The 53843-nt window shown below is 71.8% G+C and carries 55 protein-coding genes (2 of these 55 cut by a window edge); 25 read left to right on the top strand and 30 right to left on the bottom strand.

Features of this window, described 5'->3' with window-relative positions; translation table 11 throughout:
* Nucleotides 1-783: the 3' portion of a Gfo/Idh/MocA family protein gene (locus JMJ55_RS20275; protein WP_202827415.1), read on the top strand. Its footprint begins 186 nt before the window's first position; 783 of the gene's 969 nt are visible here — the last part of the coding sequence; the start codon falls outside the window, past its left edge; its stop codon occupies nt 781-783.
* Between the two features lies 1 nt (nt 784).
* Nucleotides 785-1528: a GntR family transcriptional regulator gene (locus JMJ55_RS20270; protein WP_202827414.1), complete on the top strand. Its 744-nt coding sequence runs from the start codon at nt 785-787 to the stop codon at nt 1526-1528.
* 18 nt (nt 1529-1546) lie between these two features.
* Here the strand turns inward: JMJ55_RS20270 and JMJ55_RS20265 are convergent, their stop codons facing one another.
* Both JMJ55_RS20265 and JMJ55_RS20260 read right to left on the bottom strand, forming a co-directional pair.
* Nucleotides 1547-3994, bottom strand: coding sequence for a PAS domain-containing protein (locus JMJ55_RS20265; RefSeq protein ID WP_202827413.1), 2448 nt, complete (start codon nt 3992-3994; stop codon nt 1547-1549).
* 158 nt (nt 3995-4152) lie between these two features.
* On the bottom strand, nt 4153-4644 hold the full coding sequence (locus tag JMJ55_RS20260; protein WP_202827412.1) for a MaoC family dehydratase: 492 nt from the start codon (nt 4642-4644) through the stop codon (nt 4153-4155).
* A 129-nt stretch (nt 4645-4773) separates the two neighbouring features.
* On the opposite strand from JMJ55_RS20260, the gene JMJ55_RS20255 reads away from it, so the two are divergent.
* On the top strand, nt 4774-5910 hold the full coding sequence (locus JMJ55_RS20255) for an NAD(P)H-dependent flavin oxidoreductase (protein ID WP_202827411.1): 1137 nt from the start codon (nt 4774-4776) through the stop codon (nt 5908-5910).
* 64 nt (nt 5911-5974) lie between these two features.
* Here JMJ55_RS20255 and JMJ55_RS20250 read toward each other — a convergent pair whose 3' ends face one another.
* From JMJ55_RS20250 to JMJ55_RS20195, 12 genes are all read right to left on the bottom strand, one after another.
* Nucleotides 5975-6154 (bottom strand): CsbD family protein, encoded by a 180-nt coding sequence (locus JMJ55_RS20250; protein WP_202827410.1) that lies wholly within the window; start codon nt 6152-6154, stop codon nt 5975-5977.
* An 84-nt stretch (nt 6155-6238) separates the two neighbouring features.
* Nucleotides 6239-7246 carry an amino acid ABC transporter substrate-binding protein gene (locus JMJ55_RS20245; protein ID WP_202827409.1) on the bottom strand — a complete coding sequence of 336 codons (1008 nt, stop codon included), beginning with the start codon at nt 7244-7246 and terminating at the stop codon, nt 6239-6241.
* Between the two features lie 14 nt (nt 7247-7260).
* Entirely contained in the window at nt 7261-8592 is a 1332-nt protein-coding gene (locus JMJ55_RS20240) for an aspartate aminotransferase family protein (RefSeq protein ID WP_202827408.1), read from the bottom strand.
* On the bottom strand, nt 8589-9416 hold the full coding sequence (locus JMJ55_RS20235) for a MurR/RpiR family transcriptional regulator (protein WP_202827407.1): 828 nt from the start codon (nt 9414-9416) through the stop codon (nt 8589-8591). Before JMJ55_RS20235 ends, JMJ55_RS20240 begins: the two co-directional genes overlap by 4 nt.
* A gap of 52 nt (nt 9417-9468) precedes the next feature.
* A complete protein-coding gene (locus JMJ55_RS20230) occupies nt 9469-9894 on the bottom strand; it encodes a cupin domain-containing protein (RefSeq protein ID WP_202827406.1) in 426 nt (141 codons plus the stop codon).
* A gap of 87 nt (nt 9895-9981) precedes the next feature.
* Complete coding sequence (locus JMJ55_RS20225; RefSeq protein WP_202827405.1) at nt 9982-10338, bottom strand: VOC family protein; 357 nt, start codon at nt 10336-10338, stop codon at nt 9982-9984.
* A gap of 24 nt (nt 10339-10362) precedes the next feature.
* Nucleotides 10363-11211: a helix-turn-helix transcriptional regulator gene (locus JMJ55_RS20220; protein WP_202827404.1), complete on the bottom strand. Its 849-nt coding sequence runs from the start codon at nt 11209-11211 to the stop codon at nt 10363-10365.
* A gap of 51 nt (nt 11212-11262) precedes the next feature.
* Entirely contained in the window at nt 11263-12510 is a 1248-nt protein-coding gene (locus JMJ55_RS20215; protein WP_202827403.1) for a NupC/NupG family nucleoside CNT transporter, read from the bottom strand.
* On the bottom strand, nt 12507-13520 hold the full coding sequence (locus JMJ55_RS20210; protein ID WP_328702712.1) for a DNA recombination protein RmuC: 1014 nt from the start codon (nt 13518-13520) through the stop codon (nt 12507-12509). Before JMJ55_RS20210 ends, JMJ55_RS20215 begins: the two co-directional genes overlap by 4 nt.
* Nucleotides 13521-13700: 180 nt before the next feature.
* On the bottom strand, nt 13701-14309 hold the full coding sequence (locus tag JMJ55_RS20205) for a carbonic anhydrase (RefSeq protein WP_202827402.1): 609 nt from the start codon (nt 14307-14309) through the stop codon (nt 13701-13703).
* A 70-nt stretch (nt 14310-14379) separates the two neighbouring features.
* Nucleotides 14380-15957, bottom strand: a complete 1578-nt coding sequence (purH, locus tag JMJ55_RS20200; protein WP_202827401.1) for a bifunctional phosphoribosylaminoimidazolecarboxamide formyltransferase/IMP cyclohydrolase — start codon at nt 15955-15957, stop codon at nt 14380-14382.
* Nucleotides 15958-16026: 69 nt separating this feature from the next.
* The gene (locus JMJ55_RS20195) at nt 16027-16854 is read right to left on the bottom strand and encodes a lipid-binding SYLF domain-containing protein (protein WP_202827400.1); all 828 of its coding nucleotides are present in this window, start codon (nt 16852-16854) and stop codon (nt 16027-16029) included.
* Nucleotides 16855-17063: 209 nt separating this feature from the next.
* Here JMJ55_RS20195 and JMJ55_RS20190 point away from each other — a divergent pair, with 209 nt between their 5' ends.
* Both JMJ55_RS20190 and JMJ55_RS31680 read left to right on the top strand, forming a co-directional pair.
* Nucleotides 17064-17933, top strand: a complete 870-nt coding sequence (locus JMJ55_RS20190) for a calcium-binding protein (RefSeq protein WP_202827399.1) — start codon at nt 17064-17066, stop codon at nt 17931-17933.
* A 190-nt stretch (nt 17934-18123) separates the two neighbouring features.
* A complete protein-coding gene (locus JMJ55_RS31680; protein WP_268885361.1) occupies nt 18124-19266 on the top strand; it encodes a calcium-binding protein in 1143 nt (380 codons plus the stop codon).
* A gap of 78 nt (nt 19267-19344) precedes the next feature.
* Here JMJ55_RS31680 and JMJ55_RS20180 read toward each other — a convergent pair whose 3' ends face one another.
* Nucleotides 19345-19980, bottom strand: a complete 636-nt coding sequence (locus JMJ55_RS20180) for a histidine phosphatase family protein (protein ID WP_202827398.1) — start codon at nt 19978-19980, stop codon at nt 19345-19347.
* 100 nt (nt 19981-20080) lie between these two features.
* Here JMJ55_RS20180 and JMJ55_RS20175 point away from each other — a divergent pair, with 100 nt between their 5' ends.
* Nucleotides 20081-21463 carry an L-serine ammonia-lyase gene (locus JMJ55_RS20175; protein ID WP_202827397.1) on the top strand — a complete coding sequence of 461 codons (1383 nt, stop codon included), beginning with the start codon at nt 20081-20083 and terminating at the stop codon, nt 21461-21463.
* Nucleotides 21464-21473: 10 nt separating this feature from the next.
* Here JMJ55_RS20175 and JMJ55_RS20170 read toward each other — a convergent pair whose 3' ends face one another.
* Nucleotides 21474-21716 (bottom strand): hypothetical protein, encoded by a 243-nt coding sequence (locus tag JMJ55_RS20170; protein WP_202827396.1) that lies wholly within the window; start codon nt 21714-21716, stop codon nt 21474-21476.
* Nucleotides 21717-21773: 57 nt separating this feature from the next.
* Between JMJ55_RS20170 and JMJ55_RS20165 the strand changes: the two genes are divergently transcribed.
* From JMJ55_RS20165 to def, 4 genes are all read left to right on the top strand, one after another.
* Nucleotides 21774-22679, top strand: a complete 906-nt coding sequence (locus tag JMJ55_RS20165; protein ID WP_202827395.1) for a LysR family transcriptional regulator — start codon at nt 21774-21776, stop codon at nt 22677-22679.
* A 94-nt stretch (nt 22680-22773) separates the two neighbouring features.
* The gene (locus JMJ55_RS20160) at nt 22774-23655 is read left to right on the top strand and encodes an NAD(P)-dependent oxidoreductase (RefSeq protein ID WP_202827394.1); all 882 of its coding nucleotides are present in this window, start codon (nt 22774-22776) and stop codon (nt 23653-23655) included.
* On the top strand, nt 23648-25171 hold the full coding sequence (locus JMJ55_RS20155; RefSeq protein ID WP_202827393.1) for an aldehyde dehydrogenase family protein: 1524 nt from the start codon (nt 23648-23650) through the stop codon (nt 25169-25171). The genes JMJ55_RS20160 and JMJ55_RS20155 overlap by 8 nt, the downstream gene beginning before the upstream one ends.
* 14 nt (nt 25172-25185) lie before the next feature.
* Entirely contained in the window at nt 25186-25785 is a 600-nt protein-coding gene (gene def / locus JMJ55_RS20150) for a peptide deformylase (RefSeq protein WP_202827392.1), read from the top strand.
* Nucleotides 25786-25794: 9 nt separating this feature from the next.
* On the opposite strand, the gene JMJ55_RS20145 is transcribed toward def, so the two are convergent.
* Complete coding sequence (locus tag JMJ55_RS20145; protein WP_202827391.1) at nt 25795-26274, bottom strand: cupin domain-containing protein; 480 nt, start codon at nt 26272-26274, stop codon at nt 25795-25797.
* Nucleotides 26275-26361: 87 nt separating this feature from the next.
* On the opposite strand from JMJ55_RS20145, the gene JMJ55_RS20140 reads away from it, so the two are divergent.
* The gene (locus tag JMJ55_RS20140) at nt 26362-26811 is read left to right on the top strand and encodes a MarR family winged helix-turn-helix transcriptional regulator (RefSeq protein WP_202827390.1); all 450 of its coding nucleotides are present in this window, start codon (nt 26362-26364) and stop codon (nt 26809-26811) included.
* Nucleotides 26812-26824: 13 nt separating this feature from the next.
* On the opposite strand, the gene JMJ55_RS20135 is transcribed toward JMJ55_RS20140, so the two are convergent.
* From JMJ55_RS20135 to JMJ55_RS20120, 4 genes are all read right to left on the bottom strand, one after another.
* Entirely contained in the window at nt 26825-27628 is an 804-nt protein-coding gene (locus JMJ55_RS20135) for an ABC transporter permease (protein ID WP_202827389.1), read from the bottom strand.
* Complete coding sequence (locus JMJ55_RS20130) at nt 27625-28380, bottom strand: ABC transporter ATP-binding protein (RefSeq protein WP_202827388.1); 756 nt, start codon at nt 28378-28380, stop codon at nt 27625-27627. The genes JMJ55_RS20135 and JMJ55_RS20130 overlap by 4 nt, the downstream gene beginning before the upstream one ends.
* Nucleotides 28381-28501: 121 nt before the next feature.
* Nucleotides 28502-29599 carry a hypothetical protein gene (locus JMJ55_RS20125; protein WP_202827387.1) on the bottom strand — a complete coding sequence of 366 codons (1098 nt, stop codon included), beginning with the start codon at nt 29597-29599 and terminating at the stop codon, nt 28502-28504.
* Nucleotides 29596-30606, bottom strand: coding sequence for a hypothetical protein (locus JMJ55_RS20120; RefSeq protein ID WP_202827386.1), 1011 nt, complete (start codon nt 30604-30606; stop codon nt 29596-29598). Before JMJ55_RS20120 ends, JMJ55_RS20125 begins: the two co-directional genes overlap by 4 nt.
* Nucleotides 30607-30735: 129 nt before the next feature.
* Between JMJ55_RS20120 and JMJ55_RS20115 the strand changes: the two genes are divergently transcribed.
* The 3 genes from JMJ55_RS20115 to JMJ55_RS20105 all read left to right on the top strand — a co-directional run bounded on the left by JMJ55_RS20115 (nt 30736) and on the right by JMJ55_RS20105 (nt 33740).
* Nucleotides 30736-31473 carry a metallophosphoesterase family protein gene (locus JMJ55_RS20115; RefSeq protein WP_202827385.1) on the top strand — a complete coding sequence of 246 codons (738 nt, stop codon included), beginning with the start codon at nt 30736-30738 and terminating at the stop codon, nt 31471-31473.
* A gap of 159 nt (nt 31474-31632) precedes the next feature.
* A complete protein-coding gene (locus JMJ55_RS20110) occupies nt 31633-33045 on the top strand; it encodes a bifunctional heptose 7-phosphate kinase/heptose 1-phosphate adenyltransferase (protein ID WP_202827384.1) in 1413 nt (470 codons plus the stop codon).
* 113 nt (nt 33046-33158) lie between these two features.
* A complete protein-coding gene (locus JMJ55_RS20105; protein ID WP_202827383.1) occupies nt 33159-33740 on the top strand; it encodes an invasion associated locus B family protein in 582 nt (193 codons plus the stop codon).
* 47 nt (nt 33741-33787) lie between these two features.
* On the opposite strand, the gene JMJ55_RS20100 is transcribed toward JMJ55_RS20105, so the two are convergent.
* Entirely contained in the window at nt 33788-34780 is a 993-nt protein-coding gene (locus tag JMJ55_RS20100) for a Bug family tripartite tricarboxylate transporter substrate binding protein (protein ID WP_202827382.1), read from the bottom strand.
* A 54-nt stretch (nt 34781-34834) separates the two neighbouring features.
* Nucleotides 34835-35944 carry an enolase C-terminal domain-like protein gene (locus JMJ55_RS20095; protein WP_202827381.1) on the bottom strand — a complete coding sequence of 370 codons (1110 nt, stop codon included), beginning with the start codon at nt 35942-35944 and terminating at the stop codon, nt 34835-34837.
* A 79-nt stretch (nt 35945-36023) separates the two neighbouring features.
* Between JMJ55_RS20095 and JMJ55_RS20090 the strand changes: the two genes are divergently transcribed.
* Nucleotides 36024-37001, top strand: coding sequence for a Bug family tripartite tricarboxylate transporter substrate binding protein (locus JMJ55_RS20090; protein WP_202827380.1), 978 nt, complete (start codon nt 36024-36026; stop codon nt 36999-37001).
* 574 nt (nt 37002-37575) lie between these two features.
* Nucleotides 37576-38229: a DUF1194 domain-containing protein gene (locus tag JMJ55_RS20085; protein WP_236033862.1), complete on the top strand. Its 654-nt coding sequence runs from the start codon at nt 37576-37578 to the stop codon at nt 38227-38229.
* A gap of 218 nt (nt 38230-38447) precedes the next feature.
* On the opposite strand, the gene JMJ55_RS20080 is transcribed toward JMJ55_RS20085, so the two are convergent.
* Entirely contained in the window at nt 38448-39458 is a 1011-nt protein-coding gene (locus JMJ55_RS20080) for an ABC transporter substrate-binding protein (RefSeq protein ID WP_202827378.1), read from the bottom strand.
* 75 nt (nt 39459-39533) lie between these two features.
* On the opposite strand from JMJ55_RS20080, the gene JMJ55_RS20075 reads away from it, so the two are divergent.
* The 6 genes from JMJ55_RS20075 (at nt 39534) to JMJ55_RS20050 (ending at nt 45380) form a co-directional block, all read left to right on the top strand.
* A complete protein-coding gene (locus JMJ55_RS20075; RefSeq protein ID WP_202827377.1) occupies nt 39534-40190 on the top strand; it encodes a TetR family transcriptional regulator in 657 nt (218 codons plus the stop codon).
* 538 nt (nt 40191-40728) lie between these two features.
* Entirely contained in the window at nt 40729-41538 is an 810-nt protein-coding gene (locus JMJ55_RS20070; RefSeq protein WP_236033861.1) for an ABC transporter permease, read from the top strand.
* Nucleotides 41535-42578, top strand: a complete 1044-nt coding sequence (locus JMJ55_RS20065) for an NAD-dependent epimerase/dehydratase family protein (RefSeq protein ID WP_202827375.1) — start codon at nt 41535-41537, stop codon at nt 42576-42578. The genes JMJ55_RS20070 and JMJ55_RS20065 overlap by 4 nt, the downstream gene beginning before the upstream one ends.
* Before the next feature lie 120 nt (nt 42579-42698).
* Nucleotides 42699-43541, top strand: a complete 843-nt coding sequence (locus JMJ55_RS20060; protein WP_202827374.1) for a GNAT family N-acetyltransferase — start codon at nt 42699-42701, stop codon at nt 43539-43541.
* Between the two features lie 19 nt (nt 43542-43560).
* On the top strand, nt 43561-44616 hold the full coding sequence (locus JMJ55_RS20055; protein ID WP_202827373.1) for a dihydrodipicolinate synthase family protein: 1056 nt from the start codon (nt 43561-43563) through the stop codon (nt 44614-44616).
* Nucleotides 44613-45380, top strand: coding sequence for an ABC transporter ATP-binding protein (locus JMJ55_RS20050; RefSeq protein WP_328702709.1), 768 nt, complete (start codon nt 44613-44615; stop codon nt 45378-45380). The genes JMJ55_RS20055 and JMJ55_RS20050 overlap by 4 nt, the downstream gene beginning before the upstream one ends.
* A gap of 3 nt (nt 45381-45383) precedes the next feature.
* Here the strand turns inward: JMJ55_RS20050 and JMJ55_RS20045 are convergent, their stop codons facing one another.
* Nucleotides 45384-46355, bottom strand: a complete 972-nt coding sequence (locus JMJ55_RS20045; protein ID WP_202827371.1) for a Bug family tripartite tricarboxylate transporter substrate binding protein — start codon at nt 46353-46355, stop codon at nt 45384-45386.
* A 102-nt stretch (nt 46356-46457) separates the two neighbouring features.
* Between JMJ55_RS20045 and JMJ55_RS20040 the strand changes: the two genes are divergently transcribed.
* On the top strand, nt 46458-47543 hold the full coding sequence (locus JMJ55_RS20040) for a four-carbon acid sugar kinase family protein (protein WP_202827370.1): 1086 nt from the start codon (nt 46458-46460) through the stop codon (nt 47541-47543).
* On the top strand, nt 47540-48565 hold the full coding sequence (pdxA, locus tag JMJ55_RS20035) for a 4-hydroxythreonine-4-phosphate dehydrogenase PdxA (protein ID WP_202827369.1): 1026 nt from the start codon (nt 47540-47542) through the stop codon (nt 48563-48565). The genes JMJ55_RS20040 and pdxA overlap by 4 nt, the downstream gene beginning before the upstream one ends.
* Before the next feature lie 83 nt (nt 48566-48648).
* Here pdxA and JMJ55_RS20030 read toward each other — a convergent pair whose 3' ends face one another.
* The 5 genes from JMJ55_RS20030 to JMJ55_RS20010 are packed head-to-tail and all read right to left on the bottom strand — an operon-like array spanning nt 48649 to nt 53749.
* Nucleotides 48649-49977, bottom strand: coding sequence for an NAD(P)/FAD-dependent oxidoreductase (locus tag JMJ55_RS20030; RefSeq protein WP_202827368.1), 1329 nt, complete (start codon nt 49975-49977; stop codon nt 48649-48651).
* Nucleotides 49978-49984: 7 nt separating this feature from the next.
* Complete coding sequence (locus JMJ55_RS20025; protein ID WP_236033860.1) at nt 49985-50794, bottom strand: ABC transporter permease; 810 nt, start codon at nt 50792-50794, stop codon at nt 49985-49987.
* Nucleotides 50781-51638 carry an ABC transporter permease gene (locus tag JMJ55_RS20020; protein WP_236033859.1) on the bottom strand — a complete coding sequence of 286 codons (858 nt, stop codon included), beginning with the start codon at nt 51636-51638 and terminating at the stop codon, nt 50781-50783. Before JMJ55_RS20020 ends, JMJ55_RS20025 begins: the two co-directional genes overlap by 14 nt.
* Entirely contained in the window at nt 51619-52668 is a 1050-nt protein-coding gene (locus JMJ55_RS20015) for an ABC transporter ATP-binding protein (RefSeq protein WP_202827366.1), read from the bottom strand. The genes JMJ55_RS20020 and JMJ55_RS20015 overlap by 20 nt, the downstream gene beginning before the upstream one ends.
* 13 nt (nt 52669-52681) lie before the next feature.
* Entirely contained in the window at nt 52682-53749 is a 1068-nt protein-coding gene (locus JMJ55_RS20010) for an ABC transporter substrate-binding protein (protein WP_202827365.1), read from the bottom strand.
* A gap of 73 nt (nt 53750-53822) precedes the next feature.
* On the opposite strand from JMJ55_RS20010, the gene JMJ55_RS20005 reads away from it, so the two are divergent.
* Nucleotides 53823-53843, top strand: the start of a protein-coding gene (locus tag JMJ55_RS20005) for a GntR family transcriptional regulator (protein ID WP_202827364.1). 804 nt of this gene lie beyond the right edge of the window; the window shows 21 of its 825 coding nt (coding positions 1-21); it begins with the start codon at nt 53823-53825; its stop codon lies off the right edge, out of view.

Here is a 53843-nt window from a genome sequence, read left to right as displayed (position 1 = left end):
GCCGTGCTGCTCGCCACCCCGCATTCGCTGCATCCGGCGCAGGTGATCGCCTGCGCCGCCGCCGGCAAGCCGGTCTTCTGCGAGAAGCCGCTGGCGCTGACCCTCGCCGAGGCGCGGCGCATGCTGGCCGCCTGCGAGGCCGCCGGCCTGCCCCTCGTGGTCGGCCATAACCGCCGCTTCTGGCCCGCCATGCAGGCGCTGCGCCGGCTGGTGAGCGACGGCACGCTCGGCCAGGTCGTGCATGTCGAGGGCCATAACAGCAACGAGAATGCGGGGGCGGTCAGGGCCGGCTGGCGGCTCGACCCGGCGGAATCCCCGGCCGGCGGCCTGACCGGCGCCGGGCTGCATGTGCTGGACGCCTTCACCAGTCTGATGGGCCCGGCGCGGCGGGTGCAGGCGCGGCTGCTCTCACACAAGCCGCCGCCCGGGCCGGTCGACACGCTCTCGGTGCTGGTCGAATTCGCCGCCGGCACCAGCGGCGTCATGGCGACGGTGCGCGACACGCCCTTCTACTGGCGACTCCATGTCTTCGGCACGGCCGGCTCGGCCGAGGTGCTGGGCGAGACCACCCTCATCCTCCGCCGCAGCGGCGCGGCGCCCGAGACGCTGCCCATCGCGCCGACCAATTCCCTGCGCGCCGAGCTTGACGCCTTCGCCGACCTGCTCGCCCAGGGCAGGCCGCACCCGATCCCGCCAGCGGAGATGCTGGCCACCGTCGCGGCCTTCGAGGCGGTGGTCGCCTCGGTCTCCGCCGATGCGCCGGTCGCCTGCACGCCGGTCTAGGATGACAGGCCGCACGCCGCGCTACCAGGAGATCGCCTCCGCCCTGCTGGCCGAGATCCGCGCCGGCCGCTGGGCCGTCGGCGACCGCCTGCCGATCGAGACCGAACTCTCCGAGCGCTTCGAGGCCGGCCGGCACACGGTGCGGGAGGCGCTGCGGATCCTGACGCAGCAGGGGCTGATCCTGCGCCGGGCCGGGCTCGGCTCGGTCGTGGTCGCGGCCGAGCCGCCGGCAGTCTTCACCCATAGCGTCGGCTCGCTCGCCGAATGGATGCGCTACCCGCCGGAGACCTTCCGCGAGACCCTGCATGGCGGCGAGGTCACCGCCGACCGGGCGCTGGCGGGGGTGCTGAAATGCCCGCCCGGCCGGCGCTGGTTCCATATCGCCTCCATCCGCCGGGCGGATGCGCATGCCCAGCCGCTGGGCTGGACCGATATCTACGTGCTGCCGAAATATGCCGCCGTCATCCGCCGCCGCGACCATGGCCGCACGCCGGTGCATGAACAGATCGCCCGCCAGTTCGGCGAGGCGATCGATCATGCCCGGCTGGATGTCTTCGCGGGCCGCCTGCCGCCGGAGATGGCCGGCCCGCTGGAAGCCGAGCCGGGCTGCCCGACCCTGGTGATGGTGCGCCGCTATTTCGGCCTGCGCAGCGGGCTGTTCGAGATCACCGTCACCACCCATCCCGAGGGGCGCTACGTCTACAGCATGGATATGCGGCGGGAGCTGCGGGTCGCGCCCGCCTGACCCACCAACCCTGATCCGCTACTGCGCCGCCTGCAACGCCGGCGTCCCGCCCGCCGCCGCCCGGCTGAGCGGGATGGTGATCTCGCAGACCAGCCCGCTTGCCGGCCAGTCCCGCCGGATGGTGCCGCCGAGCTGCCGCAGCACCATCGCCTCGATCACGCGGGACCCGAAGCCGCGCCGCTCCGGCACCCGCGGCACGACCGGACCACCCCGTTCCTCCCAGCGCAACCGCAGCAGCCCGGCTTCCGCCTCGATCCGCCAGGTGATAACGACCTGGCCGGCGGCGGTGCTGAGCGCGCCGTATTTGGCCGCATTGGTGCCCAGCTCATGCAGCGTCATCGACAGCGCCTGGGCCGCCGGCGGCACCAGCATCAGGTCGGGGCCGGAGGCCGTGGCCCGCGCCGCGCCGCCCCCGCTGGGCAGGAAGGCGCCGAGTTCCACCCGCACCAGGTCGCGGACCGAGGCACCGGCCCAGGCGCTCTCGGCCAGGAGGCTATGCGCCTGGGCCAGGGCCCGCACCCGCCCCTCCACCGCCTGCCCATAGGCGACCGGGTCGTCCTTCGGCGTCAGCCGCACCGCCGCCTGCACCACGGCCAGCGCGTTCTTGGCCCGGTGGTCCACCTCCCGCGCCAGCAGCAGCATCCGCTCCTCCGCCAGCTTCCGCTCGGTCAGGTCGAGCGCGATGCCGATCATCCTGAGGGTCTGCCCGGTGCGCGGGTCCCTGACCACCCGGCCGCGGCTGGCGATCCAGCGCAGCGCTCCGTCGCCGGGACGGATGATGCGGAATTCCGTCTCCCAGCTCTCGCCGCCGCCGAGCAGCGTCGCCTCCAGCGCCGCCTCCACCTCCGGCCGGTCCTCGGGATGGATCAGGGCGAGCCAGGCGGCATAGCCCGGCGGCACTGCCGGGTCGGTGCCGTGCAGGCGGTGGCAGCTTTCGGACCAGTGGAGCGTGCCCATGGCCACATCCCACTCCCAGCAGCCGATCCCGCCGGCCTCCTGGGCCAGGCGGAGACGCTCCTCGCTGCTGGCCAGCGCCGCCTCCGCCGCCTTGCGTTCGGTCACGTCGCGGGCGACGCCGGCGATGCGCAGCACCTCGCCGCTGGCCGGGTCGCGTTCCACCACGCCGGCATAGGATTCGGTCCAGTTCCAGCCGCCCTCGGGGCGGCGGACGCGGTATTCGATCCGGTAGGATTCGATCCGGCCCGCCACCGCAGCCTCGTAGGTGGCGCGGACCCGGTCGACATCCTCCAGGTGGACGACCTGCGCCAGATAGTCCGCGACCTTGAAGTGCTGCAGCGGCAGGTTCGGCTGGTCCGGCACCGTGCGGCCGGTGCGGGTGGCGATGCCGGTCCGCGCATCCACCTCGAAGCTGCCGAGCTGCACCGCCTCGAGCGCAAGGCGGAGATGCTGGTCATGGGCGCGGAGCTCGGCCAGCGCCTGCGACAGCGCCGCGGTCCGCTCCTCCACCCGCCCCTCCAGCCGGGCATTGGCCTCGGCCAGCCGGCGCTGCCCGCGCCGCACCAGCAGCGCCAGGACGGCGAGCAGCAGGGCCGCGGCCAGGCCGAGCGCCCCCTGCACCACCGCGGCCCGGCGCCAGTGCTCCACCACCGCCGCGCGCGGCCGGGCGGAGGCGGCATAGGCCGGCCAGCCCTCCACCCGCCGATAGGCGACAACCTGCTCCACCCCATCGACCGTCGAGCGGAGGCGGCTGATGGCGCGCTCCTCGCCGGCGGCCATCGCGGCCAGCATCGGGCTCTCCGGCCCGACCCGGATCGGGCGCCCCTTCGGCCCGAAGCCGGCCGTGCGGGCCAGCACCTCGCCATCGGCCCGCAGCAGGGAGATCACATCCGCCTCCCCCGCCCGCAGCCGGCGCAGCCCGGCCGCCACGTCATCCGGGAAGACCGAGACATTGGCCTGGCCGTCGAATTGCCCCGGCGGCATGCCGTTGCCGGTCCGGGTTCGGCGGCGAGCCACGGCGAAGAAGGTGTTGCCCTCGATCCGGCCGCGATAGACCCGGGTCAGGACCACCGGCGGCGGCTCCTCCACGGCGAGCAGGCTGTGGTATTCGCGGTCGGCGACATCGACCTCGCGCGGGACCGGGTAGAGGCTGGCGCTGAGCAGCAGGCGGCCCTCCCGATCGCCGACATAGGCGGTCTGGACCAGCTGCTCCTCCGCGATCAGGCGTTGCAGCCGGGCATGCAGTTCCGCCTCGCGCTCCCGGATCTCGTCATCAGACAGGTCGCGCAGCAGATCGTTGACTCGGTCCGCTGCCACGCGGTGGCTATCCAGCACCCGCCGCGCATACTCCGCCGAGGCATCGGCGGCGCGGATCATCTCGCCCTCCGCCTCGCGCCAGGCATCGGTCCAGGAGGACCAGGCGGCCAGCCCGGCCAGGGCGAGGGGCAGTGCGACCACCGCGGCCAGCAGCGCCGATAGCGGGGCGGAAGAGATCCGGGCACGAGCCATGGGCGCGGTGCCGGCGGGGCCCGTCTCCCTGGTTCCTGCCGCCTGCATCCGCCCTGCCTCTTCCGCCTAGCCTCAAGAGATCGTGATGCGACATGCGGCTCGGCGGCGCAACAGGGATCGGCGGGCGGCGCCGGTTTTCCGCGGGCGTGTGGCCCGACTCAGCCGGCCGGGGCCGGCCGCTTGCGAATGATGAAGCGCATCATCCCTTCCAGCACCAGTTCCCGCCGTTGGTTGTGGACGGTGCTGGCAAGGCCGACGACGCCGGTGCTGCGGCGCGGCGTCAGCTCCGCCACCTCGAGCGCCGGATAGAGCGTGTCGCCGACGAAGACCGGCTTGTGGAAGCGGCTGGACTGTTCGAGGAAGCCGACCAGCGAGTCCTCGACAAGATAGGGAAACAGCCCCGCCCCCGGCGCGGTCTGGATCAGCGTTTGCAACCCGTGCGCCAGCATATGCGGCATGCCACGGGCGCGGCAGTATTCGGCGTCATAATGGACGGGATGGTTGTCGCCGCTGGCGGCCTGGAAGGCGAGGAAGATCGCCTCGGTCATCGTCCGGCTGGGCAGGAGGAAACGCTCGCCGGTGGTGAAATCCTCGAACCAGCGCTGCTCGGACACCATGCGGTGCCGTGCGGGATCGAATGCCTCGCTCATGGATTGCTCCTCCCGGATGCGCCGCGGCGGTCGGCATCGGGAAGGCGGAGTCCCGGCTTGCCCTTCCGGACGGTCTGCCGCCAGGATGATTCAGAGGCTTGCGGCAAGCAAGCAGCCCGGGGAGGGACCATGAACACCAGGCTTTGCCGCATGCTCGGCATCGGCTTCCCGCTGCTCGCCTTCAGCCATTGCCGCGACGTGGTCGCCGCGGTCAGCCGCGCCGGGGGCTTCGGCGTCTTCGGTGCCGCCGGCTATACGCCGGAGGAGCTGGAGCAGGAGCTGCGCTGGATCGATGCCCATGCCGATGGCCGGCCCTATGGCGTCGACCTGCTGGTCCCCGAGAACCTGTCCATCCGCACCGGCAGCGGCGCCAGCAATGCCGAGCTGCTGGCCCAGATCCCGTCCCGGCACCGCGACTTCGTCGGCGACCTGCTGCGCCGCCATGGCGTCGATCCCGACCGTGCGCTGGGCGAGCGGCGGCGCGACGACCCGGACCGGCCACCGCCCTATCAGCGGGAGACCGCGGAGCGGCTGATGGATGTCGCCTTCGGGCACCCGATCCGGCTGATCGCCAATGCGCTCGGCGTGCCGCCTGCCTCCATGATGGAGCGCGCCCGGGCCGCTGGCATTCCCTGCGCCGCGCTGGTCGGCGCCCGCGACCATGCGCTGCGCCAGGTCGAGGCGGGGGTGGACATCCTCGTCGCCCAGGGCGGCGAGGCCGGCGGGCATTGCGGCGAGGTCTCGACCATGGTGCTGGTGCCGGAGGTGCTGCGCGTCGCCGGCAATACCCCCGTTCTCGCCGCCGGCGGGATCATGACGGGCCGGCAGATGGCCGGCTGCATGGCGATGGGCGCGGCCGGCGTCTGGACCGGCTCGGTCTGGCTCGCCACCACCGAGGCGGAAACCTCGCCGGTCTTCCGCGAGAAGATGGTCGCCGCCCGTTCGCGCGACACGGTCCGCTCCCGCGGCCGCACCGGCAAGCCGGCGCGCCAGCTTCGCTCCGCCTGGACCGAGGCCTGGGAGGGACCGGAGAGCCCGGGCACGCTGCCGATGCCGCTGCAGGGCCTGATCAGCGAGCCGGCCATGGCCCGCGTCAACCGCGCCGCCGAGGGCGGCGATGCCGCGGCGCGGGAATTGGTCAGCTATTTCGTCGGCCAGGGCGTCGGGCTGGTGGAGGGCGTGCAATCCTGCCGCGCCGTCGTCGAAGCCTTCATGGGCGACTTCGCCGCGGCGCTGGAGGATATGCAGGCGCTGGCGGAAGGATAGGCAGCGCACAAATGAAAAGGGCGGGCCATGGGCCCGCCCCTCCGCAATCCGAAGCCGTGACGCCTTAGCTGGTGGCGTCGCGGGCCTTGTCCTTCACGCCGCCGACGGCGTTCTGCACCTTGCCCTCGGCCTTGTCGGTCTTGCCCTCGGCCTGGAGGGCGGCGTCACCGGTCACCTTGCCGGCGGCATCCTTCACCGCACCCTTGACCTGCTTGCCGATGCCTTCGATCCGGTCCTTATCCATGACGTCTCTCCAGTATGGCGCCGCAGGATGCGGCAGCCTCGGTACGGAAGAACGCCGAAGCGCCGCGGAAGGTTCCGGTCCCGCTCAGCGGAAGGGAATCGCATACATGAGGCCGCCCGAAGTCCAGAGCCCGTTCAGCCCACGCCGCAGCTTCAGCGCGCTGCCCTGGCCGACATTGCGTTCGAACACTTCACCGTAATTCCCCACCGCGCGGATGGCGTTGAAGGCCCAGCGGTTGTCGAGGCCGAGCCGGCTGCCGAATTCGCCGGCGGTGCCGAGCAGCCGCTGCGCGGTCGGGTTGGCGCCGGCGGCCTGCGCCTCGGCATTCGCCGCCGTCACGCCCAGCTCCTCCGCCTCCAGCAGCGCGTAGTGGACCCACATCACGATATTGGACCACTGGTCATCACCATTGCGCGTGAAGGGGCCGAGCGGCTCCTTGCTGATCGTCTCCTCCAGCACGCGATAGGCGGCGGGATCGCGGGCGGAGGTGAGGGCGCCGGCCAGCGCGCTCGCATCCTGGGTCATCGCGTCGCAGCGGCCGGCGTAGAAGGCCTCGTACATCGTGTCGATGCGCTCGAAAACCACGGGGCTGAACTTCATCCCCCGCGCGCGGAATACGTCGTTCAGGTTCAGCTCGTGGGTAGTGCCCTGGGCCACGCAGATCGTCGCGCCGTCCAGCTCCTGCACCTTGCCGACGCTGGCGTCGCGCCGCACGGCGAAGCCCTGGCCGTCGTAGAAATTCACCGGCCCCTGGTTGAGGCCGAGCGAGGCGTCGCGCAGGAAGGTCTGGGTCGAGTTGCGGAACAGCACGTCGATCTCGCCCGTCTGCAACGCGGTGAAGCGCGCCTGGGCGGTCAGCGGCACATAGCGCACCTTCGTCGCATCGCCGAGCACGGCGGCGGCTACCGCCCGGCAGTAATCGACATCGAGGCCGCAGAACTCGCCGCGGCTGTCGGGGGTGGAGAAGCCGGCGAAGCCCTGGCTCACGCCGCAATTGAGCGTGCCGCGCGCCTTCACCGCCGCCAGCGTCTGCGCCTCGGCGCCCGCCATGCCGGCGAGGGCCAGCGCCCCCGCCAGAATCCAAACCTTCATCACTGCAATCCCCTTCACAGGCTGGCCAGCGCGGCGTCCACCGCCTCGCCGAACCGGTCCACGATCTCGTCGATCTGCGCGGCTGTCGCGATGTAGGGCGGCGCCAGGATGGCGTGGTCGCCCCGCCTGCCGTCGATCGTGCCGCCCATCGGGTAGCAGGCCAGGCCGCGCTCATAGGCCTGCATCTTCACCCGCTCGTTCAGCTTCAGCGCCGGGTCGAAGACGGATTTGCTGGCCCGGTCCTCGACCAGCTCGATCGCCCAGAACAGGCCGCGGCCGCGGATGTCGCCGACATGGCGGTGGTTGCCGAAGCGCTCGGTGAGGCGCTGCTCGAGCCGCGCGCCCATGGCTTGGACGTTGTCGAGCAGCTTCTCCTCGGCGATGACCTTCTGCACCGCGACGGCAGCGGCGCAGGCCACCGGATGCGCCTGGTAGGTATGGCCATGCATGAAGGCGCCGGTGCCACCGGTCAGACCCTCGATCACCCGGCCATGCACCAGAATGCCGCCGATTGGCTGGTAGCCGCCGCCGAGCCCCTTGGCGACGATCTGGATGTCCGGCGTCACGCCCTCCTGCTCCCAGGTGTGCAGCGCGCCGCAGCGGCCCATGCCGCTCATCACCTCGTCGAGGATGAGCAGCGCGCCATGCCGGTCGCAGACCGCCTTCATCGCCGGGAAGTAGCCGGGCAGCGCCGTGACGCAGCCGAGCGTCGCGCCCACCACCGTCTCGGCCATGAAGGCGATGACGGTGTCGGGGCCGAGGCGCTGGAACTCGGCCTCGAGCTCCGCCGCCAGGCGGGCGACGTATTGCTCGTCGCTCTCGCCCTCGGCGCGGTCGCGATAGGCGTAGCAGGGCGAGACATGGCTGAAGGCGGGCGAGAGCAGCGGCTGGTAGGGCGCGCGGCGCATCGCATTGCCGCCGGCCGAGAGGGCGCCAAGCGTGTTGCCGTGGTAGCTCTGCCGCCGGGCGATGAAGCGGGTGCGCTCCGGCTGCCCGATCTCGAGGAAATACTGCCGCGCCATCTTGATGGCGGCCTCGTTCCCCTCCGAGCCGGAGGAGCAGAAATAGGCATGGGTCAGCCCGCCCGGCCGGTGGCCGACCATGATGTCGGCCAGCTCCTCCGCGCTCTCGCAGCTGAACAGCGCGGTATGGGCATAGGCGAGCTTGTCGAGCTGCGCCTTGATGGCCTCGATGACCCGGGGATGGCCATGGCCGAGGCAGGCAACGGCGGCGCCGCCGGAGCCGTCGATGATCGCCCGGCCCGACTGGTCGTAGAGGTAGATCCCCTCGCCCCGCAGGGCGAGCGGCGGGTCGGCATGCAGGCTGCGATGGACGAGATGGCTCATGGCTGGTCCTCCGGGTCGGGCAGGTAGGCGGAGAGGGTGGCAAGGCGCGCCTCGCTCTCGCGCAGCCGGGCCCGCGCCGCCTCACCGCCCAGGGCGAAGACGGCGGCGGCCAGCGCCTGGGCGAGGGCCAGCGCGGCGGTGAGGCTCGGGAAGAAGGCGGGCGTCGCAGTGGCGAAGACCAGCAGGTGCTCCGCCCCGGTGGCGACCGGCGCGGCGGGGCTGTCGGCCAGCACCACCAGCCGCAACCCGGCCGCGCGCGCCGCCGCCTGGGTGGTCAGGGCGGCGCGGGAATAGGGGGCGAAGCCGGTCAGCACCAGCGCCTCGCCCGGCTGCATGGCGCCGAGATCGAGGTCGAGCGCAGCATCGCCGACCAGCACCGTCTCCGGCCGGAACAGGCGTAGCTGGTAGTGCAGCAGCGTCGCCACCGCGCGGCAGGAGCGGAAGCCGGCGACATGGATGCGCGGCGCCGCATCCAGCATGGCGGCGGCGGCCTGCAGCGCGGCCTCGGGCAGTGTGGCCAGCGCCGCGATATTGGCGGCCTCAGCGGCCTGGATGGCGGCGAGGCCACCGCCCCCGGCGCGGCTGGAATAGGGGGCGGGCCGCCGCTGTTCCTCGATGGCGGCGGCGCGCAGTTCCTCCCAGCCGGCGAAGCCGAGGGCCTGGGCGAGGCGGGTGAAGGTCGCCGGGCTCGCCCCGGCCTCCGCCGCCAGCGCCCGCATGGAGCGCGTCGCGGCATCGAAGGGGCGTTCGCAGACATGGCGGCCCGCCGCGGCCAGTTGCGGCGGCAGGCCCGGCAGCGCGGCGCGGAGGCGGTCGGCGAGCATGAAACCAATGTTTCATGACCCACCGAGCGACGCAACGGGTGTTTCTTGTCGCTCAGCCCTCCGGCACCGGCACCAGCCCGTGCCGCAGCATGACGGCGCGCAGGGCCGCCGGGTCGGGCGGGGTCGCCGCCAGCAGCCCGGCGATCTCCCGAAAATAGCCCGGCCCCAGCACGCCCGGCGTGAGGATGCAGAGGCAGCGGGCCGGCCCAGGCCCCTCATTGCGGAAGCCATGCACCTGGCCGCGGCGGATGAAGAGGCTCTCGCCCGGGCCGACCGGCCGGTCCTGGCCCTCGACCCGGAAGGTGACCGCGCCCTCCAGCCCGAAGACCGTCTCGTCCCAGCTCTCGTGGTAATGCGGCACCGGCATCCGGGCCTGGGGCGCGACCTGCATCTCGAACAGGTCGAGACCGCCGCCGGTCCCGCTGCCCTCCTGCAGGAAGCGCAGCTCCAGCCCGCCCATGCGGATCAGCTCGGCCATGGCATCCTCCCTCCTTGCGGGGGCGATCCTAGGCCGGTTGCGGCGCGGCCGCCCAGCGCTGCAGCGCCGCGCGGAAGAGGCTGGACATCAGCCGATCTCGGCCAGGCAGACCGCCTCCACATTGTTGCCCTCGGGGTCGATCAGGAAGGCGGCGTAGTAGCGCGGCCCGTAATCCGGCCGCGGCCCCGGGGCGCCATTGTCCCGCCCGCCCACCGCCAGCCCGGCTGCATGGAAGGCCGCCACCGCGGCATGGCTCGCGGCGCGGAAGGCGAGATGCGCGCCGCGCCCTGCCTCCCCGCTCTCATGCAGCCAGAGGCCGGGCGCGCCCGGCGGGCCGAAACCGTCGCCCTCCGCCGCCACATGGCCGAGCGGCGCCAGCACCGCCGCATAGAAGCGGCGGCTCGCCGCCAAATCCCGCACCCGCAACCCGATATGGTCGAACATCGTCACCCTCCCTTGGCGATGCGCCTATCCTGCGGCGGGGAGGGCGAGCCGTTCTTGGAGGATGTTGCGGTCGCCCCGCGCCAGCCGGCGGAAGCCGCGCGGCGAAACCCCGGCGGCGCGGCGGAAGGTGCGGATGAAATTCGACAGATCGCCGAAGCCGACCTCATAGGCGATGTCGCTGATGCTGCTCCCTTCGGCCGAGAGCAGCCGCGCCGCCCGCCGCAGCCGGGCGCGGACCAGGTGCTGATGCGGCGTCACGCCGAGGACGCGGGTGAAAAGCCGGAGGAGATGGAAGCGGCTGAGCCCGGCCTGTCGCGCGATCTCCCTGAGGCCCAGCGGCTCGGCCGCCTGCGCCTCGATCCAGAGGGCGAGCTCGACCATCCGCCGCCGCTCCACCGCGCCGGGCGGGGCCTCGCGCCGCGCCTCGGGGGTGAGGAGCGCCAGGCAGCGCGCGGCATAGAGCAATGCAGCCTCGTCGAGGCCGATATCGCTGCGCCCCTCCGCCGCCGCCTGGGCCAGCTCGCCGAGCACGACCAGTTCCGGCAAGGGCGGCAGCGCGCCCAGCCGCCAGCGGGCCGCGCGATCCTCCAGCCCCGTGGCGAGATCGGGCGCGAGCTGGACCGAGAGGCATTCATCGCCGCAGGCATGCTCATGCACGCAGCGATACTCATCATCCGGGTAGCCAAGCAGGGTGGAGCCGGCGACGAGGTCGCAGCGCAGCCGGCCCGAGGCATAGCCGAAGCTGCCGCGCCGGACATAGGAGACCGAGAAGCCTCCATGCGCTTCCGCCTGCGGCCGGGCCTGAGGGCCGGCCTCGCAGCGGTAGTCGATCACCGTGACGGCGCCTTCCGTCAGGAGAGTCTGAATCGCCATGCGGCGCCGAGCCTAGCAGGCGGTTCGCCGGCGCGGCTTGGCGAATCTTGCTCAGGGCGCGGTCAGCACCCCGACCGTGGCACCGGCCATGCAGCAGGCAATGCTCGCCGCCACCAGGCTCCGCAGTCCGAGGCGGAGGATATCCGCCCGCCGCTCCGGGCACATGGCCGTCATCCCCGTCACCATGATCCCGACCGAGGCGAAATTGGTGAAGCCGCAGAGCGCATAGGTGAGGATCACGCGTGACCGCTCGGCCAGCCCCGCCCCGCCGCTGGCCGCCAGTTGCAGGTAGCTGACGAACTCGTTCACCACGACCTTCACGCCGAGGCTCGCCGCCACCGTCGCGCATTCGGCGGCCGGGATGCCCATGGCGAAGGCCAACGGCCAGAAGAGGAAGCCGGCGATGCCTTCCAGCGTCCAGCCCGTCAGCGGCTGGAGCATTCCGTTCACCAGCGCCACCAGCGCGACGAAGACGATCAGCGAGGCCATGATGCCGAGCAGCAATTGCAGCCCATCGGCGGTGCCGCGCACCAGCGCATCCATGGTGCTGTCATAGAGGCGCGGCGGCGCCTCCTCCGGCCCCGCCGCGGTCGCCGCCTCCCGCTCCGGGATCATCAGCAGCGCAGCGAGGATGGAGCCTGGCGCCGAGACCAGGCTCGCCGTCAGCAATTGCCCCGCCGCATCCGGCACCACCGGCGCGATCATCGTCGCATAGACCACCAGCATATTGCCGCTGATCGTGGCGAGGCCGGCGACCATGCAGACGAACAACTCCGCCTGGGTCAGGCGGCCGAGCCAGGGCCGGATCAGCAGCGGCGCCTCCACCATGCCGACGAAGACATTGGCCGCGACCGAGAGGTTGCAGGCCCCCGAGAGGCCGAACAGCCAGCCCAGGCCCCGCGCCAGCCCCCGCACCACCAGCGGCATGATCCGCCAGTGATAGAGCACCGCCGAAAGCGCCCCCACCAGCAGCACCAGCGGCAGGGCCTGGAAGAACAGGATGAAGCTGCCGCCCGGCACCGTCTCGGCATAGGGCAGCGGCGCGCCGCCGAGATAGCCGAAGACGAGGCTCGTCCCTGCCCGCGTCGCCCGCGCCAGCGCCTCCACCGCATCGCCCAGCCAGGCGAAGCCGGCGCGGAGCGGCGGCAGGTGCAGCAGCGCCGCGGCGGTCAGCAGCTGACCCAGCAGCCCCGCCGCCACCACCCTCGCCCGCACGCCCCTCTGGCAGCCCCCCAGCACCCAGGCCAGCAGACACAGCGCCGGCAGGCCGAGCAGGGCCTGGAGCTGCAAGGCACTCACTCGGCGGCCCGGGCCGGGGCCGGCGTGTCCATCTCCACCGCCTCGATCCGCGCGGCCGTTGCCAGGATCTTCTGCGCGGTGATGCCGATCTGGTCCATATCGGCCTGCGCCTCGCCGAAATGCCGCTTGAGGTTGGCGACACGCTTGTCCAGCCGCCCCGTCTCCTCGGCCAGCCGCGCCACCTCGAGGCGCAGATGCTGCGCCTCGGCCCGCAGCCGCACATCGCGCATCAGGGCCCGCATGGCGCCGAGCACCGCCCAAAGCGTGCCGGGCGAGACCAGATAGACCCCGCGCCGCGCCGCCTCCTGCACCAGCGTGCCGTGCACCGCATGAAGGTCGGCATGCAGGGCTTCGGAGGGGAGGAAGATCAGCGCCCCCTCCGCCGTCTCGCCGGGGCGGATATACTTGGTGGCCACGTCGTCCACATGGCGGCGGATATCGGCCGCCAGCCGGCGCGTCGCCTGCACCCGCGCCGCATCGTCCATCGCGGTCCGCAGCGCCTGCCAGGCTTCGAGAGGGAACTTGCTGTCGATGGCGATCGGCCCCGGCGGGAAGGGCAGGCGGATCAACGCGTCGCAGCGCGTGCCGTTGGACAGCGGATGCTGCCAGGCCCAGCCCTCGGCCGGCAGGCGGTCGGCCAGCATGTCGCGCAGCTGCACCTCGCCGAAGGCCCCGCGCGCCTGCTTGTTGCCGAGGATGGAGGCGAGGGTCGTGACCTGCCCGCCCAGCGCCTCGATATTCTTCCGGGCCGCATCGATCACGGCCAGCCGTTCATGGATGCGCCGGGCGCTGTCCTGGGTCCGGTCGGCGCTCTCGGCCAGGCTGCGGGCCAGCCTCTCATTCTGCGCCGCCACCGCCTGGTCCAGCCGGTCCGACAGCGCCTCCATCCGCTCGGCGAGCAGCGCCACGCCCTCTCCGCCGCCGCCGCGCGGCCGGAAGGCGAGCACGAGCAGTGCGCCCGCGACGGCCGCCGCCACGGGCACCAGCAACGGCAGCAGCCAATCCGGCACGCAGAATCCCCCGATTCGCCCCGCGGTCAGTCTCGCATCCCCACCGGCTTGGGACACCTATCAAAAAGGCCGCTACCCGGTGTCCTTCCGCGGCTTTGCCGCGGAAGGCTGTGCGAGGCCTTTGAGATCAGGCGACCATCCGGGGCCCCCGCAAAGCCGCGCAGCGGTTTTGCGGGGAATTCAGGCTAGATGGAATTCCTCGTCCGCGCCCAGCAGCATCAGCTTGCCTGTCGCCACGCCGAAATGCGCGCCATGCAGGGTCAGCCGGCCCTCGCGTACCGCCTCGGCGACCCAGGGGAAGGTCATGATGTTGCGGAGCGAGATGCGCACCGCCTCATGCTCGGCCACTTCCTGCCGATCCTCCGCCGAGTCGCAGCGCAGCACCCTCTCCCGCGCCGCCTCGGCGATGGTGATCCAGCCGGCGACGAAATCCTGCGCCTCGGGCGGCGCCCCGTTCAGCAGCGCCGCCATGCCGCCGCAGAGCGCATGGCCCAGCACCACCACGCGTTCCACCTTCAGCACCCGCACGGCGAATTCCAGCGCCGCGCTGGTGCCGTGGAAGGCTGCGTCCGGCATGTAGGGCGGGATCAGGTTCGCCACGTTGCGGACGACGAAAAGCTCGCCCGGTGCCGCGGCGAAGATCATCTGCGGGTCGACCCGGCTGTCCGAGCAGGCGATGACCATGGTCTTCGGGCTCTGCCCGCGCTCGGCCAGCTCCTCGAACCGGGCCCGCTGCTGCGGCCAGGTCTCCTCGCGGAAGCGGCGATAGCCGTCGATGAGGCGTTGCATGGCGCGGGCTGCTCCCTGATCCGTTACGGTCCTGGCGGATGTGCCCCGAACGGGGCCGGCATCAAGCCCCTCAGTGCCGGAAATGCCGCATCCCGGTGAAGACCATGGCGAGCCCGGCCTTGTCGGCCGCCGCGATCACCTCATTGTCCCGCATCGAGCCGCCGGGCTGGATCACCGCCGTGACGCCCGCCGCCGCCGCCGTCTCCAGCCCGTCGGCGAAGGGGAAGAAGGCGTCCGAGGCGACGACGCTGCCCCGTGCCAGGGGCTCCGGCAGGCCGGCCGCCTTGGCCGCGGCCTCCGACTTCCAGGCGGCGATGCGGCTGCTCTCGACCCGGTTCATCTGCCCCGCGCCGATGCCGACCGTCGCCTGCCCCTTGGCATAGACGATGGCATTCGACTTCACATGCTTGCAGACGCGGAAGGCGAACAGCAGGTCCTCGATCTCCTGCGGGCTCGGCGCCCGCTGCGTCACCACCTTCAGCCCTTCGGCCGAGACGCGCCCGGCATCGCGGGACTGCGCCAGGAAGCCGCCCGAGACGCTCTTGAACACCCGCCCCGGCGCCGCCGGATCGGGCAGGCTGCCGGTCAGCAGCAGGCGGAGATTCTTCTTCCGCGCGAAGACCGCCTTCGCGGCCTCATCCGCATTGGGCGCCACCACGACCTCGGTGAAGATGGCCGCGATTTTTTCCGCCGCCGCCGCATCCAGCACCCGGTTGGCGGCGACGATGCCGCCGAAGGCCGAGACGGGATCGCACAACAGCGCCCGGTCCCAGGCGGTGGCGAGGTCCCCGGCCACCGCCACGCCGCAAGGATTGGCGTGCTTGACGATGACGATCGCCGGCGGCTCGAACTCGGCGACGCATTCGAAGGCGGCGTCGGTGTCGTTCAGGTTGTTGTAGGACAGTTCCTTGCCCTGCACCTGCCGTGCGGTCGCGATGCCCGGCCGGTTGCTGCCATCGGTGTAGAAGGCCGCCTGCTGATGCGGGTTCTCCCCGTAGCGGAGGCCCTGACGCAGGATGCCGGCGACGGCGAGGCGGGGCGGGAATTCCTCGCCGAGCTGCCCGGCGAACCAGCCGGAGATGGCGGCATCATAGGCCGCGGTGCGGGCATAGGCCGCGGCCGCCAGCCGCCGGCGCGTGGCGAGGCGGGTGCCGCCCTCGGCCTCCAGCTCGGCCTGGACCTCGGCGAACTGAGCCGGCTCGGTCAGCACCACCACATGGGCGTGGTTCTTGGCGGCGCTGCGGATCATGGCCGGGCCGCCGATATCGATATTCTCGATGCAGTCCCCGAAACCGGCGCCGCCGGCGACCGTCGCCTCGAAGGGGTAGAGGTTCACCGCGACCAGGTCGATCGGGGCGATGCCGTGCTGCTGCATCTGCGCCCCATGCTCCGGCAGGTCGCGCCGGCCGAGCAGCCCGCCATGGACCTGCGGCACCAGGGTCTTCACCCGGCCGTCCAGGATCTCGGGGAAGCCGGTATGGTCGGAGACATCCTTCACCGGGATGCCGGCCTCGCGCAGGGCCCGGGCGGTGCCGCCGGTCGAGAGGATCTCCACCCCCTGCCCCGCGAGGAAGCGGCCGAATTCGATCAGCCCGGCCTTGTCGGAGACGGAGATCAGGGCGCGGCGGATGGGAACGAGGTCGGTCATGGGGGCACTCCGCGGTCGGGCGCGGCATAGACCCGCGCCCGCCGCCGGGCAACCGCCCCGGACCCGTCCCTAGCGAAGGGGCGGCAGGCCGCTCCGCTCCACCCCGCCCGCGACCGGGGCCGGGCCGCTGCCGAGCGTGCCGGGCGCCGGCTGGTAGCCAGGATTGGGCTGATAGGCCGAGGCCGGCTGATAGGGCGCCGGCCCCGCCGCCGCCGCGCCGCTGCCGAAGCGCATCAGGGCCGCCCGCAGCGGGTCGGCGCCCGGGTTGTGCGCCTGCATCGCCACCACGATCTGCCGCGGCCCGACCTCCTGCCGGTAGTAGCTGCGGTTCCACTCGCTGCGGGCCGAGAGCAGGGACCCCTCGAGCGTCAGCCCGGCATAGAGGCCACGTGCCCGGGCGAAGGCGACGATATCGGCGCCCGCCGCGGCCGTCGTCGCGCCTTCGATCGAGCCGCCGACCGTGGCGAAGGCGAGCGAGGCATCGGCGCCGAGCTTCAGCTGACTGTCGAGCAGCGCGGTCAGCGCCCGGTCGTTCATGATCAGCATCAGGATCTGCAGGTCCTGGATGCCGGCCTGGAGGCCGAAGCTGCCGGAGCCGAGCGAGTAGAAGGCCGGGGAAGACCAGGACCCGGCGGCATCCCGCCCGAGCATGACGCAGCCGCCGCCCTCGCCGCCGAAGAAGAAGCCGCCGCGGAAGATGCGCGGGCAGACCAGCACGGCGCGGGCGCGGCGCAGCAGGTCGGCAGCCTTCAGCCGGTCATTGCCCTCGCCCAGGATCTCCTGGACCGAGAGGGTCGCCCGGTCCACCAGGTTCTGCTCCTCGCCGGCCACGGGCGCACGGCCCGCGCAGCCTGCCATCAGGCCGAGGACCAGGCCGAATACCATCAGACGCCGCATCAGCTTCCCCCGCCAAACCTTGGAAATGAGGGGAGGTTAGAGGCTCCGGCCCGGCCTGTCCAAACCCGCGCGGAACTCGCGCATCAGGCGATTTAACAATTATTAACACACTCAGAAGTGCTTATCTGCCACACCATGCAATCTAGAGTTGTGGCTCCCGTCAGGGCCACACGGCTTGCGAGCCGCAATCGACGAAGGGCAGGGGAAGCATGGATTACGCATCGATCATCGGCGGCAATGGGACGCATCTCGCCTTCGACGCCATCCCGCGCGGGGTGGATGCCTTCTACCATGTCGACAGCAACCTCCCCGTCCTCGACCTCTCGGGGCGTACCGGCGACAGCCTGGTGGACGCCGCTGGCAATGCCCATGCCCTGCACATCCTGCTCGGCAAGGGCAGCGACACCGTCCAGACCGGCAGCGGCGACGACATCATCTTCGGCGGCAAGGGCGGCGACAGCATCGATGCCGGCGGCGGCAACAACTTCGTCGCGGGCGACCAGGGGCGCGACGCCATCCAGGCAGGCGACGGCCACGACACGCTGAGCGGCGGCGGAAATGACGACACGATCAACGGTGGCGGCGGCAACGACCATCTGGATGGCGGAAACGGCTCGGACCTGCTGGTCGGCGGGGCGGGCCAGGACACGCTGGTCGGCGATGAGGGCAATGACGACCTTTATGGCGGCGACGGCGCGGATTGGCTGCTCGGCGGCAACGGCAACGACCTGCTGAACGGCGGCAGCGGCAATGACACGATGCTCGGCGGCAATGGCAACGACACGCTATCGGGCGGTACCGGCGAGGATCTGCTGGTCGGCGGCAACGGGCATGACGACTTCTACTTCGCCGACGGCTTCGGCCACGACCAGATCGCCGATTTCACGGCGCAGGACCGCCTCGTATTCGCCTCCGACCTCGACGGTTCCGGCATCCGAACGCCGCAGGATCTGGCGCCGCTTGTCAGCGGCAATCACCTCATGACAAAGATCACGATCGGCGAGAACACCGTCGTCATCCATGGCGTGGACAAGGACAGCTTCCTCGACAACCTGTCCCATTGGGTGAAGATCGTCTGATGAAGGTGGCCCGGCCCGGCTCAACCAACGCCGGGCCGTTCTACCGCCCTGAGTACGGTTCCCGACGCCACCGCCACTCGCGATGATTGTGAACAATTGTCTAGTGAATAGGTGTTCGTTGTATACCGTTCGCGTTGCATTGTGACCCTCGATGTCTGGAGCAGGTTTATTTTCAATATCGAGGTGATATATGTCTGATTTCGCATCCATTATTGGCGGCAATGGCGACCATATGGGCATCTATGACGTGCCACGTGGCGTCGATGCTTTCTACCATATCGACAGTTCCATTCCGATATTGGATCTTTCGAGCCGCACCGGTGACAGCGCCGTGGACGCCACGGGCCACCGCCTCGACTTCGACCTCCGGCTTGGCCGGGGCGACGACATCGCCCTGACCGGCCGCGGCAATGACATCGTGACCGGCGGCCGCGGCGACGACACGCTCGACCTCGGCCGCGGCAATGACATCGGCCGGGGCGATAGTGGCAACGACCATCTGTCCGGCGGCGCCGGCAACGACGGCCTGTTCGGCGGCCAGGGCGCGGACAGCCTCAGCGGCGGCGACGGCCGAGACCGTCTCGATGGCGGCGACGGTCATGACACATTATCCGGCGGTACAGGCAACGACGCGTTGCTGGGCGGTCGTGGCGATGACTCGCTCCTGGGCGGCGATGGCCGGGACGACCTCCGCGGGGGCATCGGCGACGACACGCTCTTAGGCGGCAGTGGCAATGACAGCCTGCAGGGCAATGAGGGCCGGGACCTGCTCCATGGCGGCACCGGGGACGACACGTTGTCCGGCGGGGATGGCAATGACAACCTCTACGGCGATGACGGCCGGGATCTGCTGCGCGGCGGCGATGGCCGGGACTTGCTGCATGGCGGTACCGGCAACGACACCTTGTCCGGCGACGATGGCAATGACAGCCTCTATGGCGATGACGGCCGGGATCTGCTGCGCGGCGGCGATGGCCGGGATCTGCTGCAGGGCGGGGCCGGCAACGACACGCTATTCGGCGGCGATGGCAATGACAGTCTCTATGGCGGCGCCGGCAATGACAGCCTGTTCGGCGGCCAGGGCCATGACGATTTCTATTTCGGCGATGATTTCGGCCATGACCACATCGCCGATTTCACGGCGCAGGACCGGATCGTGCTCTCGTCTGGCATCAACGGCACGGACATCGAACGGCCGGCCGACCTCGCGCCCTATGTCAGCGGCAACCAGGGCATGACCAAGATCACGATCGGCGAGAACACCATCGTCATCCATGGCATGGACAAGGACACCTTCCTCGACAACCTCTCCCACTGGGTGAAGATCGTCTGAGGATCGCTTTGAGACTGCGCCATCCGGCGCAGTCTCAAATAGCGGCACCGGTGCCGGGCTTGCCCCGGCAATCCCGGGTCATTCCCAGTCGGGGATGACCCAGGGCTCCTCGTTCACGGCGGCGACGCGCCAGTCGCCGCTATGGCGCTCCAGCCGCGTCAGGCCGAGATTGCGGATGGAGAAGGCCAGCGCCTGATGCCCCGTGAGGCCGAGCGCATGCGCCAGCGCGGCGCGGATCGAGCCGCCATGGGCGATGACCACCACATCCGCCCCGGCATGCGCCTCGGCCAGCCGGTCGAGCACGGCCCCGACCCGTTGCTGGACCGCGGCGAAGCTCTCGCCGCCCGGCGGCTCCTCCTCGGCGGCATGGGGCCAGAAGGGATGCGCCGGATGGCGCAGCCGCGCCGCCACCTCCTCATGCGGCAGGCCCTGCCATTCGCCCAGGTGCTGCTCGGCCAGGTCGGGCTCGGCGGCCAGGGGCTGTTCGGGATAGCCGGCGGCGAAGATCGCCGCCGCCGTCGCCCGGGTGCGGGCGAGCTGCGAGGTGACCCAGATGGCCGGCCGCGGCAGCCGCGCCGCCAGCCAGCGGAACAGCGCCGCATCCTGGCGCAGCGCCAGGTCGCAGAGCGCGACATCCATGGCGCCATAGAAGACGGTGCGCGCCTGGGGCTCGACCAGGGCGTGGCGGATCAGGTGGAAGCGGGTTTCCGGCATGGCGGGGGATTACCCCCTCCGCGCCCGCGGCGCGAGCCTCCAGCGTATCCAGCCTTGCCCTCGGCCGGCGCAACCCGTCCAATGGCCGCGGAGGTGCCCGATGCCTGAAGCCGCACCCGCCTGGATCGGCCTGTTCGACCTGTTCCGCATCGGGGTCGGGCCGTCGAGCTCCCATACCGTCGGCCCCATGCGCGCCGCCAGGCATTTCGCCGCGGGCCTCGACCCGGCCCGGCCGGTTGGGCGGATCGCGGTGGAGCTGTTCGGCTCCCTCGCCCTCACCGGCCGCGGCCATGCGACCGATACCGCCGTGCTGCTCGGCCTGGCCGGCGCCGAGCCCGAGACGCTCGACCCGGACGAGGCCGCCCGGCTTGCCGCCACCATCCGCACGACCGGCCGGCTCACCCTGCCCGATGGCCGCGCCATCGGCTTCGACCCCGTGGCCGATATCGCCTTCCGCCCGCGGGAGGTGCTGCCGCACCACACCAACGCCCTCCGCCTCACGGCCTTCGAGGCGGGGCGGGAGGGGGAGTCGCACGCCTATTACTCAGTCGGCGGCGGCTTCGTGCTGGATGAGGCAGGCCATCCGCTCGATGCCGGTGCCGGCACCGCCGCGGTGCCGCATCCCTTCCGCGACGCGGCCGAGCTGCTGCAGCGCGCCGCCGAATCCGGCCTCGGCATCCCTGGCCTGATGCGTGCCAATGAGACGAGCCAGCGCAGCCCGGCCGAGCTCTCCGCCGGCATCGCCCGGCTGCGGGAGGCGATGCGCGCCTGCATCGCCCGCGGCCTGCGCGGCGAGGGGGAACTGCCCGGCGGCCTCCGCGTCCGCCGCCGCGCCCCTGCCCTCCTCGCCCGGCTGGAGGCGCGGGCCCTGCGCAACGAGGCCGATCCGCTGGCGGCGATGGACTGGGTCAATCTCTGGGCGCTGGCGGTGAACGAGGAGAATGCCGCCGGCGGCCGCGTCGTCACCGCCCCGACCAATGGCGCCGCCGGCATCATCCCGGCCGTGCTGGAATATTACGAACGCTTCGTCCCCGGCGCCGATGCGGCGGGGGTGGAGACCTTCCTCCTCGCCGCCGCGGCGATCGGCGCCATCATCAAGCGCAACGCCTCCATCTCCGGCGCCGAGGTGGGCTGCCAGGGGGAAGTCGGCTCGGCCTGCGCCATGGCGGCGGCCGGCCTCGCCGCGGCGCTCGGCGGCAGCGACGCGCAGATCGAGAATGCGGCCGAGATCGGCCTGGAGCACAATCTCGGCCTCACCTGCGACCCGGTCGCCGGCCTGGTGCAGGTGCCCTGCATCGAGCGCAATGCGATCGGCGCGGTGAAGGCGATCAATGCCGCCCGGCTGTCGCTGCATGGCGATGGCCGGCATCTGGTCAGCCTGGACCAAGTGGTCGCCACCATGCGGCAAACCGGCCTCGACATGTCCCACAAATACAAGGAGACCTCGCTCGGCGGCCTCGCCGTGAACGTGGTCGAGTGCTGAAGCGCCCGGCCTAGGCTTCCGGCCGCAGCCCGGTGACGGTCCGCGCACCGAGCAGGCAGCCGAGCGCGATGCCCGCCCAGGGCTGGCCGCCGACCGCGCCGAGGCCCAGCGCGGCGATGCCGACCAGCAGCGGCAGGCGGCCGCGCCCGGCGGCGATGATCTCGTACCAGAGGCCCATGGCGACGCCGGCCGCGATGACGCCGAGCAGCCAGAGCTGCTCCGGGAGCGGGGAAAGGATGGACAATTCGGTCATGCCGCATCCTCCCACCCTGCGGTTGCCAGACAGTTGCTCCACCATGATCCTGGGGCGATGAACGACCGCGCGCTTCGCTACTTCCTGGCCGTGCTGCGCGCCGGCTCGATCCGCGGCGCGGCGGAAGCGCTGCATGTCGCCGCCTCCGCCATCAGCCGCCAGGTGGCGGAGTTGGAGGCGCAAAGCGGCGCGCCGCTGCTGGAACGCCTGCCCCGCGGCGTCGCCCCGACCGAGGCCGGGCGCCTCGTCGCCGAGCACGCCGCACGCCGGGCCGAGGAGGCGGCGGCGCTCGGCGACCGGCTGCGCCGGTTGCGCGGGGTGGAGGCGGGGATGGTGCGCCTCTGCTGCGGCGGCGGCTTCCTCGCCGATCTGGTGGACCATGCGCTGGCCGGCTTCGCCGCGGCGCATCCCGGCATCACCTATCAGGTCAGCCTTGGCGGAACCGACCGCATCCAGGCGGCGGTCGCGGAGGGCGAGGCGGATCTCGGCCTGGCCTATAATCCTACCGCGCATCCCGGCCTCCGCTCCCTCGCCAGCGCCCGGCAGCCGCTGGCCGCCATCCTGCGGCCCGACCATCCGCTCGCAGCCGAGCCTGGCCCGCTGCCGCTGCACCGTTTCGCCGGCATCCCCTGCGCCCTGCTGCCGCCGGATCATGGCGTGCGCCGCCTGCTCGGCCGGGTGGAAGCGGATGCGGGTTTCCGCCTTTCCGTCCGGCTGGAAACCGGCTCGATCGAGTTGCAGCGGCGCTTCGTCCTGGCCGGGCTGGGCGCCACCTTCCTCCCCGCCTTCGCCGCCGCGCCCGAATTGCCGGCCGGGCAGCTCCTCGCCCTGCCGCTGGCCGATCCGCTGCTGGCCGAGGCGAGCGCGCATCTCTTGGTCCGCGCCGGACGGCGCCTGCCGGAAGCCGTGGAGCGTCTGGCCGCCTGCCTCGCCACTGGGCTGGACGCCCTTCGCCCCGCCTGACCCATCGCAAAACGGCAACGCCCTGTTCGGAAAGCGCTGCTTGCGGCAACGCTGGCCGCGCCCGATCCTCGCCCCGGTGGCAGGAGGGCAGGGGATGGCAATCCGGACGGTCGGCGTGGTCGGCCTCGGCAATATGGGCCTCGGCATGGCGGGGTCGCTGCGCCGCGCCGGCTTCGCGGTGCTCGGCCACGACATCAGCGAAGCCCGCCGCGCCGCGGCCAGCGCCGCCGGGATCGAGGCCCGCGCCAGCCTCGCCGAGGTGCTGCACGGCGCCGAGGCGCTGGTCTTCTCCCTTCCCCTCGCCCGCGATGTGGAGGCGCTGGCGACCGCCCCGGGTGGGCTGCTGGAACGCCGCGACCGCAAGCTGGTGGTCATCGACACCTCCACCTCCGATCCCGGCACCTCCCGCCGCCTCGCCGCAAGGCTGGCCGAGGCGGGGCATGGGCTGCTCGACGCGCCGGTCAGCGGCGGGCCTTCCGGCGCGGCCGAGGGGACGCTGACCATGATGATCGGCGGCAGCGCCGAGGACCTGGCCCTGGTGCAGCCGGTGGTCGCCGCCCTCTCGGCGCGGGCGGTGCATGTCGGGCCTTCCGGTGCCGGCAATATCGCCAAGCTGGTGAACAACCTCCTCGTCGCCGGCCATCTCGCCCTGGCCGGGGAGGCGATGCGCCTGTCCGAAGCTGCCGGCCTGCCGGCCGAGGCGGTGCTGCCGGTGGTCAACGCCGCCACCGGCCGCAGCGCGGCGACCGAGGTCATGCTGCCCCGCTGGGTGCTGAACGGCGCCTTCGACAGCGGCTTCTCGGCCGGGCTGATGCGGAAGGATGTCGGCCTCGCCGCCACCCTCGCCGCCGAGACGGGGGCGCATCTGCCGCTGGCCGCCGCCATCGCCCGCCTCTGGGCCGAGACGCGCGACCGCGTCGCCGATCCCGACGACTTCACCCGCATTGCCGCCTTCCGGGAGAGCCCCCATGGCTGAGACCGCCGCCCGCATCGCCGAATTGCTGGCCGCCCTTCTGCCCGGCGGGCAGGTCGGCAGCCTCGTCGCTGGGGAGATCCTCCCCGGCACCGGCGCCCCGCTGGAGCTGGTGAACCCGGCCGATGGGCAGGTGATCCTGACCTATGCCGATGCCGGCGCCCCGGTGGTCGAGGCGGCGATGGCGGCGGCGCGCGAGGGCCAGCGCGACTGGTGGCGCATGACCGCCTCCGCCCGCGGCCGGGCGATGTGGGAGGTGGCGCGGCTGGTCCGCGCCGAGGCCGCGCCGCTCGCCGAGCTGGAGACGCTCTCGGCCGGCAAGCCGATCCGCGACACCGGCGCCGAGGTGCTGAAGGTCGCCGAGATGTTCGAATACTATGCCGGCTGGTGCGACAAGCTGCATGGCGAGGTCATCCCGGTTCCGACCAGCCATCTGAACTACACGCGGCCGGAGCCGCATGGGACGGTGGTGCAGATCACCCCCTGGAACGCGCCGATTTTCACCGCCGGCTGGCAGGTGGCGCCGGCGATCTGCGCCGGCAATGCGGCGGTGCTGAAACCCTCCGAGCTGACGCCGCTCACCTCCCTCGCCCTCGGCGCGCTCTGCCACCGGGCGGGGCTGCCGCGTGGCCTGGTCTCGGTCCTGGCCGGCGCCGGGCCGACCACCGGCGCGGCGGCCGTGGCCCATGCCGGGACGGGGCTGGTCGTCTTCGTCGGCTCGGCCGCCGCCGGGGCCGAGATCGCCGCGGCCGCCGCCCGCCACATCACCCCCTGCATCCTCGAACTCGGCGGCAAGTCGGCCAATATCGTCTTCGAGGATGCGGATCTCGACCGCGCCCTGCTCGGCGCCCAGGCGGCCTGCTTCGGCGCGGCGGGACAGAGCTGCGTCGCCGGCTCCCGCCTGCTGATCCAGCGGGGCGTGCGCGACCGCTTCATCGAACGCCTGGCCCGCGCCAGCGCCCGCATTCCGGTCGGCGCCCCGACCGACCCCGCCACCCAGATCGGCCCGATCAACAACCGCCGGCAATGGAGCCGCATCGCCGGCATGGTCGAGGCGGCGCGGGAGGGCGGCGCCCGCCTCGCCGCCGGCGGGGGCTGTCCGGAGGCGCTGCGCGGCACGGGCGGCTTCTACTACGCGCCCACCATCCTCGACGGCGTCGCCCCCGAGGCCGCGATCGCGCGGGAAGAGGTCTTCGGCCCCGTCCTCGCCGCGCTGAGCTTCGAGACGGAGGAGGAGGCGGTGGCGCTCGCCAATGCCACGCCCTATGGCCTCGCGGGGGCCGTCTGGACGCGGGATGTCGGCCGGGCGCATCGGGTGGCGGCGGCGGTCAGGGCCGGGACCTTCTGGATCAACGGCTACCGCAGCATCAGCGTCATGTCGCCTTTCGGCGGCTTCGGCCGCAGCGGCTTCGGCCGGTCCTCGGGGCGGGAGGCGCTGGCAGCCTATACGCGGACCAAAAGCGTCTGGGCGGAGACGGCGGAGGCGCCGCCGGCCGCCTTCGGCTATGGCGGGGAATAGGCTATCCTCCACCCATGGCCGTCCTCAAGATCGCCCGCATGGGCCACCCCGTCCTGCTCGAGCGCTGCCGGCCCGTCGCCGATCCCGGCGCGCCGGCGATCCGCCAGCTGGTGCAGGACATGTTCGAGACGATGGAGGACGCGCCCGGGGCCGGCCTCGCCGCGCCGCAGGTGCATGTGCCGCTGCGGCTCTTCGTCTTCCGGGTGCTGCCCAGCCGATCGACCGGGGCGCCCGATGACCGGGTCATCGGCAATACCGTGGTGATCAACCCGGTGGTGGAGCCGGTCGGGGAGGCAATGCAGATGCGCTGGGAGGGATGCCTGTCGATCCCCGGCCTGCGCGCTGCGGTGCCGCGCTTCGCACGCATCCGGTATTCCGGCGTCGATTGCGACGGGCAGCCGGTCTCGGCCGAGGTGGAAGGCTTCCATGCCGGCGTCGTCCAGCACGAATACGACCACCTCGACGGCATCCTCTACCCGATGCGGATGCAGGATTTCCGGCCCATGGGCTTCACCGAGGAGATCGGCCGGGCGGAGGAGCTGGGCGGGCGGATGGCGACGATCCATGCCGAATGGGATCGGCTGGCCGGGCCTGAAGAGATCCGCGGCCGCTGACCCGGCGGCTCAGGGCCGGGTGAAGGTGACGCCGTACCGGCCGCAGACCGCGACGACCTCCGCCGGGTCCATCCGGTCACCCATGCGGCGTCCCAGCTCGGCGAGTTCGGCGAACATGGCGCCAGTCCCGGTGCCCGGCGTGACGAGGACCAGCAGCCTGGCCGTCTCCGGCCCGCCGCAGCGGAAGCCATGGATGCGGCCGCGTGGGCCGTAGAAGAAGCCGCCGGCCTCGAGGCTGACCCCGCCATCGCCGCACCCATCGCCCTCGATGATGACGCGGCCCGCCAGCACGTAGAAGGCCTCGTCCTCGTCGCGGTGCCGGTGCAGCGGGATGCCGACGCCCGGCGGCACCGCGATCTCCGCGCAGGCCAGGGCGCCACCGGTCTCGGCCGCCTCCGCCTTGTAGGTCAGGCTCGTGCCCAGCACCCCTTCGGTGCGCCCCGCCCCCGGGAGCGAGAAGTGGTTCATCGCGCTGATCGCCTCGCTCATCCCTGGCTCCTTCATCACCGCAGATCGAGTGGACAGACTGCCTGACCAATATGGACAGAATGTCTGACTATGTGTCAAGCCTCGGCCATGGATGAACGGAACATCAGCGCGGCGGAGCGGACGATCGGCTACCTCCTCCGCCTGCCCTATGAACGGTTGTCGGAGCGCGTCTACGGCGCGCTCGCCGCACAGGGCTTCCCCGATATCCGTCCCGCCCACAGCGCCGTCTTCCGGCACATTGCGGGATCGGGATCGCGGGTGAGCGATCTGGCCGAGCGGGCACGGATGACGAAGCAGAGCATGGCCTACCTCGTCGAAGCGCTGGCCTCGGCGGGCTATGTGGCGGCCACGCCCGACCCGGCGGACGGCCGGGCCAAGCTCGTCCGCCTGACCCGGCGCGGCCGCGCAGTGTCCGAGACGCTCGTGCGGCTGAGCCGGGAGGCCGAGGAGGAGCTCGCCGCGCGGCTGCCGCCCGGCCGGATGGCGGCCCTGCGCCGCCTGCTCGGCGAACTCGCCGAGGTGCTGGAACGGTCCTGACCGCGTCCGGCGGCTATTCCCCGATATTCAGCAGCGCGCCCCGCACCCGTGCCGACTGGAATTGCCGCAGGAAGACCCAGCCCATCAGCGCCAGCCAGGCCGCATCCAGCGCGAAGGCGGCGACCAGATGCCCGGTGGCGATCCGTCCGTCCTGCAGCGCCGCCCGCATCCCCTCGAAGACATGCGCCGAGGGCAGGGCCAGCGCGACCGGCTGCAACCAACCGGGCAGGATGGCGACCGGGTAGAACACCGCCGAAAAGGGCGTCAGCCCGAACAGGATCGACCAGGCCAAGGCCTCGGCCCCCGCCCCATAGCGCAGGATCAGCGCAGTGACGCCGAGCGCGACCGCCCAGCCCATCATCAGCAGCGCGGCGAAGAAGGCCACCACCACCGGCCCCATGGCAAACAGCCCGAAGGCATAGAGCAGCCAGGCCAGCCCCACCGCCGGCAGCACGCCGACGACGACGCGGATCACGCTCATCCCCATCAGCGCCGCCACCAGCTCCCGCGGGCGGAGCGGGCTGACGAAGACATGGCCGAGGTTGCGCGACCAGATCTCCTCCAGGAAGGATAGGGAGAAACCCATCTGGCTGCGCAGCGCGACTTCCCAAAGCAGCACGCCGCCCAGCAGCGCCCCGGCGCCGATGGTCGCGGCATTGCTCGGCGCGGCGGCGAGGTAGGAGGTGACGAAGCCCCAGACCAGCATCTGCAATACCGGCCAGTACATCAGCTCCAGCACCCGCGGCCAGGACCGGCGGTAGAGCGCCAGGTGGCGGTAGATCAGGCCCCAGACCCGGCGCAGCGCGGCGCGGTTCATGGCACGGCCTCCGCCCGCTGCCGGCCGCGGGCGATGTCGAGGAAGACCTGCTCCAGGTCGTCGCGCCCGTATTTGCCGATCAGCCCGGCCGGGCTGCCGGAATCGACCATGCGCCCCCCCTTCAGCATCAGCACATGGCCGCAGAGCCGCTCGACCTCCGCCATGTTGTGGCTGGCGAGCAGGATGGAGCAGCCCGTCTCCGCCCGGTAGCGCTCCAGCCAGGACCGCACCCAGTCCCCCGTATCCGGGTCGAGGCTCGCCGTGGGTTCGTCGAGCAGCAGCAATTCGGGCCGGTTCACCAGCGCCTTGGCGAGCGCCACGCGAGTCTTCTGCCCGGCCGAGAGCTCCCCCGCCGGCCGGTCCAGCAGCTCGGTCAGCTGGAGCTGCGCCGCCAGCTCCGCGATCCGCGCCTCGGCCCGCGGCACGTCATAGAGATGCGCATAGACCCGGAGATTCTCGGCGACGCTGAGCCGGGAGGGCAGGGCGATATAGGGCGAGGAGAAATTCATCCGCGCCAGCGCCGCGAACCGGTCCCGCGCCATGTCATGGCCGAGCACGGTGATGCGCCCGCCGCTCGGCACCAGCAGGCCGAGCAGCATGGCGATGGTGGTGGTCTTGCCCGCGCCATTGCCGCCGAGCAGCCCCCAGGTGGCGCCGCGCGGCATGGAGAAGGACAATCCCTCCACCGCCGGCGGCGCATCGGGGGCGTAGCGCTTGCTCAGCGCCTCGGCGAGGATGGCGGGGCTGTCCATGGACCCGGCATAGAGCAATCTCCGATCAGGCGGAATCGCCTGGTCGGAGACATTGGCTCGCCCAAACAAATGCCTAGGGCGGCTTCCATGAGCCCCAGGCGAATGGAAACCGCTCTGGGTGTCAGCCGCCCGGCCGCAGCAACCGCCCCTCGAACAGGCGGATGCCCGCCTCCCAGCCCCAGCCGATGGCGGCGGCGCGATCGACCCCGCCGAGCACCACCGTGCCGCGATCGGCCGGCAGCGCTCCGGCCAGGGCCGGCAGGGCGGGCGACCAGCCCAGCCGCAGCCAATCCACCCCCAGCCCCCCTGGCGGCAGTGCCGGCAGCAGCGCCGGCGGCAGGTCGAGCGCGAGGCGCCAGCCGCGCAGCCGGCAGAAGTCGCGCGCGAAGGCGAAGCCGGCGGGATCGTGCAGCGCATCCGCGGCATCGAGGGTCAGCACCATCCGCCCCCGCCCCTGCGGCCCGAGCGCGGCGTCGAAGCGGAGGAATTCCGGCTCCGCCAGGGTTTCCAGCGCCAGCCGGAACCCCTCCTGCCCCAGCCGCCGCGCATCCCCGGGCCGGCCCAGCTCGGCCAGCAGCCGCCGTTCCGCCAGCCGCCGCAGCCGGCGGGACAGGGCCGGGGAGAGCGCCGGATCCACCCCCGGCAGCAGCGCGGCGCAGAGCTCCGTCCAGCGCAGCTCCCACTCCTCCCAGGCGGTGTCCGGCCCGCCACCCTCCGGTGCCAGGCGGCAGACCGGGCGGCGGACCAGGAAACGCGCCAGGCTGGCCTGGCCGAGGCTGCGCTCCATCGCCGGCAGGTCGCCGGCCGAGAGGGGTGGCCGCTCCGCCTCGGCGGCCGGGGCGGGCGTGCCGGGGGAGAGGCTTTCCTCCACCGCGGCCAGCAGCGCCGCGGCTTCCTCAGGCAGGCGCCGCCGGGCGAAGGGCCGCAGTTCCTCGGCGGCGAAGAGGATGCCGAGTTCTTCTTCGGCACCGCGCAGATGGCGGCCCTCGGGCGGCGCCACGGCGATGATGTCGCCATTGGGCAATTCGAAGACCCGGCCGCGGGTCGGGCGCAGCAGGGGCTCCAGCGCCTCCCGCACCAGCCGGCGGTGATGGCCGCGCCGCAGCCCGGCATCGAGGCCCGAGAGGCGGAGATGCAGCGCCTCCCGCACCAGCCCGGCCGCCACCGCCTCGCGCAGGTAATGCGCCAGCGCCAGGGCATCGCCGCCGGGCGCGCTCATGCCGCCACCTCCGTCGCCGGGCCGGTGGCGGCGGCGCCAAGCCGTGCCGCGAAGGCGAGGGCGGCCGGCCCGTCGCAGCCGGTCAGCACCAGCCGATCCGGCGGCAGGCGCCCGGGCAGCGGCCCCTCGGCCAGGGTCGGCGACCAGCGCAGCAGCAGCAGGTCGGCCGGCAGCCCGGCCGGATCGAAGGGGGTGGGCAAGGCCGCTTCCAGCGCCAGGCCCCAGCCGCGGGCCGCCAGCGCCTCCCGCCAGGCGGGCAGGGCGGGATCGGCGGCGGCGGCCAGGGGCAGCACGCCGAATTGGCCGGGGACGGCGCTCGGCGGCGGCAGGGCGGCGTGCGGCAGGGGCAGCAGCCGCCAGCCGGGCAGGTCCCGCGCCCAGGCGGCGAGGCCGGGCAGCAGCCGCGCCGCCAGCCGGTTGGCGGCATGCGTCATCAGATCATCATCCTCGGCCAGCGGGCCCAGCACCGCGGCCAGCGCGGCGCGCGACAGCCGCAGCCGCCGCCCGCGCTCCGGCACCGCCGCGCCGGGGCGGAGGATGGCGCGGTGACGCAGCACCCCATCGGCCGGCAGCGAATCCAGCCGCGCCTCCAGCCCTGCCAGGTCCGCGCCGGGCGGCGCCGGCGGCGCGTCCGGTCCCGCCAGCCGCGCCGTCTCGGCCCAGGCCAGCAGCGCCGCCGCATCCCGCGGCAGCAGCCAGAGCGTCACCGCCGCCGCATCCCCGGCGAGCCCAGCCAGCGACGCCGCCGCCCGCCGCGCCGCCCCGGCCATGGCGCCGAGCAGCAGCATCTCCCCAGCGCCGGTGTCGAAGACCGCGCCGCCGCCCGTCTCGGCGGCATCCTGCAGCAGCGCGCGCAGCAGCCGGCGCCGGGCCGGCAGCCCCATCGGCCCCGTGGGACGCAGCCGCAGCGCCGCCCGCCCCGCCGCCCCGGGCAGGGCCCGGCGCACCAGCGGCAGCAGCCCGGCCGGCCCCGGCGGGGCCGCCAATCTGGCTCCGGTCACGATCATGCGCTGTCCTGGCGCAGTGCGGTGCGGCACATCATCCTCTAAACTCGCGCCGGATGGTGAATGAAGCGCTAAACGATCTCCCGTGAGTTGTATCCCGCCCCAGACCCCCCGCCCCCGCCGAGGCCGCCGGTGACCCCGCGCCTCGGTCAGCTCGCCCCCGGCAACCTTCCGGCGGGCTGGCGCATCTATGCCGTCGGCGACGTGCATGGCTGCGTCGATCAGCTCACCGCGCTGCATGCCCTGATCGGCGAGGATGCCCGCGCCCGGCCGGCCGAGCGCGTCACCCTCATCCATCTCGGCGACTATGTGGATCGCGGCCCGGACAGCGCCGGCGTGCTGCGCCGGCTGGAGGAGGCGGGCGATGCGCTGCTCGGCGGCATCCCCGGCGAATTCGAGGTGGTGAACCTGCTCGGCAACCATGAGGTGATGATGCTGGATGCCTGCGACCCGCAGGCGCATCCCGGCGCCCTGCCCTTCTGGCTGGAGAATGGCGGCGCCGCGACGCTGACCAGCTACGGCGCCAACCCCGAGGACCCGGCCGCTTGCACCGCCGTCCCGCCGGACCACCTGGCGCAGCTCGGCGGCTTTCCGCTGCAATATGAGGCGGGCGACTACCTCTTCGTCCATGCCGGGGTGCGCCCCGGCATCCCGCAGGAGCGCCAGGACCCCTTCGACCTGGTCTGGATCCGCGAGCCCTTCCTCTCCTTCGAGGGCGACCTGCCGCTGGTGGTGGTGCATGGCCATACCCCGGCCGAGGTGCCGGTGGTGCGGCCGCACCGCATCGGCATCGACACCGGCGCCTGCTTCGGCGGCCCCCTCACCTGCCTCGTGCTCGAAGGCCACCGGATGCGCTTCATCTCGGCTTAGTCTTTGTTGGCGTCGGGCTTGCCCAACGGCCTGCGCCTGTGCGACCCCGTACAGGATAGGACCAGAACCCCGCCACGAAGCGGTTATGTTCCACGGGAAACACATCCCGTGCCGTCTCTCGCCTTGCGCGCAGACCCTGGCTTGGGCTACCGCAGTGCAATGCACGGCCCAGCGCCCGAACCCCGACCAGCCCCATCCGGCGCCATCCCGTCCGAGCTGCTGGAGGCGGTGCGCCAGCTCAAACGCGGCGCCGTCCTCGTCGTCGGCGACGCCATGCTGGACCGCTATGTCTATGGCCGGGTCGAGCGCATCAGCCCCGAAGCCCCCGTCCCGGTCCTCGCCGTGGACCGCGAGGTGGCGCTGCCCGGCGGCGCCGGCAATGTGGTGCGGAACCTGACGGCCCTCGGCACCGCCGTCGCCTTCGTCTCCATCGTCGGCGACGACCAGGCCGGCAGCGACCTCACCGGGCTGATCGGCGGCCAGCCGGGCGTCGAGCCCTGGCTGCTGGTCCAGGGCGGCCGCGCCACCACCACCAAGACCCGCTTCGTCGCCAGCGGCCAGCAATTGCTCCGCGCCGATCAGGAGCAGAACGCGCCGATCCACCCGCGCCTGGCCGACCGGCTGGTGCGGATCGCCGCCGACGCGGTGGCGGCCACCACCGTCATGGTGCTGTCGGACTACCGCAAGGGCGTGCTGGCCGGGAACACCCCCGCGCGCCTGATCACCGCGGCCCGCGCCGCCGGCCGCCGCGTGGTGGTCGATCCGCGCGGCGGCGACCCGGCCCGCTTCGCAGGCGCCGACCTGATGATCCCCGATTGCGCCGAGCTCGCCGCCGCCACCGGCCTGCCGACCGGCGGCGATGCCGAGATCGCGGCCGCCGCCCGTGCGCTGCGTGCCGCCCATGGCTTCGGCGCCGTCCTGGTCATCCGCGGCGAGGCCGGCGTGACCCTGGTGGATGAGACCGATACGGCCCGCCACCTCCCCGCCGATGTGGCGGAGATGATCGACCCGGCCGGTGCTGGGGATGCGGTGATCTCGGTCGCCGCGGCCGGCCTTGCGGTCAACCTGCCGCTGCCGCTCGTCGCCCGGCTCGGGGCGCTGGCCGCCGGCATCGCCATGGGCAAGTCCGGCATCGGCGTGGTGCGGGAGGATGAGTTCCTCGAGGTGCTGACCCCCGGCCGGCTCGCCGCCCGCAAGCTCGCTACCCGGGGCCAGGCGGCGGAGCGGGTGGAGGGCTGGCGCCGCGCCGGCCATCGCGTCGGCTTCCTCGCCGCCAGCACCGCCGCCGGGGAGCCGCAGGTGCTGACCCAGGCGCGCGACTGGTGCGACCGACTGGTGGTCGGCGTCGCCGATGGCGACCCGGCGGCCGAAGCCCTGGCCGAGCTGCCCGCGGTCGATCTCGTCATCCGCTACGGTGCCGAGACCGCGCTCGACCTGATCCGCATGCTGCGGCCGGATGTGCTGGTGCAGGATCCCGGCCGGGCGCCGGAGACGGTGCAGGGCGGCGACATCATGCAGGAATGGGGCGGCACCGTCCGCCGCGCCGTGCCGGAGCCCGAGCACGGCTTCTGACCGCCGGCTTTCAGCACGAGGTTGTGTTCGCCCCCCCGCCCGGGCTACAGCCGCCCCGCGTCCATGAACCGGTACGGGGCCCTGCATCGATGAAGACAATGGCGTTGGCAACGATGGCCTGGGTGGCTGCCCTGTCGCCCCTGGCCGTGCTGGCCCAGCAGGCCCCGCGCGCGGCGGCCCAGCCGACCCAGGCGCCTGCCCCAACCCCCGCCCCGGAGAGCCCGGAACGCACCGCCGCCGTCTTCGCCGATTGGGTGATGCGCTGCGAGACCCGCCCCGCCAATGGCACCAACCCGGCCGCCCGGCTCTGCGAGATGGCCCAGACCACCCAGGACCAGCGCCAGCAGCCGGTCGCCGTGCTCGCCATCGGCCGCGTCGCCAAGGGCGAGCCGCTGCGCCTGGTGGCCCAGGTGCCGGTGAACGTGCAGGTCGGCCAGCCGGCCCGGATGGTGCTCGACACGCCGGCCCGCCAGGAGCCGGCGCTGACCCTGCCCTTCCGCAGCTGCAACCCGCGCGGCTGCTTCGCCGAGTTCGACCTGCGGGACGAGGCGGTGCTGCGCCGCCTGCGCAGCCGCGCCGCCGATGCGCCCGCCCGGCTGGAGTGGCGGGATGCGACCGGCGCCGAGGCCGCCATCCCCGTCTCCTTCCGCGGCTTCAGCGCGGCCTATGACGCCCTGGCGAAGGAGCCGGAGTAACAACCCCAGGCCAAGGGTTGAGGGGGACGGCGTCCCCCTCCTGGCCCTTAGCCGTCGGCCCGGATGTTGTTGGCCCGCACGACCTCGCCCCAGCGGGCATGGTCGCGCCGCATGGTCTCGCCGAGCGAGTCCGCCGTCCCGCCGCCCGGCTCGTCGCCCTGGCTGGTGATCTTCTCGCGGATTGAGGCCTCCTGCACCGCCGTGTTCAGCGCCGTGTTCAGCCGCTGCACGATCTCGGGCGGCAGGCCGGGCGGGCCGAACAACCCGATCCAGGCGGTGAAGCTGTAATCCGGCAGCCCCTGCTCGGCCGCGATCGGCAGGTCGGGGAAGGCCGGGATGCGCGCTGCCCCGGTCGAGAGCATGCCGCGGATCTGCCCCGCCCGCAGGAAGGGCGCGACCACCGAGGCCGCGTCGGCCATGATGCTGAACCGCCCGGCGATGAAATCCTGCATCGCCGGCCCGCTGCCGCGATAGGGGATGTGCTCCATCGGCGGGTTGCCGATGCGGTTCTTCAGCATCTCCATCGCCACATGGGAGAGGCTGCCGGCGCTGGCCGAGCCGTAATCCACGCCATTTGGCTGCGTCCGCGCCCAGGCGGCGAATTCCTGCGGCGTCTTCGCCGGCACGGAGGGATGCACGCAGAGGATGAGCGAGGATTGCAGCATCAGCCCGACCGGCGTCAGCCGCAGCGGGTCGATGGTCATCCCCTGGAAGGTGTGCGGGTTGATGGTCAGCGGATTGGCATTGCCCGCCAGCAGCGTGTAGCCATCCGGCCGCGCCCGCAGCACCGTCTCGGTGCCGAGATTGCCGCCGGCGCCGCCGCGATTGTCGATCACCACGCTCTGCCCCAGCGCGGCGGACAGGCCGGGCTGCAGGATGCGGGCGGCGAAATCGGTCTGCCCGCCGGGCGGGAAACCGACCACCACGGTGATCGGCTTGTTGGGATAGGCTCCCTGGGCGATAGCCGGGCTGGCGAGGCCGAGGCCCAGAAGCCCCGCCACCGCGCCGCGGCGGGTAGGCCCCTGTGTGGAATGGGTCATGGAAGCGCCTTCATCTTCGGTGTGGATGCCGGCGCTTCTAGCCCGCCGCACCGGCTATTCCAGCACCGCGATCCGCTTCCGCTCGATCAAATCGAAGTCGATGGCGGCACCGAGGCCCGGCCCCTGCGGCGCATGCACCAGCCCGTCCGGGCCCACGGTGATGTCCTGGGCCAGCCCGTATTTATGCGCGCCATCCGGCAGCAGCACCTCGAAATAGGTGGTGTTGCGGATGGCGCAGCAGACATGCAGGTTGGCGATGTTGTTCAGGCTGTTGCCGCCGTGATGGACCTCGTAGTTCATGCGGAAGGCCTCGGCGAGATGCGCGGTCTTCATCAGCGTGGTGATGCCGCCCTTCACCGCCACATCGCCGCGCAGGTAGTCGGTCGCCTGCATCATGATCCAGGGCGCATAGCTCTCAAGGCCCGTGGCCGGGTATTCGGTGGCGACGATCGGGATGTCGAGCTTCTGCCGCAGCTTGACGTAGCTGGTGATGTCCTGGTCGTGCAGCGGGTCTTCGTACCAGAGGAAGCCCAATTCCTCGATCGCGCGGCCGACGCGCATCGCGGCCGGGAAGTCGTAGCACCAGGTGCTGTCGAGCATGAGGTTGTACTCATCGCCGACGGCGCGCCGCACCGCCTCGCAGACCTTGATGTCCTCGCGCCAGCGCTGCGGCGGATGGATCTTGTAGGCGGCCCAGCCATTGTCGCGGAACCGCACCGCCTCCTCGGCATAGGCCGCGGCATCCGGCAGGATGGCGGAGCTCGCATAGGCCGGGATGCTGTGGCGCGTGGTGCCGAGCAGCCGGTGGATCGGCATCCCCGCCGCCTGCCCGGCAATGTCCCAGAGCGCGACATCGACGGCGCCGATCGAGCGCACCGAGATCAGCCGCGACCAGGGCCAGAGCGCGGCATTCAGCCTCTCCCGGTCGAGCGGGTCCTGGCCCATCAGCAGCGGCTTCAGGTAGCGCACCAGCCCCGGCCCGTCATTCGCCGCCGTATGCGTGGCGGAGCCGAGGAAGGCATGGCCGGTGATGCCCGCATCCGTCCCGATCCGCAGCAGGCCGAGCGCCGAACTGCCGGAGTCCAGCCGGCTCGCGGCGTGGTACTTGGTCGGCGGGATGCCCTCCCAGGCAAACAGCGTCAGCGAGACATGGTCGATCTTCATCGGCGTTCCCTCCATTGCGGGCCAGGGTAGGAAACCCCCGGGGGATCGGCTAGCCACGCTGGCCGAGGAGGAAACAACCATGCCGATCCCGCGCCGCGCCGCCTTTACCCTGCCGCTCGCGGCCCTGCCCGCCGCGGCGCAGCCGGCCTGGCCGCCGCGCCCGCTGCGCCTGATCGTGCCCTATGCCCCGGGCGGGGTGACGGACATCCTGGCCCGCGCTGTCGCCGCCGGCCTCGGCAGCCAGCTCGGCACGCAGGTGGTCGTGGAGAACCGGCCGGGCGCCAATACCATCATCGGCACAGGGGCCGTGGCGCAGGCGGCGCCGGATGGCCTGACCCTGCTGATGGCCAGCGGCGCCAGCACGGTGCTGAACCCGCTGCTCTATCGCCAGCTTCCCTATGACGCGGCGCGCGACCTCGCCGTGCTCGGCATCGTGGTCGAGACGCCGCTGGTGATGGTCGTGCCGCCCAGCCTGCCGGTCCGCAGCGTTGCGGAGTTCATCGCCTATGCCAAGGCGCGGCCGGATGCGGTGAACTACGCCTCGGTCGGCCTCGGCAACCCGATCCAGCTCGCCGCCGAGCTTTTCGCCATGGGCGCAGGCATCAGCATGACGAATGTGGTCTATCCCGGCAGCGCGCCTTCGCTGCTGGCGCTCGCCGCCGGCGATGTGCAGGTGATGTTCGATGTCATCGGCACCTCCCTGCCGCAGATCCGCGACGGCAGGCTGCGGGCGCTGGCGGTGACGACGCGGGCGCGCCTGCCCGTCCTGCCCGATGTGCCGACCATCGCCGAGAGCGGCTTGCCTGGCTACCAGGCCGCCACCTGGTTCGGCCTCGCCCTGCCGCGCGCCACGCCGGAGCCGGTGCAGGCGCGGCTGCGGACGGCGCTCGCCGCGGTGCAGCAGGATGCGGAATTCGCGCAGCGCTTCAGCGATCTCGGCCTCGCCATACAGCCGCCGCGCGAGCCTGCGGCCATCGAGGCCTATCTGGCCGAGGAGCGCGAGCGCTGGGGCGGGGTGATCCGGGCGCGGGGCATCTCGCTCGGCAGTGCGCCGTGACGGCTGAGGAAGGACCCACTTCGGAACAGGGCCGGAGCGGCTGACCGGGGCGAGGCGAGCGACAGGTTTCCGCTGGCGTTCGGTGGGTTCGTGACGTCCGCGGAGGTGGCCCATCTGGACCCCTGCTGCCTTGTGCGGACCGGCTGCGCCTGGCGGCAATTGCCGCGCGACCTCCGGCCCTGGCAGACAGTCCTGCGCGGTCTTTCCGTTTCGCCCGTAGCGGCGCCCTCGAGCGCATAGTCCATGCGCCGGCAATGGCAAGCCACGAGAGAGCTGTTCGCCTGGGCAGGGCGTGCCGACGCTTCGCGCGCGACCACGGGGCCATGCCAAGCTCCGCTGTCGCCGTCTTCGTCCTGGCCGCCGCCGTCCTGCTCAGGCGGCCAGCGGCCGCTGTGACCAAGCTCTCTGCAGCTTGAACGACGTCCCGCGGCCAGTGTTGTTTTATTGCCAAGCGGAGGGCCATCCAATGCGAAGGCGTTCCATCCTTGCCAGCTGCTCGGCTCTTTCTTCCAGGCCACCGGCTGCACAACTAGGTGCATCGGATGTGCCGCCCTCGGAGAAGGTCACGGTAGACTTGTCGCTCGTCCTTGCGACAGACGTCTCAAGCTCCATCGATGACGACGAGGCATTGCTGCAAAGGCAGGGATATCGGGCGGCGCTGACCGACCCGGTCGTGCTCAACCTCGTCGCCGCAGGTCCCCATGCCGCCATCGGTGTCGCCTATGTCGAGTGGTCGGGCATGGCCTTCCAAAGGCTGCTGCTGCCCTGGACGAGGATCGCGTCTGCTGCCGACGCGCTCGCTTGGTCGGCGGCCCTGGCGCGGCAACCACTGGCGCCCCTGGGATCCCGTCGAGGCACCTCGATCTCGCGCGGGATCGCGTTCTCCTTGCGCCTCCTTGGGGATGCGCCATGGACGGCCACGCGCCAGGTGGTCGACATCTGCGGAGATGGCGTCAACAACAACGGCGGGCCAGTCGAAGATCTGCGCGACAGCGCGGTGGCAAGAGGCGTGACGCTGAACGGCTTGGTGATCGAAGGCAGTGATCCGAACGAGACCGGCGTTGCTCCTCCCGCCACTCTCGAAGCCTACTACCGGAACTCGGTGATCGGCGGCCCCGATGCCTTCGTGCTCGCCGTGGCCGGCTTCGACGAGTTTGCCGGCGCGATCCGGCGTAAGCTCGTCCGCGAGCTGGCCAGTACCGATCCGTTTACCGGCGCAGATGGCTGAACACAGCGTTCGGCAGGCGCCCCGAAGCGGGCTCCAGGACGACCGGTTCCAAAGGCCCTCCGGCCTTTGGCGGGGAGAGCCCGAGAGGGGCAGGGCCCCTCTCAGCACCACGCTACTCCGCCGCAACCCCCAGCGCGCCTCGGCGCGGAAAAACGTCCATTGATCGTGAAATGTCTCCGGCCCTCCCAGGCTTCCCGATCGGTCCTGTTTGACGGATCTTAGGCGGGCGGCATCCGCAGCCCGGTGTCGAGGAAGCGGTTGGTGAAGGCCGCTTCCGGCTGCATCGCCGGGACATTTTCGAAATAGGTGCGCAGCAGGTCGTAATCCGCCGCCACCCGCTCTGGCTTGAAGGCGCCGAGCGCGACGGTCTCGGTCGTCGGGTCGCGCATCAGCTCCAGGATGCGGCGCCACTGGTCGCGCTGGTTCGCCTCCTCGAGGCCCGAGACGGAGGTGAGCAGGGTCCGCAGCGCCGGGTTGATATCCTGCACCGCGGCGGCGAAGGCCCGCTGCGAGACGCGGACGAAATTCTCGACCAGCTTCGGCTTCGCCGCCAGCACATCCTCGTTCACGATGACCGAGTTGCCATAGGGGTTCAGCCCGATATCGCGCCAGGCGAGGAAGCCGAGATCCTCGCCAAACAGCCGAACCTTCAGGTCGTGCTCGTTGTAGAAGTCGCTGGTGATGTCGATGGTGCGGCCGCGCAGCGCCTGCATCTTCGCCTGCGGGCTGACATTGACGAAGCGCACGCTGGCGGGGTCGATGCCGACGGTCTTGGCGAAGGCCGGCCACATGACGCGGGAGGCATCGCCGGGCGGGTTGCCGATGGACCGGCCGGGGAAATCCTTCGGCCCGGCGATGCCGTTGCTTTTGAGCCAATAGAAGCCCTGCGGCGAATTGGCATAGACCACCATGACGGCGACGAGCTTCGAGCCGCGGCTGCGCGCCAGCATCGCCGTCGCCATATCGGCGATGCCGAGCTGTGCGCCGCCGGCCGCCACGCGCTGCGCGGCGGCGCCGGAGCCGCGGCCGGTCTCGATCGTCAGGTCGATGCCGGCCTGCTCGTACCAGCCCTGGGCCTTGGCGTAGTAGTAGGGCGCGTGGTCGGCGGTCGGCGTCCAGTTCAGCACCAGGTTCATCGGCTCGGCGGCCCGGGCGCGGCCGATGATCGCGGCGGCCGCGAGGCCACCCAGGACGGCACGGCGGCTCGCCGCGGCTTCGACCTTCGCCATGGGCTCTGTCCCTTCTCTGCGTCAGCTCCGGGTTGCGATGCTATCCAACCATTTGGTTGGTTGATAGGGTGAATCATGCCCCGACCGAGCCTGCCCGAAGCCCCCGAACGTGCCCGTGGCCAGCGCGACCCGGAGGCGACGCAGCGCGCCCTGCTCGCCGCCGCCACGGCCGAATTCGCCGAAAAGGGCTTGGCCGGCGCCCGCGTCGATGAGATCGCCCGCCGCGCCGGCGTGAACAAGCAGCTGGTCTACCACCACTTCGGCAACAAGGAGGCGCTGTACCGCGCCGCGCTGGAACAGGTCTATTCCGGCATCCGGGCGGAGGAGCGGGCCCTGCACCTGGCCGACCTGCCGCCCGAGGCGGCGCTGGAACGGCTGGTCGGCTTCTCCTTCGACTACCTGCTGGACCACCCGGAATTCGTCGCCCTGCTGAATGACGAGAACCGCCAGGGCGCGCCGCATCTCCGTGACGCAGACGGGCTGCAGGCCATGCATTCGCCGCTGGTGGACCTGCTGCGGGAAACGCTGCGGCGCGGCGGGGAGGCCGGCGTGTTCCGCGCCGATCTCGACCCGGTGCAGGTCTATATCTCGATCGCCGCGCTGTCCTATTTCTACTTCTCCAACAACCGCACCCTCTCGGCGATCTTCGGGCGGGAGCTGGGGGCGGCGCGGGATGTCGCGGCGCGGCGGCGGCATGTGATCGACTTCACCCTGCGGGCGCTGCGGCCCTGACTGCCGCTTCGTCAATCGATCTCGGCCAATCCTGTAATCCTGGCGCTCATCGCTGCTCGGGTGGTGGCGCGTGCGAAGTGCGGTCCCCATAAAACCGGGCCAGCACAGAAGAACCACTAACCCTTGCGGCCCCTCGCCGTGATCATGCGAGCTGCCTTGTTTACCGCCCGCTGATCTGTAGGCAATGACGAGGCAATTCTGATGCGCGCGCCAGTGAGCATATCAGGCGTGCTTCGCTTTCGAGGCTGTCCCAAGCAGGAGCCTGCCGAAGGTGCCCAATTGGCCGAAGGCTTCAGCCTCAGTTTTGCTTTTCCGACGAAAGTCTGTTCCGCACCGCAAATCCCACATCTCCGGCCTTCGGTCGCATCGTAGATCCAACGATGTTCGCTCATGCCTCGCGGTCCGAAAATTACGTATCCGGCTCATTATGATCCTGCCGGAAAGCGATTTCAAACCGGGAGCGCTTAGTCAACCGGTTGGTTGACAAACTGTCATGCTGCCGCCTAGCCTTCCCTCTCGCCACGGGATGAGGTCGGGCATGGAGGCCGCAGCGCAGCAGGAAGGTCCGGCGCCGCGCGACCCCGCGCTCCGCGGCAGGCTGCTGCATGCGCTGGCGGTCGTCGCCGTGCATCTGGCGCTGGTGCTGGCCTGGCAGCTCGGCGTCCGCGCCTCGCACCTGCCGCCCGTTATCCTGCCGGCACCGACCGACATCCTGGCAACCCTCGGCGGCCCGAACTACGCCTGGGTCTCCAACACCTGGGTCACGGCGCTCGAGATCCTCGGCGGCTATGCGCTCTCGGTCGTCATCGGTGTGGCGCTGGCGCTCGCCTTCTCCTGGTCGCGGCTGCTGACGCTGGCCGTCTTCCCGCTGCTGGTCACGCTGAACATGATCCCGAAGGTGGCGCTCGGGCCGCTGGTCATCACCTGGTTCAGCTATGGCATCGGCACCAATATGCTGATCGTCTTCTCGCTTTGCGTCTTTCCCGTGCTGCTGACCACGCTGCGCGGGCTGCGGGAGGTGGAGCCGGACCTGCTCGACCTCGTGCGCTCGCTGCGCGGCTCCCGCTGGGCGATGTTCCGCACCATCCAGCTGCCGGGCTCGCTGCCCTATATTTTCTCCGGCATGAAGGTCGCCGCCATCCTCGCCGTCGCCGGCGCGGTGGTGGGCGAATTCATCGCCTCCGACCGTGGCCTCGCCTATCTGATGATCCAGGTGCAGGCTTCGCTCGATACCCCGGCCATGTTCATGGCCGTGCTGCTGATCACGCTGCTCGGCATCCTGCTCTATGGCGCGGTGTTGCTGCTGGAGCGGATCGCCCTCCCCCCGGATGCGAGGACAAGCGGATGACCGATTGGCTCGACGCCGCCACCCTGCCCGCCGGCTTTGCCGATGCCGAGGCGCTCGATGAGTTCCTGGCCCGGCCGAGCCGGGCGCTCGCCGAAGACCTCGCCGCCATCGAGGGCGACATCATGGTCCTCGGCGTCGGCGGCAAGATGGGGCCGAGCCTCGCCCGCCTCGCCCGCAATGCCGCCCCCGGCAAGCGCGTCATCGGCGTGGCGCGCTTCAGCGAGGCCGGTCTGCGCGAGGCGCTGGAGCGGCATGGCGTCGAGACCATCGCCTGCGACCTGATGGACCGCGAGGCGGTCGGGCGGCTGCCGCGCGCCGCCAATATCGTCTTCATGGCCGGGCGCAAATTCGGTGCCCAGGGCGATCAGGCGCTGACCTGGGCGATGAATGTCCATGCGCCGAGCCTCGTCGCCGAGGCCTTTCGCGAGTCCCGCATCGTCACCTTCTCGACCGGCTGCGTCTATCCATTCGTCCCCATCGGCAGCGGCGGCTCGACCGAGGACAGCCCGCTGACGCCGCCCGGCGAATACGCCAATTCCTGCATCGGGCGGGAACGGCTGGTGAGCTATTTCTCCGGCCGCTACGGCACGCCCGGCCGCATCTTCCGGCTGAATTACGCGATCGACCTGCGCTACGGCGTGCTCTTCGATGTCGCGCGCGCGGTGCGGGACGGTGCGCCGATCGATGTCACCATGGGGCATGTGAACGTCATCTGGCAGGGCGACGCGAACAGCCAGGCGCTGCGCTGCCTCCGCCAGGCCACCGCCCCGGTCTCGCCGCTGAACGTGACGGGGCCGGAGACCATCTCCGTCCGCTGGCTGGCCAAGGCCTTCGGCGAACGCCTCGGCAAGGCGCCCGTGCTGACGGGGGAGGAAGCGCCGACCGCCTGGCTGAACAATGCGGCCCAGGCCGCCGCGCTCTTCGGCTATCCGGTGGTGCCGCTGGCGCGGATGATGGACTGGGTCGCCGACTGGGTGGCGCGGGACAAGCCCAGCCTCGGCAAGCCGACGCATTTCGAGGTGCGGGACGGTGCCTACTAAAGTTCCCCACGACACCGCTGCGCGTCGTCGCGGGGGCCCCCGGATGGTCGCCTTCCTCCCCAGGCCTCGCACCGCCTTCCGCGGCAAAGCCGCGGAAGGACACCAAGGCGGGAGGCGGCTTTGAGCAGTGCTCCTGATTCCCGCTTCCATCGACTGGAGGAAGCGGACCTGCCGGGCGCGCTCGCGCTCTCGGCCGAGGCGGGCTGGAACCAAGTGGCGGAGGATTGGCGCCTGTTTCTCCGCCATGGCGCGGTGCATGGGCTGCGCGGCGCGGATGGCGGCTGGCAGGCGACGGGGGCGGTGCTGCCCTATGGGCCCTTCGGCTGGATCAGCATGGTGCTGGTGACGGCAGCGGCGCGCAGCCAGGGCCTCGGCACCGCCGTGCTGCGGGAGGCAATGGCGGCGCTGGCGGCGGCGGGGCAGGTCGCCTTCCTCGATGCCACGCCGGCGGGGGAACGCATCTACCGACCCCTCGGCTTCCGCCCGGTCTTCCCGCTGATGCGCTGGCGCGGCGAGGGGCAGGGCGGCACGGACCTGCCCGCCGATCTGCGCGCGGTGGAGGCGGCGGACCTGCCCGCCCTCGCGGCCCTGGATGCCGCCGCCTTCGGCGCGCCGCGCCCCGCCATCCTGGAGGATCTCTGGCACCGCGCGCCGGAGCCAGCGCTGATGCTGGCGGATGGCAGCGGCTTCATCCTGGCCCGGCCCGGACGGCAGGCCCTGCAGCTTGGCCCGCTGGTCGCGCCGGATGAAGCCGCTGCCGCCCGCCTGCTGCGCGCCGCGCTCGGCCGGGTGCAGGGCCCGGTGCTGCTCGATCTGCCACAGCGCTGGTCCGGCCTCGCGGCGCTGCTGGCCGCGGCGGGCTTCCGCGAGGAACGGCCCTATCTGCGCATGGCGCTGGGGCGGGAGACCGGCTTCGGCGACGACGCCCGGATGTTTCTCATCGCCGGGCCGGAATTGGGATAACGACAGGGAGTAGGGCTCGATGCACCGTTCCGCCATTCCAGGGGCCGTCCGCGACCTGCTCGCCGGGGGCACGGTCATCCCCGCCCATCCGCTGGCGCTGGATACCAACCGACGCTTCGACCGCCGCCGGCAGCGGGCGCTGACCCGCTACTACATCGATGCCGGCTCGGGCGGCCTCGCGGTCGGCGTCCACACCACGCAATTCGAGATCCGCGATGTCGGCCTATACGAGCCGGTGCTGACGGCCGCGATGGAGGATGCGCGCGGCTGGACCGACCGGCCGCTGGTGATGATCGCCGGCCTCTGCGGCGGGACGGAACAGGCGGTGCGGGAGGCGCGGCTGGCCGTCTCGCTTGGCTACCATGCCGGGCTGCTCAGCCTCGCCGCCCTGCGCGGCGCGACGCCGGAGGCGGTGCTGGCCCATTGCCGCCGCGTCGCGGAGGAGATTCCGCTGGTCGGCTTCTACCTCCAGCCCGCCGTCGGCGGGCTGCCGCTGGATGCGGAATTCTGGGCCGGCTTCTGCGGCATCGACAATGTCGTCGCCATCAAGGCGGCGCCCTTCAACCGCTACCGCACGCTGGATGTGGTGCGTGGCCTGGTCGCCGCGGGGGCCGAGGATCGCATCACCCTCTATACCGGCAATGACGACCATATCGTGCTCGACCTGCTGACGCCCTTCGTCGCGATGCGGGACGGCCAGCCGGTGACGGTGCGCTTCCGCGGCGGGTTGCTCGGCCATTGGTCGGTCTGGACGCAGAAGGCGGTGGAGTTGCTGGCCCGGCTGCAGGCGGCGGCGGGGGGCGCGGCGGTGCCGGCCGAACTCCTCGCCCTCGATGCCCGCGTCACCGATTGCAACGCCGCCTTCTTCGACGTGGCACACGACTTCCACGGCTGCATTGCCGGCTGCCATGAGGTGCTGCGCCGCCAGGGCCTGCTGGAGGGCATCTGGTGCCTCAACCCGCAGGAGGGGCTGAGCCCCGGCCAGGCGGCGCTGATCGACCGCGTCTGCCGCGAGCACGCCGACCTTGCCGACGACACCTTCGTCGCCGCCAACCGGGAGCGTTGGCTGTCGTGAGCGCCGAGCCGCTGATCCGGCTGCGCGATGTCAGCAAGACCTATCGCCGCGGCGGCCGCGCCTTCACCGCCGTCTCCAACGTCACCATGGAGGTGGCGGAGGGCGACATGGTCGCGCTGGTCGGACCCTCCGGCTGCGGCAAGACCACGGTGCTGAAGATCCTGGCCGGGCTGCATGATGCCGATGGCGGCGAGGTGCGGATCGGCGGCGCGGCCGGCGCCTTCACCCCCGGCCGCGATGTGGGGATGGTGTTCCAGCAGGCGCTGCTGCTGAAATGGCGCACCGTGCTGCGCAATGTCCTGCTGCCGGCCGAGATTCTCGGCCTGCCGCGCCGCGCGGCGGAGGCGCGGGCGCGCGAGCTGATCGCCCTGGTCGGCCTCAAGGGCTTCGAGGACCGCTACCCCTACGAGCTTTCGGGCGGCATGCAGCAGCGCGCCGCCATCGCCCGCGCCCTGGTCCACGACCCGAAGCTGATCCTGATGGACGAGCCCTTCGGCGCACTCGACGCGCTGACGCGGGAGAGGATGAACCTCGAGATGCGCCGCATCTGGCGCGAGAGCGGCAAGACCATCCTCTTCGTCACCCACTCCATCCAGGAAGCGGTCTTCCTCGGCGAGCGCTGCGCCGTGCTCACCGCCGGCCCGGCGCGCATGTCCGACTACTTCCCGATCGAGCTGCCGGCCGAACGCGGCCTCGACATCAAGACCGGCGAGGCTTTCGGCGGGTACGTCCGACGGATCTATGGGTTGCTCGGCCTCGGCTGAGCCTCAGCCGCGGCGCAGCGCGCCCCGCACATTGTCGAGCAGCGTGTCCATCGCCAGCTGGAAGCCGGGGCCATCGGCATAGCCATCCGCCTCGCCGAGCCGTTCGAGGAAGCGCCGCCAAGTGGGCGTGCCCATCCCCTGGCGGAAGCGGTCGTGGTGATAGGCGACCATCTCGTCGCTCATCCCGGCGGGGCCGACCCAGCCCTTCTGGTTGTCCGCCACGACATCCCAGCCCAGCTCGCGCAGCGTCGGCACCTCCGGCTGCGACAGGGCGCGCTCGGCCGAAGCCACGGCGATCGGCCGGATATCGCCCGAGGCGACCAGCCCGCCCAGCTCGTCCGAGGCCTGCACGCCGAGATCGATCTGCCCCGCCAGCAGCGCCTGCGCCACCGGCCCGCCGCCGGTATAGGGCACATGCAGGAACTCCACCCTCGCCCGCTGTTCCAGCAGCATGAAGAGCGAGTGCGACAGCGTGCCGGCGCCCGCCGAGCCATGGGTGATGCGGCCGGGCTCGGCCCGCGCCGCCTCCACCACCTGCCGCATGTCGCCGAACCGCCCGCCCTTGCCGCGCACGCAGATGAAATGCGGGTGCCGCGTCAGGCGGATCACCGCCCGGAAGGACCGCTTCGGGTCATAGGGCACCTCCCGGTGGGCGGGGATCGAGGTGCTCTCGCTGCCCCCGGCCAGCAGCAGCGTATGGCCATCCGGCGCGGCGCGCGCCACCTGCTCGGCCGCGAGCGCCCCGCCGGCGCCGGGGCGGTTCACCACGATCATCGGCTGGGGCATGAAAGGCGCCGTCGCCTCGGCGATGGTGCGGGCGATCACGTCGCTGCCGCCACCCGGCGCGAAGCCGGCGATGAGCTGGATCGGGCGCGTCGGCTGCCAGCCGCCGCCCCCCTGCGCCCGCGACAGATGCGGCACGGCCAGGCTGGCGGCGAGGCCGCCCAGCGCGGCCCGGCGGTGAATTCGGGTCATGTGTTTCCTCCCCTGGGCAGCGTGCCACGATCCCCCATCCGGTTGACACCGCCCCGGGCGCCGCCGTACGAAAACTGCCCACCCGAAGGGAAGGGCGCCGCGATGAGCCGGCCGGTGCTGCGCCTGCTGGCGGATGACCTGACCGGCGCGCTGGATACGGCGGCCGAGCTCTCCACCCTCTGCGGCCCCGTGCCGGTGCGCTGGGAAGCCGCCCTGCCCTCCGGCAGCTTCGCCCTCTCCAGCGGCACGCGGGAGGCCCCGCGCGAGGCCGCCATCGCCGCGGTGCGCGCCCTCGCCCCGGCCTTGGCGGGCGGGGATCTGGCCTATCGCAAGCTGGACAGCCTGCTGCGCGGCCATGTCGCGGCGGAACTGGCGGCCTGCTGGGCGACCGGCGCCTGGACCCATGCCGTCATCGCCCCCGCCTTCCCGGCGCAGCGCCGCATCGCCCGCGGCGGGCAGGTGCTGGCCGGCATGCCGGAGGGCGGCTGGGCACCGGTGGCCATACCCGACTGGGCCGCCGAGGGGCTGGAGGTACGGCCCGGCCGGCCCGATGCGCCGCTCCCGCCCGGCCTCGCCTGGTTCGATGCGGAGAGCGAGGCGGAGCTGGACCGCATCGCGGAACTCGGCCGCGCCGCCGCCGGGCCGGTGCTGTGGTGCGGCAGCGGCGGGCTGGCGCGCGCACTGGCCGGGGCCAAGCGGGTCACGCCGGATGCCACGCTGCGCGGGCCGGTGCTCGGCCTCTTCGGCTCCGACCAGGACGCGACCGCGCGCCAGCTCGCCGCCTGCGGCGAGGCCTGGCTCTGCATCGCGGGCGCCGGCGAGGCCGGGCGCGTGGCGCGCAGCCTGGAACGGGGCGCCGCCCTGGTCAGCCTCGCCCTGCCCGCCGGCCTGCCGCGCGCCGCGGCGGCCGCGCGCATCGCCACAGAATTTGCCGCGCTGCTGCGGGCGCTGCCCCGCCCCGGCACCCTGCTGGTCGCGGGCGGCGAGACCCTACAGGCGGTCTGCGCCGCGCTCGGCGCGCGGGGCCTGCTCGCCACCGGCCTCCTTCGCCCCGGCATCCCGCGTTCCGTCCTCCAGGGCGGGGCCTGGGACGGGCTGCCGGTCGTCTCCAAATCCGGCGCCTTCGGGGAGGACGCGCTGTGGCGCGACCTGCTGGCGGCCCAACCCCTCGGGAGCATCACGTCATGACGCCGCATCTGGCCATCACCATGGGCGATCCCGCCGGGATCGGCCCCGAGATCATCGTCAAGGCCTGCCGCGCCCTGGCGCCGCGCCTCGCCTCCGGCGCGCTGCGGCTGCTGGTCATCGGCCATGGCACGGCGCTGCGCCAGGCCCAGGCCGATTTCGCGCCGGAGGTCGAGATCGCGGAGGTCACCGCCGAGGGCGACTGGCCCGCCCTCGCCTTCCTCCCCGCCGGCGAGGAGCGTGCGCCGATCGCGCTCGGCCAGCTCTCGCCCGAGGCCGGGCGCTTCGCCTATCTCGCCATCGAACAGGGCGTCCGCCTGGCGCAGGCCGGCCGCGTCGCCGCGCTGGTAACCGCGCCGCTGAACAAGGAGGCGCTGAACGATGCCGGCCACCACTATGCCGGCCATACCGAGATGCTGGCCTCGCTGACCGGCCGCAAGGGCAGCGTGATGATGCTGGCGCATGGCAATATGCGCGTCAGCCATGTGACGACGCATGTGGCGCTGGAGGATGTGCCGAAGCGGGTGACGCCGGAGCGCATCCGGCTGGTGCTGGACCTGACGCAGGATGCGCTGCTGCGCCTCGGCATCGCGCGGCCGCATATCGCCGTCGCCGCACTGAACCCGCATGCCGGCGAGGGCGGGCTGTTCGGCCGGCAGGATATCGATGTGGTGGCGCCGACCATCGCCCAGGCCGTGGCGGATGGCATGCGCGTCACCGGGCCGGTGCCGGGCGACACGGTCTTCGTGAAGCTCCGCGCCGGGCAGTTCGACGCGGTGGTGGCGATGTATCACGACCAGGGGCATATTCCGGTCAAGCTGCTCGGCTTCCAGGTGAATCCGGAGACGGGCACATGGGATGCGCTCTCCGGCGTCAACATCACCCTCGGCCTGCCGGTGATCCGCACCTCGGTCGATCACGGCACGGCCTTCGACATTGCCGGCCGCGGCATCGCCAGCGAGACGAGCCTGATCGAGGCGATCGACTATGCCGAACGGCTGGCGGCTGGGCGGGCTGTAACCTAGAGCGTGATCGCCGCAGGCTGGAACGGCGAAGGCGTGAATCACGCGACCCAATACAAGCCTAGGCCATGATCCTGGATCATGGCCTAGGCCGCGCGCCGGTCCAGCCAGTCGCGGAAGCGGTACCAGTTGCCGACCACCGGCAGCATCCAGGGATTGCCCGCATAGAAGGGGCGGGTCGGGAATTCCCGCCCGTCGAAGACGGGGACATGGTTGCTCTTGCCGAGCAGCTTCTTGCCCACCTCGGCGCCGAGATAGGACAGCATCGCAACCCCCGCGCCGTTGCAGGCCATGGCGTAGTGCAGCCCCTTCGGCGTGACGCCCATATGCGGCAGGTAGTCGAAGGCGAAGGCGACATTGCCGGTCCAGGCATGCGTCACCCGCACGCCCTTCAGCTGCGGCCAGCGCGCCAGCATCATGCCGTGCAGGATCGGCGCCGAGACCTGCGGCGTCACCTGGGTGAAGCGCGCCCGCCCGCCGAAAATGACCCGCCGGTTGTCATGCGACATGCGGTAGTAGCAGAGGATGCGGCGACTGTCGGCGAGCGTCCGCTGCTTGGGGATCAGGCCCGCCGCCAGTTCGGGGTCCAGCTCCTCGGTGGCGATGATGTGGGATGCCACCGGGATCAGCCGCCGCCGCAGATCGGGCGTGAGACCGCCGGTATAGCCGTTGGTGGCGATCACCACCTCCCCCGCCTCGATCGGCCCGCGGGAGGTCTCGACGCGCCAGCCGCCCGCGATCCGCGTCAGCGCGCCGGCCCGGGTGCTGCCGAGCAGGATGGCGCCATGCCGCTGCGCCGCCTCCATCAGCCCGCGATGATAGAGGCCGGGATGGATCTTCCCTGTCCGCTCCACCACCATGCCGCCGTAATAGTAGTCGGAGGCCATCTCCTCGCGCTGGCGCTCCCGCGGCAGCATGGAGGCGCCGGCATCGGCATAGCGGTTCAGCGCATCGACCTTCGCCGCCATCCCGTCATAGTGCTTCGGCGTCCAGGCGCCGATGAAGCGGCCCGAACGCTTGTAGTAGCACTCGATCCCCTCGCGCTCGATCAGCGCCTCGATATGGTTCAGCCCTTCCGAGGCATCGCCCATGATGGCGCGCAGCCATTCCTGCTGCTCGTCCGGGCTCTGCCGGCCCTTGGCGCCCGACAGCCCCTTGCCGACATTGTTGCCGCCCGAGACGCCGCCGCCATTGCGGGTCGAGGCACCGAAGCCCAGCGGCTCCGCATCCAGCACCACCGGCTTCGCCCCGCCGCGCCCGAGCTCGATGGCGCAGTTGAGGCCGGTGAGGCCGCCGCCGACGATGACCACATCGGCCCGCGCCGGCAGCTCCGCCGGCGGGTCGTCGCCCATCCGGATCGCCTCCCACCAGAAGGGCTGCGCCTTGAAGTCGGGATGGAAGATCGATGCGTCCATGGCGTCCTCAGCGGGTCATGGTCGTGGTGAGAACGCCACGGCCGAACAGGCTGGCGAGGCCGAGGCAGAGGCCGACCAGCAGGATCTGGAGCACCGACACCGCCGCGATGGTCGGGTCGATCTCCATCATGATGTTGTCGAACATCTTCTTGGGCAGCGTCATCTCCGCCCCCGAGAGGAACATCGCGATCACCAGCTCGTCGAAGGAGCTGATGAAGGCGAGGAAGGCGGCGGAGACGAGGCTCGGCCGGAGCTGCGGCAGCGTCACGCGCCAGAGGATGGCGGGCCACCGCGCGCCGAGGCCGGCGGCCGCCTGCTCCTGCGCCTCATCGAAGGTGCGCAACCCGGCGCCGACCAGGATGACGACGAAGGGCAGCGCCAGGACGCTATGCGCCACCGCGATGCCATACCATTCGCCGATGAGCTGAAGACGGGCGAAGACGCCGTAGAGCGCGATGGAGAGGACGATGGTCGGCACGATGATCGGCGCCGCCGTGAGCCGGTCCAGCAGCCGGATGCCGGGCAGCCGCGAGCGCACGAGGAAGAAGGCGAGCGGCACGCCGAGCCCCATGGCCAGCACCGTGCAGAGCGCGGCGACCTTAACGCTGCGCAGCGTCGCTTCGATCCAGCTCGGGTCATCGAGGTAGCGGAGATACCACTGCCAGGACAGGCCGGGCGGCGGGAATTGCAGGTAGCTGGCCGAGGACAGCGAGATCGGGAAGACCACCAGCAGCGGCAGCATCAGGAAGGCGAAGACCAGCCCGGCCACCAGGCCGAGCAGGATGCGCCCGAAGGAGATCCGCCTATGCCGCCTCAAGCCGCCCTCCCCGCGTGATGCGGCCGATCAGGCCATAGATCGCCAGGGTGACCAGCAGCAGCACGGCCGAGAGCGCGGCGGCGAAGGGCCAGTCGAGGAATTCGCGCACCTGCTGCTCGATCAGCATGGAGATCATCACGACCCGCCCGCCGCCGAGCAGCGCCGGCGTGATGAAGAAGCCGAGCGAGAGCACGAAGACCAGGGCGCAGCCGGCCGAGACGCCGGTGAGCGAGAGCGGGAAGGTCACCCGCAGGAAGGCCCGCCAGGGCGGCGCACCCAGGCCCTCGGCGGCCCGCGACAGGTCCGGGTCCACCCGCAGCAGCGCGGCATAGATCGGCAGCACCATATAGGGCAGCAGGACCTGCACCATGCCGATCAGCACGCCGGCCATGTTGTGCAGCAGGGGCAGCGGCGCCTCGATCAGCCCCCAGTCGCGCAGCGCCCGGTTCACCACCCCGTTGCGGCCCAGCAGGACCAGCCAGGCATAGGTGCGGACCAGCACGCTGGTCCAGAAGGGCAGCAGCAGGGCGAACAGGCCCAGCGCCGCGCCGATGCGGCCGGCGCGCGACAGCCAGAAGGCCACCGGATAGGCCAGCACCAGGCAGATCGCCGTCACCGCCGCGGCGATCTTCAGGCTGTCCCCCAAGACCGAGACATAGAGCCCGTCCAGCGCCGCCTTCTCGAAATGCTCGAGGCTGCCGCCCTCGACCGAGAGCGAGAGGAGCCGCAGCACCGGCCAGGCGAAAACGACGCCGAGCAGCAGCAGGGCGGGCGTGGCGAAGGCCAGCAGCGCCAGCTCCCGCCGCCGGCCGGCGAGGCGGCGGCTAGCCCCGGGGGATGACATGCACATCCTCCGGCGCGAAGCCCACGGCCAGCCATTCGCCATCCTGCGCCGGCGGCGGCAGGGAGGGGCGCAGCGGCACGCGGGCCAGCATCTCCGGCCCGTCCTCCATCTGCACCCGCAGCTTCACCGACAGGCCGAGGAAGACCGTCTCGATCACCCGCCCCCGGCCGCGGCAGGGCGCCGCCTCGGCGGCCTCGGCGAGGCGCAGCGCCTCGGGCCGCAGCAGCAGCGTCACCGGCCCGGGCGGCAGGCCGGGCAGCGGCACCGGGGTGAAGCCGCCGATCCGCACCGCGCCATCGGCCAGCACCCCGTCCAGCAGGTTCGACTCGCCGAGGAAGTCGGCCACGAAGCGTGTGGCCGGCCTGGCATAGACCTCGGCCGGGGGGCCGACCTGCTCGATCCGGCCACGATCCATGACCGCGATCCGGTCCGACATGATCAGCGCCTCCTCCTGGTCATGGGTGATGAACAGGGTCGTCAGGCGGAGCCGCCGTTGCAGCCGCCGCACCTCGAGCTGGAGCCCTTCGCGCAGCTTGCGGTCCAGCGCGCCGAAGGGCTCATCGAGCAGCAGCAGGCCGGGGCCGAAGACCACGGCACGGGCGAGCGCGACGCGCTGCTGCTGCCCGCCCGAGAGCTGGCGCGGCAGGCGTTCGCCGAAGCCCTGCAGCTCGACCAGGCGCAGCGCTTCCTCGACCCGGCGGCGGATCTCCTCGCGCCGCACGCCGCGCATCTCCAGCGGGAAGGCGACGTTCCGCGCCACGGTCATATGCGGGAAGAGGGCGTAGTTCTGGAACACCATGCCGACGTCGCGCTTCCGCGGCGGCGCCAGGGTCACATCCTCGCCGCCGAGGAAGACCGCCCCCTCATCCGGGATCTCGAAGCCGGCGACGGTCTTGAGCAGGGTGGTCTTGCCCGAGCCGGACGGCCCGAGGATGGTGAGGAACTCGCCCTCCGCGACATCGAGGTCGACGCCGCCGAGCGCCGTCACATTGCCGAAGCGGCGCACGATTCCCTGGACCGAAAGCTCCATGCGCGCCGCTCCGTCAGCGCTGCAGCATCCAGCGGGTCCAGCGTTCCTGCGCCTTGGCGCCGTTCTCGGTCCACCAGCCGACATCCAGCCAGAATTGCTTGGCGAGGTTGCCCGGCGCGACCGGCAGCATCGGCCGGATCTCCTCCGGCACGTAATTGATCGTCTCCGGATTCAGCCCGGCATAGGACAGCTCGGTCGCATAGATCGCCTGGAGGCGCGGATTGGTCATGACCTGGAGGAATTGCTGCCCCCAATAGGCCTGGCGGGTGCCGCGCGGGATGCCGAAGCAGCCGCTCTTCAGGCTGCCCTCGGTGAATTCCGTCGCCACCGGGGCGTTGCGCCGCGTCAGCTCGAAGAAGCGGCCATTCCAGCCAGAGGCCAGCACCACTTCCTTGTCGACCAGCAGCTGCGCGGGCTGCGCCCCGGTGGTCCACCAGACGGTAATATGCGGGCGGATCTCGTCCAGCTTGCGGAAGGCGCGGTCCATGTCGAGCGGATAGAGCTTGTCCATCGGCACGCCATCGGCCAGCAGCGCGAATTCCAGGTTGTCGGTCGGGTGGTTGCGCAGCGACCGTGCGCCGGGGAAGCGCTTGACGTCCCAGAACTGCGCCCAGCCCTTGGGCTGGCCCCCATTCGGGAAGGCATCGGTGCGGTAGCCGAGCGCGGTGGAATAGGCCGAGGAGATGAAGACGTGCGAATCCCGCGCGACCTCGGGGAAGGAGGAACGGTCGACGATCGCGGGATCGATCGGCTCCAGCAGGTTCAGCGCCTTGGCGCGCAGCCCGTCCTGCCCGCCGATCTCCGTCACCGTCCATTCGGGATTGCCGGTATTCACCATGGCGCGAAGCTTGCCGAAATCGACCGGCGAGGTGTCCACGACGCGGATGCCGTGCAGCTTCTCGAATTCCGCGAAATAGCTGCGGCGGAAGATGCTGTTCATCGCGCCGCCCGAGGCATTCACCACGATCCGGTCCGGCTTCGGCGGCGCCGCGCCCTGCGCCAGGGCGGGCAGGGGGAGCGCCGCGGCGACCAGGCCGCCGGTGCCGCGGAGAAGACCACGGCGCGTTGGACGGGTGATCATGTCCCTCTCTCTCCCCGGATCGGCTCGGCCGGCTCTTCTGCCATCCCGAAAGCTGGCATAGTGTGATCACATCTTGGACGACACGCAATCCTCC

Source organism: Belnapia mucosa (assembly GCF_016775475.1).
GTDB lineage: Bacteria > Pseudomonadota > Alphaproteobacteria > Acetobacterales > Acetobacteraceae > Belnapia > Belnapia mucosa.
Note: the sequence above shows the minus strand (reverse complement) of the source record. Positions and strands in the feature narration are given on the sequence as shown.

What these genes read in the sequence shown, in the direction of transcription:
- JMJ55_RS20270 (WP_202827414.1), top strand. Translation starts at nt 785, where the DNA reads ATGACAGGCCGCACGCCGCGCTACCAGGAGATCGCCTCCGCCCTGCTG.
- JMJ55_RS20265 (WP_202827413.1), bottom strand. Translation starts at nt 3,994, where the DNA reads ATGGCTCGTGCCCGGATCTCTTCCGCCCCGCTATCGGCGCTGCTGGCC.
- JMJ55_RS20260 (WP_202827412.1), bottom strand. Translation starts at nt 4,644, where the DNA reads ATGAGCGAGGCATTCGATCCCGCACGGCACCGCATGGTGTCCGAGCAG.
- JMJ55_RS20255 (WP_202827411.1), top strand. Translation starts at nt 4,774, where the DNA reads ATGAACACCAGGCTTTGCCGCATGCTCGGCATCGGCTTCCCGCTGCTC.
- JMJ55_RS20250 (WP_202827410.1), bottom strand. Translation starts at nt 6,154, where the DNA reads ATGGATAAGGACCGGATCGAAGGCATCGGCAAGCAGGTCAAGGGTGCG.
- JMJ55_RS20245 (WP_202827409.1), bottom strand. Translation starts at nt 7,246, where the DNA reads ATGAAGGTTTGGATTCTGGCGGGGGCGCTGGCCCTCGCCGGCATGGCG.
- JMJ55_RS20240 (WP_202827408.1), bottom strand. Translation starts at nt 8,592, where the DNA reads ATGAGCCATCTCGTCCATCGCAGCCTGCATGCCGACCCGCCGCTCGCC.
- JMJ55_RS20235 (WP_202827407.1), bottom strand. Translation starts at nt 9,416, where the DNA reads ATGCTCGCCGACCGCCTCCGCGCCGCGCTGCCGGGCCTGCCGCCGCAA.
- JMJ55_RS20230 (WP_202827406.1), bottom strand. Translation starts at nt 9,894, where the DNA reads ATGGCCGAGCTGATCCGCATGGGCGGGCTGGAGCTGCGCTTCCTGCAG.
- JMJ55_RS20225 (WP_202827405.1), bottom strand. Translation starts at nt 10,338, where the DNA reads ATGTTCGACCATATCGGGTTGCGGGTGCGGGATTTGGCGGCGAGCCGC.
- JMJ55_RS20220 (WP_202827404.1), bottom strand. Translation starts at nt 11,211, where the DNA reads ATGGCGATTCAGACTCTCCTGACGGAAGGCGCCGTCACGGTGATCGAC.
- JMJ55_RS20205 (WP_202827402.1), bottom strand. Translation starts at nt 14,309, where the DNA reads ATGCAACGCCTCATCGACGGCTATCGCCGCTTCCGCGAGGAGACCTGG.
- purH (WP_202827401.1), bottom strand. Translation starts at nt 15,957, where the DNA reads ATGACCGACCTCGTTCCCATCCGCCGCGCCCTGATCTCCGTCTCCGAC.
- JMJ55_RS20195 (WP_202827400.1), bottom strand. Translation starts at nt 16,854, where the DNA reads ATGCGGCGTCTGATGGTATTCGGCCTGGTCCTCGGCCTGATGGCAGGC.
- JMJ55_RS20190 (WP_202827399.1), top strand. Translation starts at nt 17,064, where the DNA reads ATGGATTACGCATCGATCATCGGCGGCAATGGGACGCATCTCGCCTTC.
- JMJ55_RS31680 (WP_268885361.1), top strand. Translation starts at nt 18,124, where the DNA reads ATGTCTGATTTCGCATCCATTATTGGCGGCAATGGCGACCATATGGGC.
- JMJ55_RS20180 (WP_202827398.1), bottom strand. Translation starts at nt 19,980, where the DNA reads ATGCCGGAAACCCGCTTCCACCTGATCCGCCACGCCCTGGTCGAGCCC.
- JMJ55_RS20175 (WP_202827397.1), top strand. Translation starts at nt 20,081, where the DNA reads ATGCCTGAAGCCGCACCCGCCTGGATCGGCCTGTTCGACCTGTTCCGC.
- JMJ55_RS20170 (WP_202827396.1), bottom strand. Translation starts at nt 21,716, where the DNA reads ATGACCGAATTGTCCATCCTTTCCCCGCTCCCGGAGCAGCTCTGGCTG.
- JMJ55_RS20165 (WP_202827395.1), top strand. Translation starts at nt 21,774, where the DNA reads ATGAACGACCGCGCGCTTCGCTACTTCCTGGCCGTGCTGCGCGCCGGC.
- JMJ55_RS20160 (WP_202827394.1), top strand. Translation starts at nt 22,774, where the DNA reads ATGGCAATCCGGACGGTCGGCGTGGTCGGCCTCGGCAATATGGGCCTC.
- JMJ55_RS20155 (WP_202827393.1), top strand. Translation starts at nt 23,648, where the DNA reads ATGGCTGAGACCGCCGCCCGCATCGCCGAATTGCTGGCCGCCCTTCTG.
- def (WP_202827392.1), top strand. Translation starts at nt 25,186, where the DNA reads ATGGCCGTCCTCAAGATCGCCCGCATGGGCCACCCCGTCCTGCTCGAG.
- JMJ55_RS20145 (WP_202827391.1), bottom strand. Translation starts at nt 26,274, where the DNA reads ATGAGCGAGGCGATCAGCGCGATGAACCACTTCTCGCTCCCGGGGGCG.
- JMJ55_RS20140 (WP_202827390.1), top strand. Translation starts at nt 26,362, where the DNA reads ATGGATGAACGGAACATCAGCGCGGCGGAGCGGACGATCGGCTACCTC.
- JMJ55_RS20135 (WP_202827389.1), bottom strand. Translation starts at nt 27,628, where the DNA reads ATGAACCGCGCCGCGCTGCGCCGGGTCTGGGGCCTGATCTACCGCCAC.
- JMJ55_RS20130 (WP_202827388.1), bottom strand. Translation starts at nt 28,380, where the DNA reads ATGGACAGCCCCGCCATCCTCGCCGAGGCGCTGAGCAAGCGCTACGCC.
- JMJ55_RS20125 (WP_202827387.1), bottom strand. Translation starts at nt 29,599, where the DNA reads ATGAGCGCGCCCGGCGGCGATGCCCTGGCGCTGGCGCATTACCTGCGC.
- JMJ55_RS20120 (WP_202827386.1), bottom strand. Translation starts at nt 30,606, where the DNA reads ATGATCGTGACCGGAGCCAGATTGGCGGCCCCGCCGGGGCCGGCCGGG.
- JMJ55_RS20110 (WP_202827384.1), top strand. Translation starts at nt 31,633, where the DNA reads ATGCACGGCCCAGCGCCCGAACCCCGACCAGCCCCATCCGGCGCCATC.
- JMJ55_RS20105 (WP_202827383.1), top strand. Translation starts at nt 33,159, where the DNA reads ATGGCCTGGGTGGCTGCCCTGTCGCCCCTGGCCGTGCTGGCCCAGCAG.
- JMJ55_RS20100 (WP_202827382.1), bottom strand. Translation starts at nt 34,780, where the DNA reads ATGACCCATTCCACACAGGGGCCTACCCGCCGCGGCGCGGTGGCGGGG.
- JMJ55_RS20095 (WP_202827381.1), bottom strand. Translation starts at nt 35,944, where the DNA reads ATGAAGATCGACCATGTCTCGCTGACGCTGTTTGCCTGGGAGGGCATC.
- JMJ55_RS20090 (WP_202827380.1), top strand. Translation starts at nt 36,024, where the DNA reads ATGCCGATCCCGCGCCGCGCCGCCTTTACCCTGCCGCTCGCGGCCCTG.
- JMJ55_RS20080 (WP_202827378.1), bottom strand. Translation starts at nt 39,458, where the DNA reads ATGGCGAAGGTCGAAGCCGCGGCGAGCCGCCGTGCCGTCCTGGGTGGC.
- JMJ55_RS20075 (WP_202827377.1), top strand. Translation starts at nt 39,534, where the DNA reads ATGCCCCGACCGAGCCTGCCCGAAGCCCCCGAACGTGCCCGTGGCCAG.
- JMJ55_RS20070 (WP_236033861.1), top strand. Translation starts at nt 40,729, where the DNA reads ATGGAGGCCGCAGCGCAGCAGGAAGGTCCGGCGCCGCGCGACCCCGCG.
- JMJ55_RS20065 (WP_202827375.1), top strand. Translation starts at nt 41,535, where the DNA reads ATGACCGATTGGCTCGACGCCGCCACCCTGCCCGCCGGCTTTGCCGAT.
- JMJ55_RS20055 (WP_202827373.1), top strand. Translation starts at nt 43,561, where the DNA reads ATGCACCGTTCCGCCATTCCAGGGGCCGTCCGCGACCTGCTCGCCGGG.
- JMJ55_RS20045 (WP_202827371.1), bottom strand. Translation starts at nt 46,355, where the DNA reads ATGACCCGAATTCACCGCCGGGCCGCGCTGGGCGGCCTCGCCGCCAGC.
- JMJ55_RS20040 (WP_202827370.1), top strand. Translation starts at nt 46,458, where the DNA reads ATGAGCCGGCCGGTGCTGCGCCTGCTGGCGGATGACCTGACCGGCGCG.
- pdxA (WP_202827369.1), top strand. Translation starts at nt 47,540, where the DNA reads ATGACGCCGCATCTGGCCATCACCATGGGCGATCCCGCCGGGATCGGC.
- JMJ55_RS20030 (WP_202827368.1), bottom strand. Translation starts at nt 49,977, where the DNA reads ATGGACGCATCGATCTTCCATCCCGACTTCAAGGCGCAGCCCTTCTGG.
- JMJ55_RS20020 (WP_236033859.1), bottom strand. Translation starts at nt 51,638, where the DNA reads ATGTCATCCCCCGGGGCTAGCCGCCGCCTCGCCGGCCGGCGGCGGGAG.
- JMJ55_RS20015 (WP_202827366.1), bottom strand. Translation starts at nt 52,668, where the DNA reads ATGGAGCTTTCGGTCCAGGGAATCGTGCGCCGCTTCGGCAATGTGACG.
- JMJ55_RS20010 (WP_202827365.1), bottom strand. Translation starts at nt 53,749, where the DNA reads ATGATCACCCGTCCAACGCGCCGTGGTCTTCTCCGCGGCACCGGCGGC.